This window comes from Kocuria sp. JC486, assembly GCF_011602805.1.
GTDB classification, from domain to species: domain Bacteria; phylum Actinomycetota; class Actinomycetes; order Actinomycetales; family Micrococcaceae; genus Kocuria; species Kocuria soli.
In genome coordinates, this window is sequence record NZ_JAAOZS010000011.1 from 1 (window position 1) to 57,341 (window position 57,341).

Below are 57,341 nucleotides of genomic sequence, written 5' to 3' on the forward strand. Positions count from 1 at the left end.
ATGCCGAGGACCGGCCGGTCAGCACCCTCCCATCCTGATGGACGGACGAGCTGGGAAGAAGGTAACGGGGGTGTCCCTATGTTCTGAGTCAAGCCACGAGAGCGGTCGACTCAGGTGAGGGATTGGTGGTTGGCGGCTGGTAGTAGGTGCCGTTTCGCAGCATCGCGAAGATGACGTTGCAGCGTCGGCGCGCCAGGCAGATCACCGCGGCGTTATGGCGTTTGCCTTCAGCGCGCTTGCGATCGTAGTAGGTCTTCGAGATCGGATCGGAGTGCGAGGCGATCCAGGCTGAGTAGAACAGCGCGTTCTTCAACCGCTTGTTGCCTGCTCTGGCGGGGAACTCACCACGGATCGAGGTCCCAGACCTGCGCGTGACTGGTGCGATTCCGGCATAGGCCGCCAGATGTCCGGCTGTCTCGAACGCGGTGCCGTCACCGATCGCCAGGAGGATCTGCGCGGCGGTCTTGATGCCGATCCCCGGCATACTCATCAAGACCGAGGCGAGAGGGAAGTCCTCCAGCATGGCCTCGACTTCCTGGGCCACGGTCGCTCGCTGAGCCTTGAGCTCCTTGACCTGGCCAGCGACTCTCGGGATCACCAGCTCCACCGCCGCAGTCGCGGGAACGACCACGGTCTGCTCGCTCAGCGCGGTGAAGACCCGATCTATCAGGGCCTCGGGATCGCGGCGTGAGTGCGTGTGGGCGAACCGCAGCACACGGGCCCGCCCAGCCGCCTTGAGCCCGGTGGGCCCGCCGAACTTCTCCAGCAAGTCCAGCACCAACCCGGTGGCCAGCGTGCCGCCAGTGAAGACGCGCTCGAGAGCCGGATGGATCTGCGTGAGCAAGGACCGGATCCGATTCAGCGCCCGCGTGGTCTCATGCGCCAGATCCTCATCGAATCCGGCAAGGACCTTCAGCGCAGCCAGGACGTCGCTGTCACGGTCCACGGCCCGCAGCGTATAGGGCATGGTCCGGGCGGTGTCGGCGATGATGAACGCGTCCCTGGCATCGGTCTTCGACCTGCCGGGATAGAGATCGGCGGCTTTGCGCATCGCCAGACCAGGCAGATACGCAACCTCGCAGCCGACATCACGAGCGACAGCGATCGGCAGGGCACCGATGGTGTTGGGCTGATCCACGACCATCAACACAGCCCCATAGGCCTGCAGAGCGCTGAACAGCTCGCGCAGCTGGGCCTCGTCCTGTGGTAGGGCCTTGTCGAAGAGTCTGGTCCCGGCCGGGTCGAGAGCACAGGCGTGATGCCCGGTCTTCCCGACATCGAGACCGATCACGACGGCGAATCCAGAGGTCATGATGTCGTCCTCCTTGAACGCATCACTACTGGTCGCAGTCTTGACACCCGATGCCGGCACCCACGTTACGAAGAGACCTCAGGGCGTCCTGGGCCGTGTCCCTATCAGCGGTCAACGCGTGTCTCTCGACCGGGCGGCAACACCCCCCAGACCATCTATGGCAGGGCAACACAGCCATACCCGGTCGAGCGACCAGACCCCGTCCATCGGGGTGCTCACAAGGTAACGGGGCTGTTCCTGTCGGCGCGACATGTCCTGGACATGTCAAAGACACGGAGGGGCCGAAAGGTTGTCGTCGTTCCTGCGGCCCACGTGGTCGCGACGACAGGTGCCGTTGCCACGAGACAGCATTCGAGGATGCGGCACCCGACAGAAGTACACCACTGATGTACACCGAAGAACTGGAGAAGACATGACCACCATGACCACGCCCATGACCCGCCGTCGCGCCCTGCTCCGCCGGGGAGCGGTCGGCCTGGGTGGCGCAGCCCTGGTGCTCGGCGCGGGCTTCGCTGCCGCACCCGCGCAGGCTGCAGACACGGGTGTCTCCACCCTGGAACAGATCAAGAGCTGCGAATCCGGCGGGAACTACTCGGCAGTGAACGCATCCTCGGGTGCTTCGGGGGCCTACCAGTTCCTGGATTCCACGTGGCAGTCCCTGTCCGCTTCCGCCGGGTACTCCACCGCGGCAAGTGCCCCGGAATCCGTGCAGGATGCGGCCGCCCTGGAGCTCTACAACGCTCAGGGCACCAGCCCGTGGGCGGCTTCCGAGTCCTGCTGGGCCGGCGCTTCGGGAGAATCGACCTCGAGCACGACTTCGGGCGCCGATTCCACCACTGCCTCCACCGCCGAGTCCTCCACTGCGTCGACTGACTCCTCGCAGACCTCTGTCACGGTCCAGGACGTCGCGACCACCGAGACGGCCGGGGCCTCCTCGGAGCAGGCTTCGACCACGCCTTCCGCGCCGGCTGAGGCTCCCGCGACCGGTGCCGTTCAGCAGCCGATCCAGGGTGCGCCTGCCGAGCAGGCCGTCGTTGCCGGTGAATTCGGGCAGGCTGCTCCAGCGCAGCCCGCCGCCGGTGCACCGGCGGGTGACGCTCAGGTCCCCGCAGGCGCTGCCTGCTGACCTTTCGCCGCGGTCGGTCCTGATTCATCCGATCAGGCCAGGCCGCCCGGAAGAATCCGATCCCCGTGGGAGCTGTCGAGGTTGCTCCCACGGGGATCGTCCATGTCCGCGGTCGGCGGTCAGTCCTGCCCGTGGTCCAGAATGGCCCGCGCCCGGGCGACCACCGGGGCCTCGACCATGGAACCGTCCACCGACGTCGCGCCGTCCTCCGCGTGGATGACGGAACGGGCCCACTCGATCTCGTCGGCCGTGGGTTCGAAGGCTTGGGTCACGGCCGGGACCTGGTCCGGGTGGATGCAGGCCTTGCCCGTGAATCCGTCCTCCTTGGCCAGACGGGCTGCGACCTGCACCGGACGGAGGTCCCGGAACTGCGGGGTGGGGGAGTCAAGGGGGCCTGCCAGCCCCAGCGCTCGTGACACGGTCACCAGTCGCGCGCGGGCCGCGTCCATGGTTCGTGAGTCCAGTGTGCAGCCGAGATCCTGTGCCAGGTCCAAGGTGCCGGTCGCGAACCGGATCAGGCCGTCCTCGGCCGCCAGGTCCTCCAGGCGCAGGAGTCCGGCCGCGGATTCGATGGTCCCGACGATGCCCTGGATCTGCGGCAAGGTGCTTCGTACGGCCCGGATCTGAGACGGCTCTTCGAGCTTGGGCACGACGACGGCGTCCAGCAGCCCGAGGTCGCCGATCCCCGCGAGCATCCGAAGATCCTCGCTCCCTGCCTGCGTGCGGGGGGAATTGACGCGAACTCCCACGGGGGCGGACAGAGCGCCCACCTCGCTGTTGCCCGTGAGCAACTCCGCGAGGTTCTCACGCGCCTGGCTTTTGTCCTGGAGGGCAACCGCGTCCTCGAGGTCGACGATCACCACCTGCGCTCCCGAGCTCTGGGCCTTGAGCACCCTGTCCGGGCGGCTGGCCGGGGCGAACAGTGCGGTTCGAGCGGTGCTCAACAGGGGCGTCGTCGTCATGGCCCAAGCCTAGAAGCTTCGAAGCCTGCTGGGCAGAGGCGGCGAGATGACGGGAGAAACGCCCGTCATGTTCGCGAGTGCAAACCCTCCGCAAGGATCCGTAAAACTGCTCTGACTTGATGATTTGCTATCGCATTACAGAATATGACGCCACGTGCGTTTGCAATTGGAAACACATGGTGCTTCACTATGAGTGTGCCGGTGATCAAGGGCACACATACCGACCAAGAAGTCCCATCTGTTCCTTCTCCTCAAGGAGGTCGTCATGACCACGAAATACTCCCTTCGAACCCCGTTGTCCGTCGGCATTCTGGCCGTGACGGCAGCCTTCGGCCTCGCGGGATGCGTCCCCACCGGCGGCGGTGGCGGTGGCGAAGAGTCGCCGGCTGCACAGACCGAGCAGGCGCAGGAAGAGACCTCGGAGCCCACGCAGGCCGAAACCGAGGAGTCCACCCCCTCGGAAGAGGCCTCCGAGGAGTCGAGCCCCTCGGAGGAGCCCAGCGAGGATTCCTCCGACGACTCCTCGCCAAGCGGTGACAAGACCGTGTCGTCCGGGTCGGAGGACGGAGACTCCTCCGCCAGCGGCTCGGAGATCGACACCACCGAACTCGAGGGTGAGCCCATCGAGACCGTCGAGGGCAAGGGCGGTGACACCGTCGAGGTGCCGGAGCACGACGGCCCGATCGTGGTCGTCCTGGAGAACACCTCCGACAGCGAGTACTCGTACCTATACGGGACCGCCGATCACGGCGCGGTGTTGAGTGGTGTGGATTCAGGGCGGACCTCGGTCAACTTCGTGGACCCGTACGACCCCTACGACCAGACCAACACCAAGTCCTTCGAGATGGAAGGTGAGTCGGACGAGACGTTCACGATGAGCTTCTACGAGGTCGACGCCATTCCGACCGCTGGGCCGGGCGACACGATCACGGGTGACGGTTTCGGCGTCGTGCATTGGGACGGTGACGAGGACGTCACCGTGAAGGCCAGCCATGAGGGTGAGGGCAACTTCATCGTCCACGGTGAGGACACCGAAGAGGGTGGCGGCGGCACGCAGTACACCTTCAACGAGATCGGTGCCGGTTATGGATACCTCGACATCGATACCGGCGAGTACTACATCGTTGTCGAAGCCGATGGCGAGTGGACCTTCGAGCCTTCCTCGCCTGAAGAGGCTGACGCCGACTCGGCAAGCCCCTCCGCCTGATCCCGGCTCCGTGGTGAGATCGTCGCACCGCTGATCGAGAAGACCCCGTCACCGATGCCGGTGGCGGGGTCTTCCCGTGGGCGTGGGTGCGCCGTCAGTACGGGGCCTTCCAGTCGGCGTCCACGAGTGAACGGGCGTAGGCGGCCTGGCCCATGTGCTGGGCGGCGTCGTCGATCGTGCTCACCAGGCGCGTACCGCGGGTGACCGGAGGCTCCCAGGTGTGATCGATGACCTCGTCCAGGTCCTCGTCGGACAACGTGCGAACGTAATCGACGGTGGCCTGGACGGTCGCGTCGAGGTAGTCGGCCAGTGCGGCGATGTCGCCTGCGCGGAAGGCTGCAACCCCCTCGGCTGATTCACCGAACCCCATCCAGCGCGAGTCCCGGTCCACGCCCGTTCGTTCGGCCCACTTCCCGGTGTCCCACACCTGCGCGGTGCCGGCCAATTCCGCGACCTGAACGTCTTGTTGCCGGGCGGCGTGCCAGATCAGCCATGCAATGGAGTTCTGGCGATCCGCCGGGCGTTCGTGCGCTGCCTCGGGCGGGAGACCCTCGGTCACCATTCGGGCGACCTCGGGTGCCCTCTGCGCGGCATCGATCAGGATTGTGAGTGCGGCAGTCATGTGCAACCAGCCTTTGCCAATGAGAATTTACTATGGTGAAATCAGAGTGGCAGGGGTCAAAGTGGCCCCCGACCTTCCTCACAAGGATGCAGCCATGAGAATCCTCGCTTCCAACCTAGGCATTCGCTCCCGCAGCACACAACGGCTCGACGCTGCCGCGCATTGGCACCGCATTCCTGTCCTGGAATCCTCTCCTCGAGGGTTGCTGGGTGTGGCGGCTGCACTGCTGCTCCTGTCCGGGCTGTGGGCAACCGCCGGACCCGCCCAAGCCGCGGCCGGGGTCGTGCCCGGACGGCAGCTCCCGGCCTTGAGCGTGGCTCCCGAAGCAGGGTTGAAACTGCGCGGGTGGATCGCCGATCCATGGCCGTGGCAAGCGCTCGCCGAAGGGGCAGGGCCACTGGGCGTGAGCACCACCTGGTGCACGCAAGTGGACTCCACGTGTCGGGTCCGGCAACACCGCGAGATTCTCTAGCCGCGGCGCTGCTGTTCGTCGGGGTTGCGGTGGGTGCGTGCCGTCAGTTCGTCAGGAAGCCCGACCACTGGTGGGCCAGGGCGTCCAGGAATGCTTCCTCTTCCGGGACGGCATCGTGCAGGACGATCGAGGAAATGCAGCGCTCGGTGCTGAGAATCAGCACGACCAGATGAGCGCGCCGAGTGGCCCGTACATCCGGCGGGAGTGGGGACCCCTCACGGGTCCGATGAACGGTGCGGAATCCGTCGGCTGTTCGTCGGCACAGTTCCACACGATGTCGGTGGACGTCGCTGTCCTCGCTGGTGGCCTGTTCCACGGCGTCCAGTTCGGTCGGGTGAACGCGCCACAGGGCCACCAGTCGGTCGAGCCAAGCGCGGCACGACGAGGGGGAGTGGTCCCCGAGGGTGTCCAGCTCGAGATAGATCTGGTCCAGCTCCGGTCGCAGGGTGGGCATCCACTCCAGAACGATTTCCGGCTTGGAATGGAAATACAGGTACAAATTCGCCCGACTGGCTCCTGCTGCTGCCGCGACCTGGGACATGGAGGTGGCCCCGTAGCCGTGTTCTCTGAACAAGGTGACGCCAGCGTCGACAAAACGCTGGCGGGTCTCCTCGGCCCGGGAGACAGGTCCGGGCACGGCCGTGGTTTGGGCAGTCATGAGACCAACATACCGAGTGTGAAACAACTCACATACACTCATCGGTCTAACGCTGGTTGAACACCGGACTCAGATCAGGAGGCCGAGCAGGATCAGAACGGCAACCAGGACCAGCGCAGTGATGCCCCAGTTGCGCAGGACGTTCTTCTCGTCCGCCCGTTGGGCTTCGGACATCGGACCGTCCAGCAGCGCGCGCGGGTCGTAGGCGCGGTGAGGGCCGGGGCCCGGAGGTTCCTGGTCGTTGTCGGAGGATTCTCCCCACCGGGGATCCTCGAATTGGGCCGGTGCCTGTGCGGGCCGAGGCTCCGTGTTGCCTTCCAGCAGGTTGGCGAGAGCGTCCTCGTCCCGGCTGGACCATTCCTGGGGTTCTGCCTCGGGGGAGTGATCAGGGTGCCGTCGTTCCTGGGCCGCTCGATCCGCCCTGTGCAGGGCATCGGTCAGGTCCGTCAACTGGCGACGCCGGTCGGCGTCCAGGTCCTGGCGGCCGGAGAGCTGTGTCGCCCGTTGGGACACCTTCCGGTATATGGCGGCGTCGTCGTCCACGGCCAGACGTGCCGCGGCCTCGGCCGCGGCGACCGGTGGCTGCAGGGGCGACGGTGACGAAGCCCAGGTCAAGAGCGACACGATGAGGTGCTCGCCCAGAGCCCCTCTGGCGGTGTCCTCCAGCTCCGGTGCCCACTCGAGTCCCAGAACCTCTCCGTCCGTGGCCTCGTCCTGGGTCACCGATTCCACGCCCGAACGGTCGTCGAATCGCGCGGCGAGGATCACGGCGGCGGCCACCTTGTCCGCAACAGTGTTGCCCTTGCCCGTGGCAATCTTTTCCAGCGTTGCCTTGGCGTGGTCACCGCCTGCTTGAAGAGCAGCGGTCAACCGGTCCGGGTCAGCGGTCAAGCTCGAGGGTCGGCGAAGGGCATCGCCGTCGGCCGTGGGAATTGCATCGGCCACGTGAATCACCTTTTCGGTCTGTGGTCGTCTGCGCTCCGGAGTACGTCATCTTTGAACTCCGGTTCACGCGATGAACCGAGCCTACGCTTCCCGCGTGGTCTGCTCCCAGCATGCTCGGACGTACCTCCGGGCGGGCGGAGTCAGAGACATCGGTGCAACGTCATAGAACGTCCCGGGGTTGGAAATCTGTTGCAACTACAGTGAAGTGTTACTGATACAGTTCGCCACCGCTCCGGCCACGGCGAGCACGTGTCCGGTCACGGCGCACCCTCCCTGGTACCTCCTCAGGGCGCCGGCTTCATTAGGCCGACCCAGATGTTCGATCCACACGTCATGAGGAGCGCCCATGGCTCGCACCTTCAATCCGCCCCCCAACTGGCCGAAGCCTCCCGAAGGCTGGGAGCCTCCTGCCGGTTGGCAGCCCGACCCCGCATGGGGCCCTGCGCCCGAGGGCTGGGAACTCTGGACCGACGACGACCAGGAGTCGTCCACCGGATCCGACACCCCCTCTGAAAGTGCAGAACCGGGCGCCGATGCCTCCAAGGACGGCGCCACCGGCGCAGGAGCCGCCACTGCCACCGGAGTGGGCGCAGCGGGGGGAGCCGCTGCGGGGCACGCCGCCCCCAGCTTCGGCGGACAGGACGCCGGAACCGGAACCAGCCGCATGCCGCAGTACCAGGGTGGCCACGAAGGCCCCACCGCCCAGAGTTCCACGCGCGGACCGGAGGCAACACTCCATGACACCCACGGGGGCCAGTACCCGGGTGGTCAGACGACGCAGTACGAGGCGCAGGGTGGCGCACCCCAGTACCAGCCGGCTGGTGGCTTCGGCAACTATCCGCCCAACGGCGGAGGTTCAGGCTCCACGGGCGGCTCCGGCCGGTCCAAACTGCCCTGGATCCTGGGCGGCGTGATCGCGCTGCTTCTGGTGGTGCTGTTGATCCTGGTGCTCGCACTGAGCGGCATCTTCCGTGGTGACGACACGGACACGACGGGCGACGACCAGTCCCAGGCACAGTCCTCCGAAGAGGTCTCGCCGGGCGCCATGAGCACGGCCGATGCCTCCGGCACGTCCGCGGAGGACGATCCTTCGGTGTCCGACGAGGCGACCGAGCTGAACGTCGAGCCCGAGAACGCCACGGAGGTCAAGAACCCGGGTGAGCCCGTGGCCACTTTCACCGAGAAGGACAAGAACATCGAGATCCCTCGCCCCGACGGGGATGACGCTCCGCAACTCATCTCCGTGGAGTCCACGGGAGACGAGTACTCCTACGTGACCTTCGACGCCGAATACAAGGACGGTTCGGAGGCCTTCGTGACCGGTGCAAGCGGCTCCGAGGTCACCTACCAGTTGCTCAACACCTACTCCTTCGAGCGCGGGAACCCGGTCACCAAGATTGAGCCCACCGAGGACGACGCCAAGTTCGAGATCAAGGTCTACAGCCTGGACGACTTGCAGACCGTGGATGGTGGCAACATCAAGGGCGATGGCAACGCGGTCTTCATGGTCGACGTCGCCGACGGCAGCACCTGGTACAAGATGAGCCACAACGGGTCCTCGAACTTCATCGTCTATGCCTCGATCGACTACGAAGACGGCACCTACGGTGACCAGGAACTGGCCGCCAATGAAATCGGCCGTCAGGTGGTCTACACGGAATACGGTGAAGGTAAGTGGTTGGTGTCCGTCGATGCCGATGGCAAATGGGGCTTCGAGGAGTCCACGGAGGACATGGCCAGAGAGGCCGCGGTCGCCGACATCATGGACGACTGACGCAGGTAGCTTTCTGACCTGATGCTCCAAGGCGGAGGCCGCGAATCAACGGATTCGCGGCCTCAGCCTTGTCTCGACACACCGTCAGGGAGCGCCTGTGTCGGCCCCTGGGTCAGCCGTTGGGCGCATGGTCTGCGAGGTGCAGGGTGCCCATGACGGGCGCGACGTCCAGAACGTGCACGCCTTCGATGCCCCTTGCTCCCGCCCGGGTCACGAACCTGTCCCGAACCGTCCCCGAGTGCTGGATCAGACCGCCTCCGGCCACCACGGGCCCTGTCAGGTCGAGGGACTGGCAGACCCGTTGGGTCATGGTCAGCAGCTGATCTGCCGCCGCAGTCAGGAGTTCGACAGCGGCTTGGCTGCCCTGACCGGCGGAGCGATCCACGACGGTGGCCAATTCCGACCACCCCGTCCTGTCGGGGTGGGTGTGGAAGTCGGCGATCAGGTCGGCCCGTGTTTCGAGTCCCCGCGCTTGGAGCACGGCCAGGTCCAGTTCGTCCGCTTCCTCCTGGCGGTCCGCCCGCTCCAAGGCACGACGAACGGCCTCACGAGCCACCCACCAACTGCTGCCTTCATCCCCCAGGAGGTGGCCCCAGCCACCGGCCCGTGCTTCCCGCCCGGTCGCAGCACTGCCCCATGCCACGGAACCCGTGCCTGCGATGACGGAGACACCGACGTCGAGCCCGTGCGCTGCGAGGATCAGGCGGCTGTCATGGACCACGTGAATCAGGTCCGTGCTCACTTCCGGTGCCGCGGAGTGGATCATCTCGCGCAGACGGTCCTGGTCGGCCAAGGTGTCCACTCCACCGGAGCCCGCAATCACGGACACCGAATCCTGGGGACCGGTGGTGCCCATCCCCAACTCGGCGAGCACGGCGCGGATCTCGCCGCGGGCCTGCTCCGTGGATACGTTCTGTAGATTGGCGCTGCCGACCTTGGCCTCCCGCAGGACGCGCCAGCCGTCCTGAGCCCGCTGGGCCCGGATCCCGTGCGTCGAGGTTCCTCCGATGTCCAGCCCGAAGACTGTGGTGGGCATGAGCGGTCGTCCTTGTCCTTGAGGTTCGGTGTTGTCGAGGGGTGTCCGGCGATCACACAAAAACCCCGCAGTGTCGCGAACACTGCGGGGTTTTCAATTCTGTCGATCCTACTGCGAGTTCGGCATCTGCCACCGTGCTTTTCATTCAATGGTTAGTGCCTGCTTCACGCTCTGCGCCACCGGCTTGTTGATGTCCCGTTCGGTTCTGACGGGTCCGAATCGTCATCCTTGTGGCGGTCGTGGAATGCTCCGGCCTGTTAGCTCACGGCTCCTGCAACCTTGCCCGCATCGGTCTCGCTTGGTGTCCGCATCTCCATCCGAACTCCTTTCGCTCGACAACTTGTACCCGTAATGTACGTCCGACCCCCGGGGTGGGCAAGGCCACTGTGGGGGTGGAGGGCAATTGTTGCCATGCGCCCTTCCCGCGTCTGGATTCCTCGACGAATTCAGCCTCGAATGCGGCGCTGACCAGTGTGTTCGTGGCGTCATGTGCTCCGGTGAGAGCATGACGACCATGGGAAGCCCACCTACCTCGAATGCCGCCGGTGCCCAATCCGGTGCTCCGCAGAGCGTGCGGCTGGATTCCTGGCTCTGGTCCGTGCGTGTGTTCAAGACCAGGGCGGCGGCCACAACGGCCTGCCGCGCCGGGCACGTGCGTCTCAACGGCGCCCCTGTCAAGGCCTCACAGGCCGTGCGGGTGGGTGACACCGTCGTCGTGCGTCGCCCCGGATGGCAGCAGGAGCTCGTGGTCCGGCGCCTCATTCTCAAGCGGGTCGGTGCCCCCGTGGCCAGGGAGTGCTACGAGGACCGTTCGGAACCTCCGCCCCCGCAGATTCGGGCTGCCGTCGGGCGACGAGAACCCGGCTCGGGGCGCCCCACCAAGAAGGAGAGGCGCAAGCTCGACGAATTGCGTGGGTACTGACGGGCGGTACTCGGTGCCGTCAATCGTTCTTGCGCCGTTTCAGGACGTACCCGAAGATCGACGACGCCTCGTCGCTGCGCTCGTAGATCTGCCGCTCCGCCTCGGTCTTGGACGGTGCACCCGTCCGTCGCGCGTTCCGGCCCCCGTCCGGATCGGGCTCGCGGATCGTGGGGTCGGCGGTGACCCGTTCTCCGAAGTAGTCCTTCAACCCACGGCCGCGGCCCCGACCCGGGCGTCCGCTGTCAACGGGGGCGCCGTTTCCGCGCGACGTGCGTTCCGGGCGTGAATCGTCGGCCGTTTCCTGGCCGTACTTGCGCATGCGGGCCTGCTTGGCCCGCTCGGCCGAACGGTCCACCAGGACCACCTGTGAAGGTTCGTCCCCGTTGTCACGGGCGGCCTTGCGGCGTCTCAGCAGTGGAGGACGAACCGCGGAGGTTTCGGCCTCCCGTGACGCCCCTTCCTCGCCGGAACTCGCAAGGCTGGGGACGCGCCCCTCGGGCTGCACGGTGGTGCCGGAATCACCGCGGGACGGTGCCGGATCGCGGTAGAGGGGGATTGGCGCCGTCGGGTCCTCCGCACCGTCGGAGAAGTACTCGTCGAGCGGTTGGGTGGCTTCGACGGTGACGTCGTTGCCAGCAGGACGCGTTCGGGCGGGTCCGTCATCGGCCATGGCGCGGCGAAGTTCTTGCTCACGTTGGTACGGGTCGGTCCTGCGCGGGTGGACGTACCCGTCGTCGTCATCCCAGGCCTCGTCGGCCGTGACGACGACGCCCGTGCTCGCGCGCATCGGCCTCTGGTCGCGGGGCGCCGTGGGTTGCGTGCCGCGGAGACCGCGATCGGCGCGGAAGTCCCGGAGGGCGCCCCACGCGCGGGTTGCCCGCCAGCCGATCCAGGCCAAGGTCAGGAGCAGGATCAGGGCGGCCGCTCCGTACCCCGTGGCCAACCAGATCATCAATCCAACGGTGGTGAGCGCCCCGAGGGCAAGTGGTGCCAGCGTCACGGGGGTCTGTACGGGGATCCACCCGAGCGTCTTGGCGGAGACCGCTCCCAGTCGCCCACCGGGCCGGGGCCGCCAGTTCCGGATTCGTACGCCGCGCAGTATGTCGTCGAATTCCCCCGGGTCCCAGGACGCCGCTCCGTGGGAGAGCAGCAGGCGGTCGGACGCGGTGACGGCGGCCAGGACCAGGTGGAGGCCGATGGAAAGGGCTCCCACGGGGAGGCCGACGGCCAGCCAGACGGCCAGGACCCGCGGGACCATGGCGGTTCGTCTGGCGTCGTACACGGTGAAGTCCAGCAGCCCCCAGGCCAGGTAGAGCAGGCCCGCCCCGAAAAGGATCAGAGACAGTCCGTTGACCACGGCGCGAATGCGCAAAGGGGGCCAGGACGGCAGGGTGCCGTGCTGGACACGGCCCCGGACTGAGCGGGCCATCGGCTCCTCCTGGGGCCTGTAACGGGGAAGTTCATCAGTCAGGCTAGCAACCGGGTGCCGGGGCGTTAGCGTGGGCCACGGGCCGCGCCGGTGGTTCCCCGCCTGAAGAGGGCCGACAGTACGAGGAAGTGACCGTTTGAAGCGTTCTGGATCGCCTGAGAGTTCGGAGACCCCGGAAACTCGCCCCCTCCGTCGGGCGGCCGTGGACCCCGAGGGCCTGAACCGGCAGATCCTGGGCCTGGCCGTCCCGGCCTTCGGGGCGTTGATCGCCGAACCGCTCTTCCTGCTGGCCGACTCCGTGATCGTGGGGCGGTTGGGAACCGACCCGCTGGCCGGGGTGGCCTTGGCCGGCGCCGTCGTGCAGACGGCGGTGGGGCTCATGGTGTTCCTGGCGTACTCGACCACACCCGCCGTGGCCAAGCACCTGGGTGCGGGACGGATGCGGGAGGCGCTGGCCGTCGGGCGGGACGGGCTGTGGCTCGGTGCGGTACTGGGGCTGGCCCTGGTCGCGTTGGGGGCGGCCTTCGGCGGATCCCTGCTGGAGGCCTTGGGCGGGCACGGACCCGTCCTGGACCAGGCCGGGCAATATCTGTACTGGTCGCTGCCCGGAATTCCCGCCATGCTGATGGTCACCGCCGGCATGGGCGTGCTCCGTGGACTGCAGGACACCCGAACGCCGCTGGTCATCGCCGCGGGCGGCGCATTGTTCAACGTGGTGGCCAACCTGCTGTTGGTCTACGTCGCCCACCTGGGGGTGGCCGGAGCCGCACTGGGCACCAGCGTGACCCAGTGCCTCATGGCTTTGACGTTCGTCCTCATCCTGGGGCGGAAGTCACGCCGTCACGGGGTGGGGGTGGCAACCAGCCTTCCGCGACTCGGTCGGCTCATGGGGGTTGGCTCCTGGCTCATGCTCAGGACCGTGTCCCTGCGCGTGGCCCTGCTGCTCACGGTGGTGGTGGCCACTGCGCAAGGACCGGAGAACCTGGCCGCCTACCAACTGGTGATGACCGTCTTCAACGTCATGGCGTATGCGCTGGATGCCTTGGCCATTGCCGCCCAGGCACTGGTGGGCAAGGAGTCCGGGGCTCGCGACCTCGACGCCGACGGGGCTCACGGAGATGCCGAACGCGCGGCCGTACGTCGTCTGGTGGTGCGCATCCTGCGGTTCGGAATGTGGTTCGGCCTGGTGACGGGCCTGGTGGTGGGAGTCCTGCTTCCCTGGAGCGCCCCTCTGCTGACCCCGTCCCCGGAGGTCCAGCGACTGTTCGCGGCGGCGTTGATCGTGGTGGCCCTGGGACAACCCCTGGCCTCCTGGGTGTTCGTGTTGGACGGGGTGCTGATCGGGGCCGGGGACGCTCGCTACCTGGCGGTTGCCGGGGTGGTCAACCTGGTGATCTACCTGCCGCTATTGGCTCTGGTGCACATGGCGCACCTGCACTCGCTCGCGGGGTCGGTGTGGCTGTGGGTGGCATACGCCTTCGGTTACATCGGAGCGCGCGCGGTCACTCTGGGCGTCCGGGTGCGTAGCGACCGATGGCAATCTTCACGGCGTTGAAACCACAGAAAGCCATAGAATGAATGCAGAGAGGCGAAGACGCCGATCTGGGTGACCGGCCCAAACGTCTCGTCCTCCGACCCCAGAAGAGAGGGCTGTGTGATGACCGAGAAGATTCTCGTCGGGTATGACGGCTCTGCATTTGCGGAGCATGCATTGGATTGGGCCATCAAAGAGGCCAAGGCTGCCGATGCGAAACTGACCGTCGTGGTGTCGACCGGCCGCCCCGTTGTTGCAGATGCAGCAATTACCGGCCCCTTCCTCGAGAAGATCGAGGAAGAGGCGGAGGAAACCGCCAGGGTGGGTGTCCAGAAGGCATTGGACGCCGGTGTGAAGGCCGAAGGTGTGTTGGAGCGCGGCGACGTCGCCGGCGTTCTGGTGCACGAGTCCGGTGACAACGGGTTGATCGTCCTGGGCAAGCGCGGTCTGCACGGCATCCGCGGGCGACTCGGCTCCGTGTCGGCGGCCACCGCGGCCCACGCCAAGTGCCCCGTCATCGTCCTTCCCGACGGCTGGGAGGTGCAGGACGGCGACTACTCCGGACGAGTGGTTCTGGCTGTGGACAAGCTCGGCCCCAAGTCCCCGGCTGTCAAGCACGCCGCGAGCTACGCGAAGCGTCACGGCAAGGGACTGTCGATCGTGACCGTCATTCCCACGGTCACCTCCTTGCCGTCGGGCTCCGCCGAGCTGGACAAGGCCATCGCGGACCAGTTGACCGAACCCGCACGCACTCTGTGCGAGTCGGTGGAGGACGTGGCCGTGCAGCATGCACCGGGTCTGGACACCTCGGTCCACGTGCTGTCGGGACGTCCCGCAGACGCACTCGTCGAAGCCTCCGCCTCGGCCGACCTGGTGGTCCTGGGTACCCGTGGTCACGGTGGCTTCCGGGGCCTGCTGGTCGGCTCGGTCTCCCAGGCCGTGCTGGTTGACTCCGTGTGCCCCGTGATGGTGGTCCCGAACAAGTCCGTGGCCGACGCCGAGTAACCCCGGCTTTCGAAAGGCCACACCGTCGGCCGGTGACCGTCGTTCTTCGCACGGTCACCGGCCGTTTCCATGCGGTTGTTTGCAGTCGTAACGTTCTGTCACGAAGGTGCGTTCCCTCGGCCAGCACTTTACGTTTGCAATCGTCAATCACTTGTCTCCCAAGGAAGCAGCCATGAGCTACGGAATCAACCCTCAGGACTCCGCCCCCCAGAACTCCTCCGACTCCGAGCCGAAGACCGGCTACGATCAGCCGTCCTTCGGCCAGGCTGCCCAGGATCAGCCGGCCTACGGCCAGGCACCCACCGCCCAAACAGCTCAGACCCAGTTGGCCTACGGCTATCCGACCGGTTCCCAGCCCGGCGAGCAGGTCAATTTCGTGGGGGCCATCAAGAACTTCTTCCGCAAGTACGCCCAGTTCTCCGGGCGTGCCTCCCGCTCGGAGTTCTGGTGGGCCTACTTGGCCCTGGGCCTTGTCGGGCTGCTGTTCCTGGTGCTGTACGTGGCGGGCGTGATTACCGTTGTTGCGAGCGCCGACCCGGTGACGGGCGCTCCGTCCGGTGGGGGCACGACGTTCGTCATACTGGTCTTGGTGCTGGGGAGTCTTGTGGGTCTTGCGACGGTCGTACCGCAGATCAGCCTCACGGTGCGTCGGTTGCACGACACCAACAAGCCGGGTTGGTACTACTTCGTCGCCTGTGTTCCCTTTGTCGGCTCCGTGATTCTGCTGGTGCTGTGCGCGGCTGAGCCGGATCCGGCCGGCGCGGCATTCGACGCCTGAGCTTCCCTCCGCGCGCCCCGCACCCACCGTGACGGTGGGTGCGGGGCGCTTCGTCTTGGGGAGGGCGGGTCCAGGTTGCCTCGCGTCTGTCCTGAGTGTGCCCCGAGTCGGACCGGGCGGGGGACGGGGCCGGTCTAGAGTGGCCGGGATGCATTCTCAAGCCACATCGGATCACCCGCCCGCGGCCACACGGGCTCTGGCGGCGCCCACCCTGCTGCGGGCAGCCGTGAACCTGGTGTTCGCGGCCGCCACGATTTTCATCACCTCCCCGTCGCAGACACTGGGAACGTGGCTGATCGCTGCCTGGTTCGCCGGGACTGGAATCAGCATCCTGTGGACCGAACGCCGCAACGGCGATCACCCTGCGTTGAGCCTGGACGGGTTGGAGGCTTCGCAGCGCTCCGTCGGCTACCTGGCGCTGCTCGGTGCTGCCGCCGTCGTCCTGCTGGGTGGGGAACTGGCGGGACTGGCCCTGGTGGTCTCCGTGGTCCTCGCCCTGGTCGGGTTGCCCGAACTGTGGATCGGCTCCACGCGGCGTCGGACGCACCCGCTCGGGCGGGACTGGTTGCTGACCGGGTTGGTCGCGGTGGCGGCCGCGGTCGGGGTGTTGCTGGTGTCCTACGTGGACATCCATGCGCTCTTGGGGGTGGTTGGCGGAGCGGCCATCATCTCGGGGGTGTTCCTGGCGATCGCGGGCCTGACGCTCAGACAGGACGGCTGACCCCAGCCCTCGACGGCGCCCCAGCGGGGCGTCGTCGCGCCACCAGCCGTGATCGCGGTGAGGATCTCCCGCGTAGACTGAACCGGTGCCCAACTCGCGGGGATTCCCGCTGAGATCGCAGCCTGCCCCTCTGGAGGTTCTTCACGTGTCACGTCAGCCCCGTAAGTCGCCGCGGCGCGCGCCCGACGTCAAGGGCCCCCTTGTCGTCTCCGCCGTTCTGGCACTCGTGGCCGGTGGCGTGACCAGCTTTGTGGCTGCGGGTGGCACGGACGACGGCTTGCGCCTGGACCTCGGGCTGATCGTCGGAGGGGTGGCATTCATCGCTTCTGTGGTCGTCAGCGCCACCCTCATGATGCTCGACAAGCCGAACGACCCGCACCTGGGTGAAGGGTCCGGCGTGAATCGCTCATCGGCCAAGCTGTACGCGGAGCGCCGGGCCAAGCGGCGGGCGGCCGAGACCTCGGATGCGTCTCAGGGTTCCGCCACCGCCAAGCCGCAGACGGGCGGCCCGGCCGAGGACGCCAATGGTGACCCCCAGTACGGCCGACGGGTGCACCCGGAACAGTGACCCATCGGCCGACGGTGGATCAGACCACCACGTAGCCGGCTTCGTCCACGGCGGACTCGATCTCCAGGGGTGCCAGTTCACGGGACGAGGTGATGATCACCGGCGACGGCAGTCCCTCACGCAGTTCCACCTCGACGTTCTGGACGTCCTCGACCTTCATGAGTTCCTCCTTGACCGCGTTCACGCAGTGTTCGCAGGTCATGCCGGTGACGCCGACGGTGATTTCCATGTCCTTGACCGTTCCTTTCACGGGCTCCCGGACGGAGTCCAACTGCAGTGGAGACGGCGGTTCTTCCTGCCCGCCGTGACCGTTCCAGCCTATGCCCGGGGCGGGCCGTGGGGCTGCGCTGTGACCGGTGCCCTGCCTCACGTCCAGGTGCGGGATCCGCCGGAAATTCACACTTGCACTTGCCATGTGCATCTGTAAAGATTGCATTAGTGAACGATAGGTGAGGTGGTCGAGATGAACGGCTTCGACGTGGTGACCGCGATCCAGATGATCCTGGCGGTTGCGGCATTCGTGGGTGGAATGCTGCTGTTGCGCCAGGCGGGTCACTTCCGCGCCGCGCTGGGTGACACGGAGCCCCGAGAACGCGGAGCTGAGCACAAGGCCATGAGCTGATCGTCACGTGATCTCCGCCGCTCGGACGTTCCTCCGTCGAGTGTGCGGACATCGCCTCCCTTCCTCGGCACGGGAGAGCCGCGGGGAGGGCGGATGGGGAGGACCCACGTGGTCGGCTGTCGGCCGGGTGGAAGGGGCGGGTCCCCGTTGAATTGTCGGGAGAGCAATTCAACGGGGGCCCGTTCGCTTGTCCCGGGGTCCCGGGTCCCGGGCTCCCTCGCCGGGCATGTGCACAATTGGAACCATGGCTTCCCTGATCGAGGACTACGCCCTGCTCTCCGACATGCAAACGGGGCCGCTGGTGTCACGGCGCGGGTCCGTGGACTGGCTGTGTGCACCGCGGTTCGACTCGCCGTCGATCTTCGGGGCGCTGCTCGGAACTCCTGCGGACGGGCGCTGGTTGCTCGCTCCCGCGGCCACGGTCAACGACGACGGGCAGGACCTGCCCGAGGACCAGTGGCGGCTGAACTGCCGGGTGGGGGACCGGTCTTACGCGGAGAACACGTTCGTGCTGCAAACCGTGTGGATCACGGACACCGGCTCGGTCCGGGTCACCGACTTCATGCCGTTGTCCCCCGAGGTCGACCTGATCCGGCGGGTCGAGGGGCTCACCGGTGAGGTCGAGATGCGGCAGGAGATCACCCTGCGGTTCGGCTACGGGCAGGTCATTCCGTGGATCTCCCAGTTCGAGACCGTGGCACACCCTGAGTCGGAGGAGCCCGGCGAGTCGGAGGTCATCGCCCTGGCCGGACCGGATTCGATCGTGCTGCGAGCGGACCCGATGCCCGTCCTGGTCCGTGACGAGCACGGCCCGCGGCACGTCGGTCAGTTCACCGTGGCAGCGGGGCAGACCAGGGACTTCGTGCTCTCTCACTTCGAGTCCCATCGGACACCGCCCGCGGTGCGGGACGTGGGTAGCCAGCTGCGTGAGACCAAGGAGCTGTGGCGTGACTGGGACGCTCAGTGGGCGTCGTCGTCCGGCGCTCCCGAGCCGGAACACGAAGCGGTCGTCCGGCGATCCCTGTTGGTGATCCGGGCGCTCATGCACCAGCGCACGGGCGGCCTGGTGGCCTCTCCGAGCACGTCGCTGCCGGAGAGCATCGGCGGTGACCGGAACTGGGACGCCCGGTACTCCTGGCTGCGCGACGCGTCCCTGGCCCTGGACGTCATGCTCGAACACGGTCATGACCGGGAGGCGCTGCAACTGCGCAACTGGCTGCTGCGCGCCGTGGCGGGGGACCCGTCGGACATGCAGAACGTTTACGGGCTGGGCGGGGAGCGCGAGAACCACGAGTACTCCCTGGACCTGCCCGGCTACGAGCGTTCCAGGCCTGTTCGGGTGGGTAATTCCGCCGCCAGGTCGCACCAGTCGGACACGATCGGTTACGTGCTGGTGGCCTTCGAGCGGCTACGACGGCGCGGTCTGGAGGAGGACCAACTCTCCTGGCCACTCCAGAAGGCCCTGCTGGGCCACCTGCTCCGCCAGTTCGAACTCCCGGACCAGGGGATCTGGGAGATGCGGGGGGAGCCGCAGTTCTACACGCACACGCGAGTCATGATGTGGGCCGCGTTGCAGGCAGGCGTGGATGCCGTCAAGGTCCACGGTCTGGACGGTGACCTGCAACTGTGGGAGACGCACAGGGACCAGCTGGCCCTGGAGATCTGGACCTCGGGCTACGACCCGGGCGTGGGCAGTTTCGTTCAGCACTACGGGTCCACCCACGTGGACGCCTCCTTGCTGCTGTTGCCCACGGTCGGGTTCGTGGCATGGGACGACGAGCGAATGATCCGCACGGTCGACCGCATCGTGACGGAATTGGGTGACGGCCATGGGCTGCTGCGCCGTTACCGCAACGTCCACCTGCCACCGGACAGCGACCCCGCCGATTTCGAGAGCCAGCTCGGGCAGGACGGGTTCGCGGGCGAGGACGTGGGGCACGTGAGTGTCACGCTGTGGCTGGCCCTCAACTGGGCCAGGAGCGGACAGGTGGAGCGGGCGCGGGAGATCGTCGGTGCGGTTCTGCGCAGGGGCAGCGACCTGGGTCTGTTGTCCACGGCCTACGACGGCGAACCGGGAGCTGGCGGGCGCATGCTCGGAAACCTCCCGCAGGCCTTGCCGCACCTGAGCCTGGTGCAGGCGATCGCGGCCATCGCACAGGCCGAGGGCCGTTCGCTCGCGCCCCAGGTTCTGGACGACCCCGACGACGACCCGTTGCCGCACCAGGCCGATCAGACGCACGCCTCCGGTGAGATCCCCGTACCCACCTTCGAGGACACGTTGCGGGTCGCGGGCAACGCCGCGGTCCATGACCGTGCACGCAAGTCATGATCGCGCCGTGCCTTGTGGGAGGATTCCGCTCATGCGTGTAGCCATCCTCAACGACGTCGGTCAGAGCAATTACCACGTCGGTGACGAGGCGATGTGCCACGCGGCGGTCGATGCCCTTCGCGCACGCGGGGTGCATGACGTGGTGGTGTTGACCCGCGACGTCGAGGCGACGCTCCGGTACTTCCAGGGCGTTGAAGCCGTTCCCACGCTGCGCTTCCCGTGGCCTCCGGAGCAACGCGAAAAGCGCCTGGCAGACATCGACCGAGTGCTGGCCGGCAGCACGGACGCCCTGCCTGGATCCGATCCCCTGTTCGACCTGATCGAAACGATCCGTGGTGTGGACGCCGTGCTGATCGCCGGCGGCGGCAACATGAACTCCGACTACGGGTGGTTGCTCTACGAACGGGCCGCCGTGGCCCGAATCGCTCGGCACGTGAACAAGCCTGTGGTGCTGAGTGGACAGACGCTGGGTCCGTCGCTGTCCGCGGCCGACCGTGAGGTGCTGCGCCAGGCCCTGGAAGCGGCCACCCTGGTCGGGCTCCGGGACGCGCACTCCCTGCGATTGGCCCGCAGCCTGTGCCCGGAGCACCGCGGTATCCGTCCCAGCCCGGATGACGCAGTGGGCTGGTCCTTGGCAGCGCTCGCGGCGCCTTGGGCCAAGCACGGATCGGATTCTCCGGTGGGCCGCACCTCGGTGGTCCCGACGATTGACCAGGCGCTCGAACGGTCTGGTGGGGCCGATGCGTCCGTGACCGGCGCGTCCGTGACAGATGGCTCCGTGGCCGGTGCGACCTCCACGCAGTCCGCGGACCCCACCCGTCCCCGGATCGTCGCCACGTTCGCACCGGGAGTGGGGCCATTCGATCAGGGCGAGGCCGCGGAAGCCTTCGCCGTCGTCCTGGACGCGCTGGTCCATCGGACCGGCGGAACGGTGGAGTTCGTTCCCCACCTGGCGCAGTTCGGCGAGCACGACGGCGACGAGGAGTTCCACCGCAAGGTCGCCGTCCGGATGCACAGCCCGTCCGTCCAACGGGAGATCGAGACCGCACCGACGAGCCTGCGCCGCACACTCACCGCGGACTACGTGGTGACCACCCGCTACCACCCGCTGGTCTTCGGGCTGGCCGGTGGGGCCACGGTCCTGCCGATCGCGGTCGACAACTTCGCCGAGGTGCGCATGGCCGGTGCCTGCGCCACCTGGGGAATCACCGGTCAAGTGGTGCCGTTGGCCGCTCTGATCACTCCGCGCGCCGTTGCCTGGGATCTGCGTGAGGCCGCCCAGAAATGGACGCAGGAAGCCGTTGAGGCGCAGGACGCGATCGCTGACGACCTGCTGGCACGTCGCCCGGACGTCCGGGAGCTGACGGACGCGTGGTGGGACACGGTTGTCGTGGGACTCACGGGGTCCACGCCTGCGCCGTCGTCGCTCCCGCCCGTCGCACCCTCCGGAGCCGGTACAGAAATCTCCCGCGCGCTGCGCCGGGACTGGACCCGCCCCGAGACCCCGCTGCCGCAACAGGCGCGGACCACGGTGGCGATCGTCATGCGAACCAAGGACCGGGGACTTCTGCTCGGGCGGGCCCTGGACGACGTCCTGGGGCAGACCTTCGCCGATTGGCGCCTGGTGCTGGTCAACGACGGCGGCGACCCCACCCCCGTGGACGCTCTGGTCGCGGAGCGGGAGCACGAGTTCGCGGGCCGGACCACGGTGCTCCACAACGGCCGCAGCGTGGGGATGGAGGCTGCCTCCAACATCGGGGTGCGGGCCGCGGACAGCGAGTTCGTGTGCGTTCACGACGACGACGACCGGTGGCACCCCCTGTTCCTGCAGCGAACCGTTGCCCACCTGGAACGCCCCTCCTGCACCGACGGCGGCGTCATGGTCAGAACGGAGATCGTCTACGAGCGCGTGGACACGGACGTCGAGCCACCGGTCATCACGGAGACCGGGCGGGAGGTCTTCTGGCCACAACTGCAGGCCATCACCCTGGCCGATCTGGTGTCCATCAACCGTGGGGTCCCGATCTCCTTCCTGTACCGGCGCAGCATGCACCGCGTGATCGGCGACTTCGACGAGACCCTGCCCGCCGTGGGGGACTGGGAGTTCCACCTGCGCTTCGCCCAGGCCGCGACGATCGGCTTCCTGGACGGCCAGCCCCTGGCCTATTGGCAGCAGCGGCCCGATGAGACCGGGGAGCTGGCCAACTCCATGCACGCGGGAGCCCAGGTGCACCGCCGATACGACCTCGCGGTGCGTGAACGGCACTTCCAGGAATGGACCCGTGACAACGGGTTGGGGCTGCCTCTGTTCATGGCCCGTGAATTCCAGTCCGTGCAGCACCGGTTGGACGCCTTGGAGCGGCAGAACGCCGAGCTCACAGTGTTGCTGCGGGAACAGCAGCGGGAGTTGCACAACGTGGCCAACGTGCTGGCGGACAACTCGTTCTTCGGCTTCATCAAGCGGAAGTTGCGTCGCTTCTTCGGTATCGCCTGAGTCCGTCCGTGTCCGCCGGGCGACCACGCGAGCGCCCGTGGTCGTGACCTCCTTCACGGTCGCCTAAAGTGTTGTCACCGGCCCACCAATGCCCTGCGGAATCGATGGCCGGAGGCCGTGGGAGTGCCACGGTTCCGTCCCAGGGTGACCCGAGAGGGAGGGCGCACGCGTGTCCACAATCAAACCTGACTCCTCGGCCGCAGGTCTGCCCCAGGAAGACCTGTCCGGACTGATCGAACTCGTCGATCCCGCCGTCGCCCAGGTGACCACCTGGCTGGCCAGAGCCGGGGAGGTGGCCAAAGAACGCAAAGTGGCCGCCCCGGGAGCCGATCGCCTGTCCGCGATTCTCAAGGACCCCGACGGTTTGGAGTTCACCACCGGCTTCGTGGACCGCGTGGTGCGCACGGAGGACACCAAGGCGGCGGCCAAGGCGCTGCAGCGCGTGGCCAAGCTGGCACCCAAGACCCTGTCGAGGATCGACCGTTCGCAGATTCTGGCCGGGGGGCTGTTCTCACATCTGGCCCCGGCCGCGGTGATCCCCGTAGCGCGCGGGCGGCTCCGCCAGATGGTGGGGCACCTGGTGGTGGATGCACGTCCCGAACCGTTCGGCAAGGCGGTGGCCAAGTTCACCGAGCGGGGCAACCCGCTGAACATCAACCTCCTGGGTGAGGAGGTCCTGGGCGAGGCCGAGGCCGACAAGCACTTGGCCGACGTCGACGCTCTGCTGGAGCGCGACGACGTCGACTACGCCTCCATCAAGGTCTCCTCCGTGGTGGCTCAACTCTCCCACTGGGGTTTCGAGGGGACCGTGACTCGCGTGGTGGACCGGCTCCTGCCGCTCTACCGGAAAGCGGCGTCGGCGCCCGCCCGGACCAAGTTCATCAACCTGGACATGGAGTTCTACTCAGACCTCCACCTGACCACGGAGGTCTTCATCCGGCTCTTGAGTATGCCCGAGCTCAAGAACCTGGAAGCGGGGATCGTGGTCCAGGCCTACCTACCGGATGCGTTGGCAGCGGTCCAGCGGCTGTCCGATTGGTCCGTGGCGCGGGTCGACGACGGCGGCGCGCAGATCAAGATCCGCCTGGTCAAAGGCGCCAACCTGGCCCTGGAACGGGTGGATGCCGAGGTCCATGACTGGCCGTTGACCACCATGCCGGACAAGCAGTCCACGGACGCGAACTACAAGCGGGTCCTGGCCTGGGCTTTCACCCCGCAGCGCCTGGCCGGAATGCGGATCGGCGTGGCCGGACACAACCTGTTCGACATCGCCTTCGCCCATCTGTTGGCCCAGCAGCGCGGGGTCGAGCAGCGGATTGAGTTCGAGATGCTCCAGGGCATGGCGGTGGAGCAGTCGGTGGCGGTCTCCGAGGACGTCGGCAGGATCCTCCTGTACGTCCCGGCCGTCCGCCCCGCCGAGTTCGACGTGGCAGTTTCCTACCTGGTGCGCCGCCTGGAGGAGAACGCGGCTCAGGAGAATTTCATGTCCGGGATCTTCGACCTCGCCCCGGGCAACGAGATCTTCGATCGGGAGGCCACGCGGTTCCGGGCCTCCGTCGATCAGCTCCTGGATGAAGGCATTGCCCTGGACGGTGAAGGGGCGCCCCGGGCCCGGCGCTCGCAGGACCGTTTCGCCGAGGAGAACGGCTCCTACCAGGGCCACCAACCCTTGGACGAACCCTTCCGCAACGAGCCGGACACGGACGTCTCCGTCCCGGCGAACCAGGAGTGGGCCGCCCGCATCTCCGAACGGATCACCGATCCTCGGTGGTACGAGTCGTTGGCCCTTCCGGGGCCGTTGGACCAGGACGGCGTCGCCGTCGTGGTCGAGAACGGGCGCAATGCGGCCAAGGAATGGCGTGCCCGCGGCGCCCGTGAACGCGCGGAGATCATCAACCGCGCGGCGGACGTCCTGGGGCAGCGCCGCGGACACCTGATGGCGGTGGCCGCTGCCGAGACCGGCAAGGCGCTCCCGCAGGGCGATCCAGAAGTCTCCGAAGCCATGGACTTCTGCCGGTGGTACGCGCGCCGCGCGTTGGAACTGGAGCAGGTGGACGGCGCGATCTTCGACCCGGACACCCTGGTCCTGGTCACCCCGCCGTGGAACTTCCCGTTGGCCATCCCATGTGGGTCCACGGTGGCGGCCCTCGCCGCGGGCGCGGCCGTGGTGCACAAGCCGTCGCCACAGACTCGACGCTGCTCGACCGCCTTGATCGAGGCGCTGTGGGACGCGGGGGTCCCGCGTGACGTGCTCCAACTCGTGGACTCCGTGGAGGGCGAGACCGGCAAGGCGCTGGTCTCCCATCCCGGCGTGGACCGGGTGGTGCTGACCGGTGGGTACGAGACGGCGGAGCTGTTCGGTGGCTGGCGCACCGGGCGACCCGTGACGGGTGAGACCTCGGGCAAGAATGCCCTGGTGGTGACTCCCGCGGCCGACCGGGACCGCGCAGTCTGGGACCTGGTCACCAGCGCCTTCGGGCACGCCGGCCAGAAGTGTTCGGCCGCCTCCCTTGGCATCCTGGTGGGGTCCGTGGGCACGTCCGAACGCTTCGAACGTCAGTTGCTGGACGCCGCTGAGTCCATGGTGGTCGACTGGCCGCAGAACCTTCAGGCGGTCGTTGGACCGGTCATCGAGGAACCGCAGGACAAGCTGCGCCGTGCCCTGACAGAGCTCGACGACGGCGAACGGTGGTTGCTCGAACCCAAACAGCTCGATGACACCGGGCGGCTGTGGCGACCCGGGATCAAGACCGGGGTCCGGCCCGGTTCCTTCTTCCACCTGACCGAGGTGTTCGGCCCCGTGCTCGGACTGATGCACGCAACGGACCTGGACGAGGCACTCGAATGGCAGAACGCGGTGGACTACGGGTTGACCGCGGGCATCCATTCCCTGGACACCTCCGAGGTCGACCACTGGTTGGACCGGGTGGAGGCGGGCAACCTCTACGTCAACCGCGGGATCACCGGGGCGATCGTGCAACGGCAGCCCTTCGGTGGATGGAAGAAGTCCTCCGTGGGACTGGGTGCCAAGGCCGGCGGACCGAACTACCTCACCCAGATGGGCACCTGGTACAAGGCAGCCTTCCACCGGGACACCCAGGGGGACGTGGTGCACGAAGCCGTCGCGGAGGTCCTGGACTCGCCCGAACTCGAGGCCACACTGCCCGCACCGGACCTCGAGTGGCTGCGTTCCTGCGCCATGGTGGACCAGCGGGCCTGGGAGTCCGAGTTCGGTGTGGCCAAGGACCCCACGGGTCTGCGCTCGGAAGCCAACCTCTTCCGCTACCGCCCGCGCCGCGTCGTCGTCCGCGCAGCCGAGAACGCTCCCGTCACAGACGTGGTGCGAGTGGGGCTGGCCGCGGCCCGTTCAGGCTCCACCGTGGTTCTGAGCCCCAGCCCCAGGATCGCCGGGGAGTTGCCGTTGGTGGCCAGGCAGCTGTTCGCCGCCATCCTGCCCGAGGCCTCCGATGCGGAATTCCGCGAGCAGGCCGTGGCTCGAGTCCTCAAGGGCGATGACGCACCCCTGCCGGAAGCGGATGCGGCGGGTGCCGCGGAGGCGACGGCCACGGCGGCCGGTCCGGAGGAGCTCGGGACCGGGGCCCGGATCAAGTTGATCGGTGACGACGTGGACCTGGTGGCGGCACTCGGCGCCACTCCGGACGTGGCCGTTCTGACGCACCCCGTGGTGGGGGCCGCCCGCGTGGAACTCATGGAGATGCTGCATGAGCAGGCTGTTTCCGTGACCATGCACCGGTTCGGCAATCCGTTCCCTGACATGGAATTGGTTAAAGCAGAACTGCTGACAACTATTTCATAACGAATCTGCGGGGGTTGCCTTTGTCGGCCGGGGTTCCGGTGCGCGGTTACGGTGCCGGGACCTGGGCCACCATGTAATTCCAGTTCGCGCAGGTATAGGGTGAAACGGTGCGATCATCGCCCGTGACGGCCGATGAATGCGTGCGATGTGGCGGTGGACATGTGTGCCAGGGAGAGGCTGACGCGGCCACAGGTGGAGAAATCGGGCTAGACACGACGTGCAGCCTCCGAGGGTTTATGGAACGACGGGTTTCCTCCTTTCCCGTCCCATCGGGGCTGACTGGGGGAGATCATGATTTCGGCGCGAGAATGGATTGCGCACTTACCGGCCGAGCAACGGGAAAGGTTTGCCGCATTGGTGCGGGCCGTCCCAGCCTCAATGCGTTACGGGCCGGTCTTTCGACGCACCATGCGTGAGATCCGGAAATGCGAGGCGGTGCCGTCCTGGGGTCGGGACGAACGAGCAGCCCGGTTAAGGGCGCTTTTCACGACGGCTGTCGGCACCACCTACTACGGCACTACCGCTGCCTATGCGCCCTTACGTGAGTTCGCGGCGGATCCTGACCGGGACCCGTTCGCCGTCCTGTACCGTCTCCCGGTGTTGACGCGTGAGGAACTTTCGGCCAACACCAAGGACATGATCGCCGTCGATCCCTCTCAGGTGGAGTTGGTGGCCAGCTCGGGAACCTCCGGTGACCCCATCCTGTTCCACTTGGAAAAGGAGCGTGGTGCGGGGGAGTGGGCTTACGTGCAGAATGCGTGGCACCGGAGCACGGGATACGAACTCGACGACTGGCGTCTGTTCCTGCGTGGTGTGGTGGAGTTCGACGAGTCCAAGGACCATCTGGTGCAGGCCGCCACGGGGGAGGTCGTCCTGCGGATTCAGGCGCTGGGACCGGAGCGGATTGCCGAGCACTGGAAACTGGTCACGGACAGAAAGATCCGATACCTCCACGGCTACCCGGCGTCCCTCGAATATATGGCACGGTTACTGGAAACGCACCTGCCCGAGGACCAGTGGCGGCATCAGATCAAAGGCGTCTTAGCGGTGTCCGAGGAGTACACGCCGTCTCAGGCGGCCACCTTCCGCCGCGTCTTCCCACAGGCGAACGTGTGCAACTTCTACGGGCTCAGCGAACGCACGGCGTTCGCCACGATGGACCGGGACTGGGTGTTCCACCCCGAGCCCCTGTACGGAATCACGGAGATCCTCAAAGACGACGGAACACCGGCCCAGGTGGGTGAGCGCGGCAGGATCGTGACCACCGGGTTGCGCCTCATGGGTCATCCGTTCCTGAGATACGACACCGGGGACTCCGCCGAAGTGGTCGGACACAACAAGTGGGGCGAACCCACTTTCCGTGACATCAAGGCCCGCCGCGGGCGCGAAGGCCTGATCCGAGCCGACGGATCACTGTTTCCCACGACCTCCCTGAACGTCCACGGTCACCAGTTCCTGTGCGTCAACCGGTTCCGGTTCCGGCAGGACGAACCCGGGAAGGTGGTGCTCATGCTGGAGCCTTCCGCCACGGCGACCCAGGAGGAACTTGAGGACTTCTACGCCGCCATGATCCGCAGGACCAAGGGGCAGGTGGAACTGGGGCTGGAGATCGTGGACCGTCTGGAGGTTCCGCCGAACGGTAAAAGCAGGCTGGTGGACCAAAACATCCAGGGAGTTGTGTCCACCTGGGCGTGAGGTAGCGGCTGTGACCGCTTCAGTAACAAGGGCGACCCGGAAGAGGGGTCATGACCTTCCATGACCAGCGCCGTTACACTGTGGCGGACAGTTGGGGCTGTTCGTTCGAGAAGCTGTCATGCTCGAAATCACTTTGACACGTTTTTCTGCGTGAGTTGGGGGACCGTTTTGGTTTCAGTACGTGAGTACATCGCTCATCTGCCCATTGATAAGAGGGAGAGGCTCGCCGGATTCGTCCGTGCGGTTCCGGCACCAATCCGTTACGGACCGGTGTTTCGCAACACCCGAAGGGAGATCATCAAGGCTCACTCCGTTCCATCGTGGGGCCGCATGGAGCAGGAGCGACGCCTGGGTGACCTTTTGCGCCTGGCCGCGGGAACCAAGTACTACTCCACGGCGGCAGGGTACAGCACACTGCAAGCACTGGACCAGAATCCGCGGGAGATTCTTGGCAAGCTCCCCATCCTGACTAGGGAGGAGCTTTCTGCTCACACCAAAGATATGCTCACCGTGGCCACCGAGCAGGTTGAAGTCGTGTCTAGTTCAGGTACTTCCGGGGAGCCCATCGTGTTCCATCTCGACAAAGCGCGCGGTGCGGGAGAATGGGCCTATGTTCAGCACATTTGGAATACGCGGGCCGGTTACGAACTTGATGATTGGAGGGTGTTCCTGCGCGGCGCGGCGGATGTCCCTAACGACGTTGATTACTATGTGCAGTCTCTTACGGGTGAGATCATCCTGCGCACAAGAGCGTTAAGTCCTGATAAGGTACAAGAGCACTGGGACCTGATCAAGCAATATGGCATCCACTTCATCCATGGGTACCCATCGGCCATGGAATATCTGGCGAAGCTCATCGAAAAACATTTGCCAGGCGACAAATGGCGGCTGCAGATTAAAGGTCTGCTGACCGTTTCGGAGGAGTTCACCCGGGTCCAGGCAGAGGTTCTGGCCAGAGTCTTCCCCAATGCCCGCGTGGCCAATTTCTATGGTTTGAGCGAGCGAACCGTGTTTGCGGGAATGGATTCCGACTGGGTCTTCCATCCGGAGCCGCTTTACGGAGTGACGGAGATCCTCAACCAAGACGGGTCACCCACAGGGCCGGGCGAGCGTGGACGAATCGTAACCACGGGTCTGCGACTGACCGGTCAGCCATTCCTGCGGTACGACACGGGTGACTCGGCGGAAGTAGTTGGAACTGATCCCTGGGGTTGCCCAACGTTCAAGGACATCAAGGCCCGCAGAGGACGTGAAGGTCTGGTACGTGACGACGGGAGTCTGCTGCCCACCACGTCGTTGACGCTACACAGTTCCCAGTTTGCCGCGGTCGCTCGTTTCCGGTTTCGGCAAGACGAACCGGGCCGGGCAGCCCTGGTAGTCGAGCCCTCGTCGGGGGTCGATGTCACGGAATTGAACGAATTCCTGGAAGCCATGCAACGGCGAAGCGGTAACGGCGTCGTGTTGAACCTTGAAATAGTGGAGCGTCTAGAAGTTCCGCAGAACGGGAAGAACAGGTTGATCGACCAAAACATACCCGGTGTCACCGGCACCTGGGCCTAGCTCTACTCGGCCTGGACATTGGTAGCGGTGAGCCTGGTTGAACGAACGAGAACCTCCGAGTGGGATGTGGCTTGTCGAAGACCCACTGCCACCCGGAGGTTCTCGTGTCCCAACGTAGTGCGCGTCTGATCGTTCACGGCCGCCTGTTGATCGTCCAGCGTCACCGCGCCGGCTGGAAGCAGGCCCATATCGTGGCCGCGATGGGTGTCTCGCGCAAGTGTGTCAGTACGTGGAACCAGCGGTATGACGCCGAAGGAGAGCAGGGCCTGCAGAACAGGTCATCTCGGCCTCACTCGAGGCCCACCTGTAACCAGCGAACAGATCGAGCGGAAGGTCCTGGCAGCCCGCACCAAACACCCCGATGGCCCAGATGTGCTCGGCCCCAAGATCGGGGTCCCGGCACGGACCGTCTCACCCAGCCTGCGTCGTCACGGCGAGCCCTATTTGCGTGAGTGCGACCCGATCACCGGACAGGTTGATCCGCTCCTCGAAACAGAAAGCTCTCCGCTACGAACGCGAGCGGCCCGGCGAGCTGGTCCACATGGACGTCAAGAAGATCGGTCGTATCCCCGAGAGAGGTGGCTGGCGTGGCCGCAGCCAAATCCCGAGCAACCATCAGGCACGCGTGGACAAGAAACCCATCGGATACGACTACGTCCACACGATGGTCGATGACCACTCGCGTTTCACGTACAGCGAGGTCCTGCCCGACGAGAAAGGACCAACCTGCGCGGCGTTCCTGCAGCGGGCCATCGACTACTTCGCCGCGCACGGCATCAGCCGGATCGAACGCCTGATGGCCGACAATGCCTGGGCCTACCGCTGGTCACTGCGAGGGGTACGCGCCGAGCACGGCATCAAACAGACGTTCATCAAGCCCCACCGCCCATGGCAAAACGGCAAGGTCGAACGACTCAACCGGGCCCTGGCAACCGAATGGGCCTACCGTCAAGTCTTCACCAGTAACGCTGATCGAACAGCCGCACTTGCGCCATGGCTGGAGCACTACAACACTGAACGCCGCCACAGCTCACTCGGAGGCCAGCCCCCAATCAGCCGCCTGTGACCAACGTCCTGGCCGGGTACAACTAGCGCGTCTGAGGACGTGAATTCTTCGGATGCCCCACACTGACTGCCGCGATGATGCCAAGCAAGAGCCCTACGGCGCCGCCCACGGCGTAGATCAACGGGGTGGACAGCCCTGAGGGGGCGCCGGGAACGGTGGGCTCGCCGGCAGGGAGCACCTCGATGTCGTCGCCCGGTTGCGGGTCACCTGCGGCGTCGGCAACCGCGTCACGCCAGGCAGAGGCGAGGTCTGCTGCCTCTTGCGGGGAGCCTGCTGTGGCTGTGATCTCGAGATCTGTCGTGTCGGGTTGAGCCACGACGCGCACGTCTTCGAGTAACTCAGACGTCGACTGATCGAGGTCGAGATCTTGCTTGACTGCGTCGGCCACCACCACCGAGTTACCCAAAGACTGGTAGGTACTGGCGCGTGACTTGGCCAGTTCCTCGGCCGCAAGTCGATCTGCTGCCGTGTTCTCGGACGTCCGAGCATGTACCAACGCAGTGGTGACCGATTGATAGGTCGGCTCCTGAGCCGTGGCGACACCCAGGCTCAAGCCGAGCCCCAGCAGCAATCCGAGGACGGGTAGCCACCAGCGACGCCGAACGGAGGCGCCGAGGTCTCGGGCCGAGATTTCGTTTTTCTGGTAGGGCGACGAAACGCTCACTTGATGCTCCCCCCAGCCCACGGACCCGAAACCCGTGGGCCGACATTCCTGTGCATGACGGTCTCACTCGATTCATAGGCAGCCCGTGAACGACGGGTGACACCCAAGGGTGCCCACAGCCTTTTGCGATCCCCACGCGACTGTGGCCTATTTGAGCATGTCACGGCCACCGGGCTAGTGCACATCCCGCACGTCCGGGGCCGTTTTCAATGCCATGGTAGGGGGCGGGATCGAATGTTTCGGACGAACTCCTCGTGTTAACGGCATCCTGGATGCAGTTTGGTGGACAAGCCGCCAAGCGAGTGGGAGCTCAGGTGCCTCCCGTGTCACGATGAGGTGGCATTGTCGGCTGGCTTGTGCCCGCCCTGGGGATGGGCAGGCATGTATCGGCGCCTCGTAGTCGGGGCTTGGCCGAACTGATTCGACTTGCGATCACAAGTGTCGATGTCATGCGGTGGGGTACCGGTGGCATAGGAGCGGGGGTCGGGGGACCCGAAGGTTGGGAAGGGGGAAGTATGGCCGAAGTGGCTGCGACGGCCACGGCTGTGGTTGCTGTGGCGATCTGTGCAGGGTCGCTATTGGTGCTGATCACGGCGGCGTTCCTGCACCCCAAAGTGACTGCTGGGGTCCTGGTCATCCTGACCATGCTGTCCCAGACCATTCAGACTGTTACCGGTGCGCCTGCCATGGGGTACTTCGACGAAGTGGGCGTGCTCCTGGCTCTGGCATTGTTCGTCGGACACCGGCTGTACGTACACGGAACGGTGCGCTGGTACCCCGCCATGTGGTTCTTTGTCGCATTCGCAGGCCTCGGTCTTGTGAGCAGCGTTTTCGAAGCTGTTCCCTTGGCAGTCACGGCGACCGGGGCTTTCTTGTTCCTGAAGGGTCCCCTGTTCGGGTTTGCACTGGCCCAACTGGACTGGCGTGTGGACGACATTCCTCGAGTTGCTCGCTTCGGGGCGGGGGTTGTCATCTTCATCCTCATCACGGCACTCATCAATGCTGCGGCCCCTTCAGCCTGGAATTCCTTCATCGGGCGTGTCTCAACGGTCAGCGAGCGCGGTGGGATGTCGAGTCTCACCGGTCCGTTCGACCACCCCGTGGGACTCGGGACGACGATGTCCATGGCCTTCCTGGCAGTCCTGTTGTACCGGCACCTGGTGCGCAAGACCTGGTTCAATCTGGGGCTCATGGTTGCAACGGGATTGGCTTGCATTGCTGCCTTCCGCCGCAAGTCCATCGCAGCCGCCACGGTGACGGCAATCGGGATGAGAGCCGTTCTTCCTGGCCACAAGGCCATGTATTACACAGCACTGGTCATTTTGGTGCCGGTTGCACTCATCCTCGCCTGGGAGCCCTTGACCGCGGTGGTGCAAGGAACGCTTCAGGAATACACGGCCAATGTGTCGGAAACTGCGCGAGTGCGAATGACCATTGACGGCTTCGCCTTGGCGCTGACAGCGTTCCCGTTCGGTGTGGGGTTCGGGCGGTTCGCCTCATTCACGGCGTCGGACAACTACAGCCCGTTGTACGAAGACCTGGGCTACCAGCGGATCTACGGCATGGGGCCGGGGGAACTCGGGGGCTTTCTGTCCGACACCTTCTGGCCTGCCCCGATCGCTGAGACGGGCCTGTTGGGTGCCCTGTGTTACGCCGGTGCGCTCTACCTGTTGTGTGTCCCGGCTTGGCGAATGATGCGGCGGGCAAATCACTCACTCCTGCGCTGGGTGGGCGCTGTCACCGTGGCATGGTTCGTGACACTGACCGTCGAGTCCGTCGTCGCCCCGGTCTTCGTTTCCCCGCCCATGTTTGCTCTTCCGTTCGTGGCTGCGGGGATGTGCGCGGCGCTCGTTGCCACGAGTGGTACCGAACAGGACGGTGAGGACGAGAGCGCGTCTGCGGGCGGATCTGACACGCCGTTGCCGTGGGCAGGTGCATCTCAGGACGGCACGATCGATGTGTCTGGGCAAGGGGCCTCGGGCTCGGTGGGAGGTCGAGTCTCTTGAAGGTCCTGATGATCGGACCAATGCCGGGCTCGGCCGGTGGCATTGGCGTCATGGCTGGGTACCTAGCCGGGACCACGTCGACGAGGACTCAGGTGGGCTTCGTCGATTCCGGTGGCTCTGGCGCGTCGCGCACTGACCGAATCGGAGCGCTTCTCCGCGCGGTGCAGGTCTGCCTCTCCCGGGACGAGGTTCCCACCGTGTACGTGTTCTCTCTCGCATCGGGAGGAAGCACCTGGCGGAAGCTGCTTCTCAGCTCTTTGCTTCGTCTGCGTGACAAACCGTTCGCGTTGCAGCTGCACGGTGGTGGGTACCGGAAGTTCTTCCCGTCCCAACCTGCCCCGTTGCGGGCGCTCATTCGGCACATGTTTCAGTCAGCTGGATGCGTCGGCGTTCTGGGGGAGATCTGGAGTGAGTACGTCCGCGACAAACTCGGCGTGCCAGCAGACCGCATCGTGCTCCTGCCCAATGCCGTACCCGGCCCCGACGTGGTGCCGGGACGCGGTGACGAGGTCCGGGTCCTGTTCGCGGGCCGAGTCGGTAACCGCAAGGGCGCGGACACGCTGCTGGCGGCCTGGCGGACCCTGAACACCAACGGGCGCGCAACCCTGATCCTGGCCGGTGACCTGGACGACCCTGACGGGTCGATCACCCAGGCGGTCGAGGCCGCGGACGACGTCGAAATCCTGGGTTGGCTGGACGGGGAGGCGCTCACGCAGGAAATGGCGGGGGCCAAGGTCCTCGTCCTGCCGAGCCTGGCCGAGAACCTCCCCCTGTCCCTGCTGGAAGGCATGGCGTGGGGGCTGGCCCCGGTGGTCACGCCCGTGGGTGCCGTGCCGGAGGTGGTCAGGGACGGGGAGAACGGGCTGCTGGTTCCCGTCGGGGACGTTGCCGGCCTGGCATCCGCTTTGCAGAAGGTCATCGACGACGACGCCGCGCGGGACCGGCTGGCGGCCGCGGCCCGTGAGACGTGGGAACAGGGCTACTCCCTGGAGGGGTACCGGCCGAAATTCGACGACATGGTGGAACGCGTGGCCCGCGACCACAGGGCGCATGCGCCGTGGGCTCCGCGCCGTGGTCACTCGAGCAAGGAGAGTCAGCAGTGAAGCCGTACGAACTCTTGGACCCGCCCCTCCGCGCGGAGGTGTCCGAGGCCTTGCGGCAGGCGATGCGTTTCGCTCAAGTGCGCGAATACGCCGGCACCGATCCCTACGACGGCCTGCTGTCGCCCTACGCACGCTTCCTCAAGGGACGACGTCCCCGTCAGGTCTGGGTACAGGTCCACAAACGGGCCGGTCAGTGGTTGCGAGACCTCACGGACGTGCCCCCGGTGCGCATGACCAAGGGCATGGCGTTGTTCGCCCACGCCGCTGTCCAGGACGGGCAGCCGGAGCTGGCAAACGCGCTCGTGGACCGCATCATCCGGGAACGCGGCACCGGCCCGTGGGGCTACGAATTCGACGTGCAGACCCGCTGGGCGTTCTACCCGGCAGGAAGCCCGAACGTGGTGGCCACGACCTTCGCCCTGAGGGCCTTCCAGGCCACGAACCGCCTGGAGGACGCCGGCCCCGAGGTGGCCCAGTGGCTCGAGGACCAGTTCCACGACGGCTACTTCCGGTACACCACGACCTCCGACCGGTTGGTGCACAACGGCTCCCTGCTGGGGGCGGAGAGCCTGGCCATGCTCGACGGTGACCGGGCCAAGATTCAGAGCGCGGTGGACCGCACCGTCTCCGCGCAGGCCGCGGACGGCTCCTGGCCCTACGGGGAGGGCGCCGGTCTGGAATGGATCGACAGCTTCCACACGATCTACAACCTCGATTCCTTGTGGGCACTGCACCAGGGGGGCTTCCAGGTCGGGGACGCGATCGACCGGGGCCTGGCCTACTGGGCCGAGCACTGCCTGGACGGCCACGGGCTGCCGCTCTACTACGCGGATGCCGAGCAGCCTTCGGAAGACGTACACAACGTGGCAACCACCGTGGGCTTCCTTGCCCGCGCCGCGGACCGGGGTTGGGGAATCCCGGATCCGCAACCGGCGGTGCGTCACCTCCTTGCCCTGCAGGGGGACGACGGCGGGTTCCGCAGCTCGGGATCAGGCTTGCCACACATGAGATGGAATCAGGGCCACGCAACGTTGGCCCTGGCTGGATGGGGGAACAGCAATGAGTCAGCCGGCTCGTAAGAACCACGACGACAGCCAGGGGCCGGGACAGCGCCACCTCCGGGCGGCGGAACCGGCCCGGGACGCGGAACCGGGGAGCTCGGTCGGCAAGGACCAGGAGGCTTCACGGCACGATGTGATGGGTGTAGGAATCGACCCCCTGACCATGGACCAGACGGTCGAGCGCCTCAAGAGCCTGATGACGGACGGCGGTAACCACAACCACCTGTCGATCAATGCCGCCAAGATCGTCTCCGCCCGGGAGAACCCGGGGAAGCAGGAGGAGTTCAACGCTGCGGATGTGGTCAGCGCCGACGGTCAGGCCGTCGTGTGGGCCTCCAAGCTGCTGGGCCGCCCGGTCCCCGAACGCGTGGCCGGAATCGACCTGATGAACCGACTGGTCGAGCTCTCGGCCCAGGAGGGTCAACGGATCTACCTGCTGGGCGCGCGGCCCGAGGTCCTGGATGCGGTGGCAGAGGACTTCACCGACCGCGGCGCCAACGTCGTGGGTCACCACGACGGCTACTGGCACACCCAGGGCATGACGGACGAGGACATGGCCCGGGAAATCGGTGCCCTGGACATCGACATCCTTTTCGTCGCCGTGCCCTCGCCGATGAAGGAGGACTTCATCTACGGGCAGCGCGACGTCATGGGCGTAGGTGTCTGCGTGGGCGTGGGGGGTTCCTTCGACGTCGTCGCCGGGCAGACCAAGCGCGCGCCGGAACTGGTGCAGAAGGTGGGCATGGAGTGGGCGTTCCGCCTGGCCATGGAACCGCGCCGCATGTTCAAGCGTTACGCCGTGGGCAACGCCAAGTTCCTCTGGTACCTGGCCAAGGACCGTACCCGGCGTGGCCGCTGAGCGTACGGGAAGTGCGCACCTCCAATCGCTGACGGTCTTGGGCATCCGGATCGGTGGTGCCGCACTGCAGATGGCCCTGGTGGCCGTGGTGGCCCTCCGATTCCCCGTCGAAGACGTAGGCCTCAACGGCCTGTTGTGGTCGATCGCCCTGGTGGCGCGCATGGCCGGTTCCTTCGGCGTGGATCTCTCCGGGATGCGCGAACAGGCACCGCTGTGGGCGGCCAACGACGGGCGTCGCGCACGCCTCCTGGCTCGTCGCGATGCCCGGACCATCGCGGTCCTCTGGGGATTCGTGGGGATCGCAGTGGCCCTGGTCGCGGGCCTCGGCGAGTTCCTGGGCTACCCGGGACGCTGGCTGATCGCCTTTTGGATGGTTGCCGCCGCGTCCGCCTTCGGGCGCCTTTTCATGGTGCAACGGATCGCCAAACAACAGCCCGTGGCCGGTCAGTTCATGGAGTCCGTTGCCCTGCCCTTCTTCGGCCTGGTGGCGGCTCTTGCCGCGTCCTACACGGACCCGGGCCTGTTGATCCCGGGGCAGGTTGTGTCGTTCGTGCTCATGGCGCTCATCATGTGGTGGCTCTCGCCGGCACCCGGACGGAGTCTGGCGCAGTACCGGTCGCAGGGCATCGAGATTCCAAGGACCCCGTGGAAGGTCGCTCTGCCGCTGGGACTGGGGGCCACGCTCACGGCGTTGTGTGTCCGCGGTCCCATGTTCGTGCTCTCCTCCCGCTCCCTGGCCGTGGCAGGTACCTACGACGTGGCCCAGCGCATCCAGTCGGCCGGAGCCATGGGCACCTCGGCCGTCTCCACGGTCTTCGGGCCCAGGATCGCGGTGGCGGTGCGTGAGCGCCCCAAACTTCGGCGGCTGGTGATCGAGGCCGCGGTCGCCTCCGCCGTGATGCCGGCGCTGCTGTTGGTGTTCCTGCTCGTGGTCGGCGAACACTCCTTGGTGTCGCTCCTGGGGGCGGAGTACAGCGGTACGTGGGGGGCCGCCGTCGTCCTGGTGATCTCCACGCTCATCAACGCAACCACCTCCGCGACCAGCAACGTGCTGATGCTGGGTGGCTACGAGCGGTGGTTCATGCGCATCAGCGGCGTGCAGCTGCTCCTGGTGGTTGGCGGGGCATGGCTGACGGGTGCGGACACGGCTCCGGCCATGGCCTTCTGGGTCCTGGGCGGTGAACTGTTCCGGTCGTTGGCGATGAGCATCGGCTTCCTGCTGCACGACCGCAGCCTGAAGAAGTCCGCCGAGGTGGAAGCCACCGACGCCGCCCGAGCGTGACGCATCGTGGGATGTAGGTGACACGTCATCTAATCTGTGGCACAATGGGCGTCGAACAACTTCACACCTCCACGGGAGCAGAACGTGCGACTCGGCCTCAACACCTTCGGCGACGTCCACCCCGGCAGCGACGGTGCGCCCCTCTCACAGGCCCAGGTGATCCGCGACGTCGTGGACGAAGGCCAACTGGCGGACCAGGTCGGCCTGGACTTCTTCGGCGTGGGTGAGCACCACCGCGCGGACTACGCGATCTCCGTGCCGGACACCGTGCTCGCGGGCCTTGCCACAACGACGCAGTCCATCCGTCTCGGCAGCGCCGTCACGGTCCTCTCCTCGGAGGACCCCGTGCGGGTCTATCAGCGCTTCGCCACGGTGGATGCGCTGTCCGAAGGGCGCGCGGAGGCCATCCTGGGGCGGGGATCCTTCACCGAGTCCTTCCCCCTGTTCGGCTACGCGCTGGAGGACTACGAGGACCTGTTCGCCCAGAAACTGGAGCTGTTCACACGATTGCAGGCCGAGGGACCCGTGGTCTGGAAAGGTGGCCTGCGGCCCGCGATCCAGGGGATCGAGGTCTTCCCGAAGACCGAATCGGGGCGACTCCCGGCCTGGGTGGCCGTGGGCGGATCACCCAATTCGGTGGTGCGCGCCGCGCACTACGAGCTCCCGGTCATCTTCGCCATCATCGGTGGCAGTCCGCTGGCCTTCGAACCGTTCGCGGACCACTACCGCCGCGCACTGGAACACTTCGGAAAGCCTGAGTTGCCCATCGCCTGGCACTCCCCGGGCTACGTGGCGGCCACCGACGAGCAGGCACGGGAGGAGTTCTTCCCGGCGTTTGCCGCCAACCACGACGTGATCGGCCGTGAACGTGGCTGGCCGCCGCTGCGCCGCTCGGACTTCGATGCCATGTGCGGACCGGATGGTGCGTACTACGTGGGCTCCGCCGAGACCGTGGCCCGGAAGATTGCCGCCCACCAGCGGGTGCTCAAGGCCGAGCGGTTTGATCTCAAGTACTCCGTGGGGCCGCTGACCCACGACCGGATGCAGGCCTCCATCGAGCTGTTCGGGACACAGGTTGCCCCGTTGGTTCGCGACATGCTCGCCGACTAGGGTTGCCGCATGGCTTACCACGCGGACTCCACGGAGCTGGAGAACAAGGAAATTCTCACCTGGCAGGGCTTCGGCGACGCCGTCCGGGAGCAGGCCCAGGAGATCGCGGACAGCGGGTTCCAGCCCGACATCATCATCGGTGTGGCCCGCGGCGGGCTGGTTCCGGCCGGTGCCCTCTCCTACGCCATGGGCGTCAAGCTGATCGACGCCATCAACGTCGAGTTCTACACCGACGTCCACGAGACCTTGCCGGACCCGGTTCTGCTGGCCCCCATGCTCGACGTCGATTCGATCAAGGGCAAGAAGGTCCTGGTGGTCGACGACGTCGCCGACTCCGGCCGCACCCTGGCCCTGGTTCTCGAGTTGCTCCAGGGATTCGAGGCCGACTGCCGCAGTGCTGTGATCTACTCCAAGCCGCGTTCGATCGTGGAGCCGGACTACATCTGGAAGGCCACGGACGAGTGGGTGGTCTTCCCCTGGTCGGACCAGCCACCCGTCGTCGCCAACGCCTGAGGTCGGCCACCCGGCAATCAGCTACGGGTGACCGGCCTCCGGGCACGGGCCCGGAACGTGCGGTCAGCGTGCCTTGCGGGAGACCAGGGAGGCCGTGGCCTCGGCGATCGCCCGCTCCTCGTCCGTCGGGACCACCAGGACCTCGAGGCCCGAGTCCGGGGTGGAGATCCGCCGGACGTCATCCGAGCGGATCGCGTTGGCCTCATGGTCGAGCGTGGCGCCCAACGCACCCAGCTTGGAGACCACGCGCTCGCGGAAGTTCGAGGAGTTCTCCCCGATGCCGGCCGTGAACATGAGCGCCTGGGCCCCGCCCACGGCCACGTGGTACGCCCCGATGAACTTGGCCAGGCGGTAGGAGGCCATCTCCAGGGCAAGGTCGGCCCGGGCATCACCGGCTTCCGCGGCCGCTTCCACCTCCCGCATGTCCGAGTGCCCCGCGATGGCCTTGAGACCTGACTGCTTGTTCATGAGGTCGTCGAGCTGCTGGGCGTCGATGCTCGGATCCCGGCGGAGCAGCGCCGTGATGATCGACGGGTCGAAGTCACCGGCGCGCGTGCCCATGACCAGACCCGCCAACGGGGTGAACCCCATGGAGGTGTCGAAGGACTGACCCTCCTTGATGGCCGTCACGGATGCCCCGTTGCCCAGGTGGGCCACCACGCCGTTGAACTGTTGACGCTCAACGCCCAGGAAATCCGCGGCCCGGCCGGTCACGAAGTCGTGTGACGTGCCGTGGAAGCCGTAACGGCGCACCCCGTACTCCGAGTACATCTCCTCCGGCAGTGCGTAGCGCCACACGTGTTCGGGCATGGAGCGGTGGAAGGCGGTGTCGAACACGCAGACCTGGGGCATGTCCGGCCACTTCTTCTGGATGGCCCGTAGTCCCAGGGCGTGCGCGGGGTTGTGCAGGGGGGCCAAGGGTGCCAGCCGTTCCACGGCACGGATGATCTCGTTGTTGACCAGAACGGGTGCGGAGAAGCGCTCGCCGCCGTGGACCACACGGTGACCGGCGGCGTCGATCGTACGGTCACCCAGCTCAGCCTCGAGTCGCTCCGCCAGGATGTCCAGGGCCTGCGTGTGGTCCTTGATCTCCGAGGTGCCGATGTTCTCGATCAGGCCCTTGGTGACCACCGTGCCACCGGTCGCGCCCTGGGTGGCCTGCTCGACGCCCACGAATTCGTCGACCCTGGGCATGGATGACGTGTACGGCGCGGGTTCCTGACCCTCTGCCTGCTCCACCTCCCGAACCTGGTACTTGATGGAGGAGGAGCCGCAGTTGACGACGAGAACGAGCATGGGTGACTTCTTCCTGCGTGCCGGTGCGGCCGCGACTTGGACGGAGTTGGTTCCATTGTGTCAGGCACAGGTTCGAGCCACCCAGGCGTCCGCAAGGGTTGAACTCTGTTGCCCCTGGCATCCGGTCGGGGAACAGAGAGTGTCAGCGGGTGGGGACTGACGGTTGTCCACAGGGGGTGTGGACAACCAGGGCGCGATGGCAGGGTCGGAGCATGGATCTCGGCGTTTACTCCTGGGGTGACCTGCGCGAACACGGTGTGACCCGCAAACAGCTGGACGCGCTTCTGGACAGCGGCGGGCTGCAGCGGCTGCGTCGAGGGTGGTTCGCAACGCCGCGTGCCCCCGTGTCCGTGACCCGAGCGGTCGCGCTGGGTGGAACCCTTGGCTGTCTGAGCGGTTGCGAACAGCATGGCATCTGGACTCCCAACCGTCGCCTGCATGTCATGCTCAACCCCGGAGTACCGATTCCAACAGTGAGCGGTGTTCACCTTCACCGACTACCGGAACCGACACACCGGCCGCTGGCCTCCGTGCTGGACTGCCTCCGGGCGAGCGTCCTCCGGCACGACACGGAGACGGCGCTGACGGTGATTGAGTCCGCTGTGAACGTGGGGCTGATCCGGGAATCAGATGCCCGCGATCTCATCTGCGCCGCCCCGGCGTCCAAGCGCAACGCGTTGTCTCATTTCACCCTGGGTGCCGGCTCCGGAAGCGAAACACGAGTCCGCTACTTCTTGCAGCAGCGGCGCTTCGCAGTGCGAACGCAGGTGTCGATTACCGGTGTGGGGCGGGTGGACCTGCTGGTCGGAGAGTCCTTGATCGTGGAATGCGACAGCGAACAGCATCACGCACCGGCGGAGCGTTACCGCATGGACCGGATCAGGGATATGGCCTCCCGCGATCTGGGATACACCACTGTCCGGCTGAGCTATGACCAGATCTGGTACTCGTGGGCGCTGACCCAACGCAGTTTGTTGGCCGAACTGGCCACGGGGAGGCACCGGCGGCCGCCTGTTCCGCGGATGTGAGCCACCAACCTTATGGATGGGTGGAGACAGCTCACTCACGGGCCTGTCTCCACCCATCCATAAGGTTGGTTTCACCGTCACATGGTCTGGGCCTGGATGGCGGTGATCGCCACGGTGTTGACGATGTCCTCGACCGTGCAGCCGCGGGACAGGTCGTTGACCGGCTTCCGCAGGCCCTGCAGGACCGGCCCGACGGCCACCGCACCGGCGGACTGCTGGACCGCCTTGTAGGTGTTGTTGCCCGTGTTCAGGTCCGGGAACACGAAGACCGTCGCCTGGCCGGCCACCGAGGAACCCGGCAGCTTGGACTTGGCGATCGAGGCATCCACCGCGGCGTCGTACTGAATGGGGCCTTCGACCGCGAAGTCGGGGTTGGAAGCCTGGACGAGCTCCGTGGCCTCCCGCACGCGTTCGACGTCCTCGCCCGAACCGGAGCCGCCGGTCGAGTAGGACAGCATGGCCACCCGCGGGTCGACGCCGAAGGCGCGGGCCGTGGCGGCCGATGCCGTGGCGATGTCCGCCAGTTGTTCGGCGTTCGGGTTCGGGTTGACCGCGCAGTCGCCGTAGACCAGGACACGGTCCTCCAGGCACATGAAGAACACGGAGGAGACGATCTTGACGCCCTCGGCCGTCTTCACGAACTCCAGGGCCGGGCGGATGGTGTTCGCCGTGGTGTGTGCGGCGCCGGAGACCATGCCGTCCACGTCGCCGAGCTGGACCATCATGGTGCCGAAGTAGGAGCCGTCCCGCATGCGGTCCACGGCCACGTCCTTGGTCACGCCCTTGTGCTTGCGGTACTCGACGTAGGCATCCGCGTAACGGTCGATCAGGGCCGTGTCGTTGCGGTAATCGACCAGGTCCAGGCCGTCGTCGTCGAAATTGAGGTTGATGCCTTCGGAGTCGCAGAGCCGCCGGACGTCCTCCGGGTCCCCCAGGATGGTGAGGTCGCAGAAGTTGCGGCGGTGGATGATTTCCGCGGCACGCAAGATGCGGGGATCCTCGCCTTCGGGCAGAACGATGTTCTTGCGGTCGGACCGCGCGGATTCCACCAGGTCGTGCAGGAAGCGCAACGGGGTGCGGCGGACCGGGCGCTCGAGCTCCAGGCGGGCGACCAATTCCTTCGAGTCGATCCGACGTGCCCATTCGCCCAGTGCTGCGGCTGCTTTGCGAGGGCTACGGCTGCTCAACCGTCCGCGCGCGCGGGACACACGCGTTGCCGCCTTGTAGGTGTCGTGCGGCGTAGTGAGGACGGGGAACGGGGCGGAGCGCAGGAAGGACTGAACCAGTTCGCCCGGCACCAGGTCGCCGGTCAGCAGCATTCCACCGGGAGTGGGGCGACCCGGGGAGAGCGCGGAGGCCAGGCAGGACATCACGACGTCGGAGCGGTCGCCGGGGACGATGACCAGCTCGCCCTCCGTGAGCTGGTCCAGGAAGTGTTCGACCGTCATGGCCGCGATCTTGACGCCCTTGATGTCGCGGTCGAGCGGGACGGAGGTCAGTTCCGCGCCGAAACCTGCGGAGTCGACCAGTTCCTCCACGGTGGGGTTGGCGACGGCCGGGAGCTCGGGGATCACGTAGACGGGCAGGTGGTGGGCGCCGCGCGGGGCGTCCTGCGCCACCTGGTCCACCCATTCCTCCGGGCACCGGTTGACCATGATGGCGAAGATGTCGCACTTGGACTCGCGGAGTTCCGTGCGGGAGACCTCGATGGCGTTGAGCAGCTGGTCCGGGCTCTCCACCTGGTTGCCACCGATCACGGCCAGAACGGAGCACCCCATGTTGTTGGCCAGTCGGGCGTTGAGGTCGAACTCCGCGATGGCCGCGTTGTGGGCGATCATGTCCGTGCCGTCCACCACGACGACGTCGCAGTGCGTGGCCATCTCCGTGTAGATCGCCACCGCCTGGGAGTCCAGGTCGTCGTAGTTGCCGGAAGCCAGGACCGCGCGGGTGTCACTCAGTGACATGGCGCCGCGGCAGCGCTCCGGGGACAACTCGTAGGTCTCGGCCATGAGCTGCAGCAGAGGGTCCTCTTCGGGGGTGTCGCCCATGAAGACGGGGCGGAAGAAGCCCACTCGGTCGGAGTTCTTGAACAGGGTGTCCATGAGTCCCAGTGCCACCAGCGACTTGCCCGAAAGGGGCGTCATGGCGCTGAGATAGATGCCGTTGGTCACGCGAGTGCTCCTCGTCCGCCAGGGTTCAGGGGTCCGCCCGCCAGCCTATCCGGGTGGCTCGGGAGGGCACGTCCTGTTGCCTTCATTCGCCGTGGTGGAAGGATGGTCCCATGATCGTCGCATTCTCCGTTTCGCCCATGGGCGGGGACAACCCCGATGCCTCCGTGCACGACGCCGTTGCCGCCGCCGTCCAGATCGTCCGTGAGTCAGGGCTCCCGCACCAGACGGATTCCATGTTCACCTCCATCGAAGGTGAATGGGATGAAGTCATGGACGTGGTCAAGCGCGCCACCGCGGAGGTCGGCCGGTTCGGACCTCGAGTGTCCCTGGTGCTCAAGGCCGACATCCGCCCCGGTCACACCGGTGAGATGACCGGCAAGCTCGAACGCCTGGAAGCGGCCATCGGGCGACAGGCGATCGAGGCCCGGGAGGCCCCCGGAGCGATCGAGAGTTGATCGGACACCGCCGCACGCCCGCTCCCTCGGCGCACCGCTGATGGGTCGTCAACGCAAGGGCCGCCCGTCAGCTCCCTCCGGTACCTCCGAAGGGCCGCGCCCCGGCACCTGGCAGATCAGCACGGGCACGGTCGAACTGGTCCCCGACGACCTCACTCCCGGGGCGTGGACCGTCATGATCAACGGGGTGCCCTCCTCACACGTGGATCCCGCCCGGCCGGACCGCCTGGATTTCGAGTACATGCGCTGGATGGCCGCCGTGCTGCGGATGCACGTCCCCGTCCACCTGGACTCCGAACGCCTGCGCGTCCTGCACCTGGGTGGTGGCGCGTGCTCCATGGCGCGGTGGACGGCGCAGGAGTGGCCCGCCGCCCGGCAGGTGGTCGTCGAACTGGACACGCGCCTGGTGGAACTGGTCCGGGAATGGTTCGACCTGCCGCGGGCGCCACTGCTGCGCATCCGGGCGGGAGAGGCCCGGGCGGTCACCGAGTCCCTGAACGAATCCACCCGGGACGTTGTCATCCGGGACGTTTTCGCCGGATCGGAGACGCCGGTCCCGCTGACCACTGTGGAGTCCACCCGGGCCGTGGACCGGGTCCTGGCCCCGGGTGGCATGTACCTGCTGAACGTCGGGGACCACCCCCAACTCAACGGCGTCCGCGCTGAGATCGCGGGCCTGCGCTCGGTCTTCGAGCACGTGGCGGCGGTGGCGGACCCCGCCATGTTCAAGGGACGACGACGCGGAAACGTGGTCCTGGCGGCCTCCCACAGCCCGCTGCCCGCAGCCGGCTCGCCCGAAGCCGCCGAGATGACGCGCTCGCTGCTGGTCGACCCCGTCCCCGCCCAGTACAAGGACTCCGACTGGACCGCAACGTTCGCGGCAACGGTGCCCGCCCGGCGGGACCCGTCGCCGTCGTGAAAAAACGTTGACCACGCAACGGCGCCTCCCACCCGCTGTGGGAGGCACCGTTGCGTGGTCAAAGGTGGCGGGGCGGTGGCCGCTCAGGCCATCCAGCCCTCGATGACTCCCACGCCGAAGAACACCACGAAGGCCAGGCCGACGATCCACATGAGCGGGTGGATCTCCTTGGCGCGGCCCTGGACCACGCGGATGAAGACGTAGGACACGAAGCCCGCGCCGATGCCGTCGGCGATGGAGTAGGTGAAGGGCATGACCACGAAGGTCAGGAAGGACGGGACCGAGACGCCCCAGTCCTCCCAGTCGATGTGCACCACGTTCTTGGCCATCAGGAAGCCGACCACAACCATGGCGGGGGCCACGGCCTCGAACGGGACCAGCTGCACCAGGGGCGTGATGAACATGGCCAGCAGGAACAGGCCGCCGGTCACGACGTTCGCCAGGCCCGTGCGGGCACCTTCGGCGATACCGGTGGAGGACTCCACGTAGATCTGGTTGGAGGACACCGAGCCCAGGCCACCGGCCACGGCACCCGCGGCGTCCACCAGCAGCACACGGTCCACGTTCTCGATCTGACCGTCCTTGACCATCCCGGCCTGGTGGGACAGACCGACCATGGTGCCCATCGCGTCGAAGAAGATCGAGAGCAGGATGGTGAAGATCAACAGGGTGGCCGTCATGCCGCCCAGCTGGGTCACGGCCTGGATCGGGTGCGCGTCACCGAACAGGGAGAGGTCCGGGAGGGACAGCAGGCCCGTGGGGGTCTCCGGAACCACGAGGGACCAGCCCGTGGGGGAGTCCACGGAGGAACCGGAGGGAACCACGGCTTCCAGGATGTGGGCCAGCACGGTCCCCGCGACGACGGCGATGAGGATGCCGCCCTTCACGTTGCGAACCATCAGGGCCACCATCAGCAGGAGCGTGAACACGAAGGTGAACGTGGGCCAGCCGATCAGGTGCCCGCCGATGCCCAGGCTCACCGGGACGGTGGTGTGGGCGTCATCGGGCATGCGGCGCACGAAGCCCGCGTTGACGAACCCGATCAGGGCGATGAACAGGCCGATGCCCACCACGATCGCGGTCTTGAGCGATGCCGGAACGGCATTGAACACGGCCGTACGGAAGCCCGTGAGCACCAGGACGAACATGACCAGACCGCCCCACACCACCAGGCCCATGACCTGCGGCCAGGTCAGCTCGGGTGTGGTGGCGACGGTGACCGCCAGGAAGGCGTTGACGCCCAGGCCGGTGGCGATGGCGAACGGTGCCTTGGCCACCAGGCCCATCAGGATGGTCATGACGCCGGCGATCAGGGCCGTCATGGCAGCCACCCGGTCCACGCCCAGAGTGTTGCCCGCGGCATCGGGGCCCAGGCCCAGGACCAGCGGGTTGAGCACCACGATGTAGCTCATGGCGATGAACGTGGCGATGCCACCGCGGACCTCGCGGTTCACGGACGAACCGCGTTCGGTGATCTTGAAATACCGGTCCAGGAAACCGCCGCTGGGTGCGGGCGTGGTGGTTTCGGCGCTGGACTCGGAAGCTGTGTGCGACATGGTGGAGGGCTCCGAGGGCTTGAGCTGAAGGAACGCGAACTCGCAGAATCCTACGCCGGGGCCGTTATCCAATTGTGTCCTGGGTGGCTGAGGTCACGACCGTGACGGGAACGCACCGTTGGCCCCGGGTGGAATTCGCCCTACCGTGAGAACAGGACGCGGCGGGCCGCCGCCGTCGTCAGCGGTGCAGAATCGCCTTCGAGAGGTGGAGACATGGAAGCCCCACGCACGCAACGACTCATGGGTACGAACACGTGGCTGACCGACATGGACGGCGTCCTGGTCCGGGAGGAATCCATGATCCCCGGCGCCGCGCGGTTGCTGGAACTGTGGCGCGAACGCGGGCAGCGGTTCCTGGTGCTGACCAACAACTCGATGTACACGCCGCGGGACCTGTCCGCCCGCCTCGCCCGATCCGGGCTGGAGGTCAAGGAGAGCGAACTGTGGACCTCGGCCCTTGCCACCGCCGAGTTCCTGCGTGACCAGGGTGCGGGCCACAGGGCGTACGTGATCGGTGAGGCGGGTTTGACGACGGCGATGCACGAAGCCGGGTTCGTGCTCACCGACACCGACTGTGACTACGTGGTGCTGGGGGAGACCCGGACGTATTCGTTCGAGGCGATCACCAAGGCCATCCGGCTGATCGGCGCCGGTGCCCGGTTCATCGCGACCAACCCGGACACCACGGGCCCTTCACCGGAGGGTCCGCTGCCCGCAACCGGGTCCGTGGCCGCGCTGATCTCAGCGGCGACCAATCGCCAGCCGTACGTGGTGGGGAAGCCGAACCCGATGATGTTCCGGTCCGCGCTGAACCAGATCGGGGCGCATTCGGAGACCACTGCGATGCTCGGCGACCGGATGGACACGGACATCATCGCGGGCATGGAGGCCGGCCTGGCCACGCTGTTGGTGCTGAGCGGGGTGACCAAGCGCGAACAGGTCGAGCAGTACCCGTTCCGTCCCAGTGCCGTGATGGAGTCCGTGCAGGACCTGGTCAACCTGTTGGAGCTGCCGGGCCCGGACGGCTCCGTGGACGGCTGACGGGCAACGATCATCCTCTGGGATGACGGTGCCTTGAGGAGGATGAGTCTCCCGGTGGATGTGGGGGCAAGGGGTTTCTTCCTACCGTCGGGAGTATGGTCCTCGTTTCCATCGTTCTAGCCGTCCTGGCCGCCGTGACCCTGGCGGTCGGAACGCATGTTCAGCACCACGCGGTGCGGAGCAAAGGTGCCGCCGCTGATCCTGGCGATCCGTCGTCGCCTCGGGGGAATTCCGGGGTGTTGGTCCTGCAGCCGCTGTGGCTGCTCGGGCTGGGGTTGCTGGTGCTGGAAACCGGGCTGAACGTCGCGGCGCTGGGGCTGGGTCCCGTGGCGCTGGTCCAACCGATCGGAACGGTCTCCCTGGTGATCGCGGTGCTGATCAGCGTCAAGGTGTTCGGCCAGCGGATCACGATGCCGCTGGTGGCCAGCATCGCCCTGACCCTGGTCAGCGTGGCCGGTTTCGTGGGGATCTCCGCGCGCTACGCAACCACCGGACCGCTGCTGCCCGGATCGGTGACTTGGCTCAACGGCATGCTCCTGCTGGCCAGCGTGGCCGGTGCGGTGTTGGCCGCCATGCGGGCCGGGCACCTGGTGCTCGTGGGGGTGGCCGGGTTGGCCTTCGGCACGGTTGCCGCCAGCGCACACGTGGTGACGACGGCGGTCATCGGAACCGTGCGCGCCGGAACCGGGGTGGCGGGCGTCGTCGATCTCCTGGCGCACGGTGTGCCGATCACGATGATCGGGATGGCCGTGGCCTCCGCGGTGGGGATGTGGGCGGTGCAGGTCGCCTATGCCTCCGGCCCGCCCGAGACCGTGTTGGCGGGGCTCACGGTGTCGGATCCCATGATGGCCGTGAGCATCGGTGCGTTGGTCCTGGGTGAGTACCGGAGTCTGACCGCCGTGGCCATGCTGGGCCTGGTCGTCACCGGCGCTGCGGCGGTGACGGGGGTGGTGCTGTTGGCGCGTTTTCACCCGTGCGGGCAGGCGCAGCCTGTTGGCCGGACCGAGACCTGGCCAACCACCACGTCACACGGAGATGAGGCTTCCGTCCAGGTAGAACCAGGTGCCGTCGACGCGGCGGAAACGGGAGTTCTCACGCTGGGTGCCGCGCGGGGCGTCTGAGCCCGGGGCGGGCTTGTAGTGGGCGGTGAAGTCCACGGTGCCCCAGTCCTCGAACGGACCGCCACCCGTGGTGCCGTTGATGTCCAGGCGGTACCAGCGCAGGTCGGGGTCCAAGCCGATCTCGGTGGGACGCGTCGACGGGTCCCAGGTGCGGAGCAGATAGGCCTCGTCGCCGATGGCGAAGGCCGCGAAGCGGGAACGCATGAGTGCCTCGGCGGTTGCCGCGGACTTGCCGTTGTGGAGCGGACCGCAGCAGGTCCCGTAGACGTCGCCGGAACCGCACGGGCAACGTGCTTCTCGGTCGTAAGGTGCGGCGTTCACGGCGGTGGTGCTCGAATCTTGGCTCGTGGTTGTGACAGTCATGGTGCTGGATACTGTGGCACAACTACGGGCACAGTGCCGTGAGGTCTGCCTCATGCCGCCTGATTCCGCCCTCATTCCCGCCGAGTTCGGGGTTGTGCCGCCTATTCGCCCGAATAGGCGGCACAACCCCGAACTCGGCGCATGGGGGGAGGGTTAGGCGGGAGGGGGCCAGGTGATCAGGCCCCGTTGGGTGAAGGCCTCCAGCCAGCCGCGCATGGGCCACCAGCCCCACCGTTGACGGAAGAGTTCGGCGTTGCGGAGCACCGCATCCACGTGTTCAACAGGTGGCGAGGACACCGCATGCCACTGGTGATAGGCGTGGGCTCCGCCCACCCACACCATCGGGATGCCTTCTTGCCGCAGCAGCATGGCGAAGTCCGTGTCCTCGCCGCCGTAACCCGTGTACCGCTCGCAGAAACCGCCCGTCTCCCGTCGTAATCGCTTCCAGAGGTTCGCGGAAACGGCGAAGGAGAGGGACCAGAACAGTTCGTACTCTGCTGCCGTGGCAGGTTGCAGGTGCCCGGTCGGCGGGTTGGGGCGGGCGGGGTGCGGGGACGTCATGCGGGACAGGTCGGAGAGTTCCACGGGGCCCGTGTGGGCCGCGGGTTCAGGGAGGTACGTCACGGGCCCGCAGACAACGGCGCTTGGGTGCTCTCTCACAGCCAGCTCGTACAGCCGCCCTAGATCAGGTCCCGGTACGCAATCCGCGTCCAGGAAGACCAGGTGGTCCGCACCCGCCTCCACGGCGGCGTCCCCGCCTGCATTGCGGGCGGCCGACAGGTTCACGTCTCCTGAACCAGTGTGGTCCACGACCGATGACCCACGGATGGGGAAGTCTGCGGCCCCGATCTGCACCGTGTGATGGACGGCCTCCGGCATCCACCGCCGCACGCCGTCGAGCTGGCGCAGCAGGTGGCCCCGTCGGTCGACCGAGCACACCGTGATCACGTGGGTCGCCGTCGTCATGTGCCCACCCCCAGGATCACGGCGGCCGCCCGCCGCGCCGCGCCCTCCGTCTGCCAAAGGTCCCACTCGGGGGCCTGCCTGCGGGCCTCAGCGATGATTCCGGGCCACCGCCCGGGCTCGGGCATGCGGGTCGGGACGCCGTCGGGCAGGACCGCCAGCCCTGCATCGGCCAGCACGGTGGCGGTGGCCCGTTGTTCGTCGAACGGCCGGTCCTGCGGGACCACCACGATCGATTTCCGCAGCGCCGCGAGGTCCGCGATCGAGTTCTGCCCTGCGGCGGTCACCACGACGTCGGCGGTCCGTAGCGCGGGCATGGGGTCGGCCACCCAATGGCTCCCGCCGATCAGAGTGCAGGTAGCCCCTGACTCATGGAGCGCGGCGGCGACGTCGTGCCAGTAGGCCTCCGGGGCGTCGGTCCCACCGGCACCCAGCAGGATCACAACCGCGCAATCACCTGCATCCGTCGGGCTGTTCCCGGCGTCGTCGTCCATGGGTGTCGAGGGCGCTGGCGGGGGTGCGGCGAGGGCGCCGTCCCATCGGGTGATGCCGCCGACGGCGTGCACCCGGTCGGCCACGGGGCCCAGGTGTCGCGGGAGCTCCACCCAGTCGGGCCAGGCGGCGATGATCGCGTCGGCCAGCCTGTACCCCAATGCGTGGGGCCCGTCCGGACGGTCACCGGGCATGGCCTGCACGGTGACCGGCACCCCCATCGACCGGATGAACACGGCCATCTCCACGGACACGTCGACGTGCACCACGGACGGCCGGGTGTCCCGGATCCAGTCGGCCACCCGGGCCATGCGATCGGCCAAGCCGACGTGATGCGGCGGTGCCCAGTGGAAGGCCCCGTGGGCGGTGAGGCGGTCAGGTTCACAGCCGGGGTCCGCGGGAGCGTCAAGGGGGAGAACGACGTCGGCCCGCGGGTTCGAGGACAACACCGCGGTCTCCACGGAGGAACCCATTGCGCGTTCGATCGCGCGGCAGCGCGTCAGGTGTCCCGCGCCGTGGTGGTGGGCGTAGAAGCCGATCACGACGTCAGCACCCCCTGGAAATGGTGCAGGTACCGGTCCAGCATGATGTCCAGGTCGAATCGCTCGGTGGCGATCACCCGGGCCTCGGTCCGCGGTTGCCGCAGCGCGGCCTCGGTGGCCCGCACCAGGTCCTCCGGGGAACCGGGAACCGCCAGGTGGTCGGGGACGTCGTCGAGAACCTCGGTGACCCCGCCCCGGCTGATGGCCGCCACCGGGGTCCCGCAGGCCATGGCCTCGATGCTGACCAGCCCGAACGGCTCGTCCCACGCCGGTGTCACCAGAGCGACGTCGGCCAGGCCCACCTGCCGGACGATCTCCGCCGGTGTCAAGGAACCCAACCACCGCACGTCGGGCCCCAGGAGGGGACGGATCTCCGAATGGAAGTAGGCGGGGTCGGCGTTACGGCCGATCAGGGTGAGCGGGAGCCCCAGTCGGCGGCAGGTTTCAATGGCCAGGTGCGGCGCCTTCTCCCGGGTGAGTCGACCGAACCACACGGCGCCCTGACCGCCCGGGCCGGGCCTCCACAGCCGGGTGTCCACGCCGTTGTGAACCACGGCGGGTGGGGTCGGAAGGGTCCACTGTACGGCCGTGAAGCGACTCACCGCCGTGAACCTCCCCGCCCCGGAGCCGGCGGCATCGATGGCTTTCTGCAACGGTTCCTGCGGGGGCACGTGCAGCGTGGTGATCATCGGCGGGCTGCCCAGAGGGTCCAGCTGCAGCATGGCCGGGTGTGAACTGTTGTTGTGGATGACGTCGTAGTCCGAGTTCTCCAGGTGACGGCGGACCCGCACGTAGGCCTGTGTCTCGGTCTCGTCGGCACCCGGAGGGTAGGCGTCATCCCTTGCCAGGTCCTCGAATCCCGTCCAGTCGATGCCCGGGAACTCGAGCGCGGGCTGATGTCCGATGGACCCGCGGGCCGCGAACAGGTCCACGGTCATCCCGCGGCGGCGGAGGCCCGCAACCAGGTGATTCACGAAGACCTCCAGCCCGCCCCCGAAAGGTGGGGCGATGGGCAGGCGGGAGGGCCCGACGACGGCGATCTTCACGCGACCACCTCCGCCGAACGGCCACGGAGAACGTTGGTCAGCAGGTCACGGTGAGCGGTGACCACAGCTCGTTGTTGAGCCAGGCGGTCGCCGCGATAGGGAAGGGCTGGACGGGAACCGTCATCCGCCGTCGTGTTCAGCACCCGGAGAGCAGAGCGAGCGGCGTCCGTGCCGTCGACGGTGCGGTAGACCTGGACCGCGTCGGGACGGTCCGCCTGATCCGCGTAATGGCCGCAATCCGGTGCGACGACGCCGACCCCCAGGTCCCGGCACAGCTCCAGCCACCCCGAGTGGGTCCCGTGTGTGTACGGGAGGACCACGGCGTCCAGCGCCATGATCCGGAGGGCGAGGTCGCGGTCGTCGAGGCGGTCGTGCAGCTGGAGGGTGCCACCGGTGACCGGTTCCCCGTGGGGGTGAAAACCGTTCCGGAGGGTCTGGACGAGCGGGTGGTCGGCCGCCGTGCGGTGCGCGAAGACCCGCAGGTCCACCGGGTTCGTCGCTGTGGTGAGGGCGCGCGCCAGGGCTCTGTAGAAACCGGGTGTCCGGACGGTGTTGACCCGGACGTCCTTGAGGAAGATCCCCACTGTCCTGCTGGTGACGGGACTCCGGCGGGCCACGGCGGCATGCAGTTCGTGAGCCGTCTGCGGTGCCAGTACGAAGGGGTGCGGGACCACGACGGCTTCCCGCCCGTACCCGGACCGGATCGCGTCGGCAGCCGAGCCGGTCAGCGTCAGAACGGCGTCCGCAGCTCGGAGCAGGATGCGCAAGCGCGCGTGGTGTTCCTCTTGCCGATCTTGTGGCAGGTGGGGATTCTCCAGGTCGTGAACCGTGACGAGCAGCCGGATCCCCAGGTCGGCGCAGGCGTCCACGAACTCCTGCACCTGAACCGTCGTGCGGTGTTCGAAGCCGAAATGGACGTGGATGACGTCCGGCCGGGAGTCGAGTCCCCGTAGTTCGTCCGCTTCGAGAAACGGGTGGGGCTGCCATTGGGTGGATGCCGAGGTTTGCGTGGGGTCCAGGATGCGCAGGTCTTCGCCGGGAGGCAGAACCGCGCGGACGTAGGGATGGTCGGCCGGGACGGGGGCCACCCTGACGGCGCGACGGGTATTGACCGTGGTGGGGCTCATCTGACATCCCTCCCGGAGGCTTCTCGGGCGAGGACCGACCCGTCCGCGCGTCGTTGACCTGGCTGATCTGGCGATGGGCGGCCCAATAATCACCAGCCTGACTAACAGTACACTTATGGATTTACGGGAGGGGTTCGATGAGTGGTTCACCGCAAGGGCCGACGGCGGCCGTGACCCGTCACCCTTCTGGCCGGGGCGAACGCGTGCTGACGCAGGGGGCCGTTGTTCGTCATGCGGTCCTCGGACCGACCCGTCACGGGGTGACTCGGTACGCGCGAAACCTCCTGGCGGCGGCGCGGGAAGGGGAGGCCGACCGCGGAAGATCGGGTCCGGGGTTGCGCCACGTCGAACTCGAATCCGGCCGTGGCGGGGGCACGGATCTGCTCCATGTCCCGTTCACCGATCGGATCTTCGGACCGACGCCGGACGAGGCGACGCGTGCCGTGCGAGACCTGCTGGCCCGCGAGGCACCGCGCGTCTGGGTCCTGAATCTCCATGACGTCCCCCAGCCGGACGAGGGCGCCGATCGGTATGCCCGCCGTGCGGCCGCTTACGCGCGGTTGGTCGCGCAGGCGGACGTCGTGGTGACGAACTCCGAACACGAGGCCCGGGGCGTGCAGGACCTGCCCGGGTGCCACGGCGCGCCCGTGCACGTGATCCCGCTGCCCCTGGAACCTGTCACCGCGCGTCGAACTCCGTCCGAGCCGACTCACCAGGGGCGGCAGTCTGTGGCGCAGCAGTCCTCGACCATCGGACTGCTCGGGTTCGTCCACCCGGGCAAGGGCTACGAGCGTGTGATCGATGCGGCGCCGGCCGGAACGTGTGTCCGTGCGATCGGTCAGGTCGCGGAGGGCCATCACGACTACGCGCGGGCACTGACGGAACGCGCTCGGCACTGCGGGGTGGATGTGCAGGTCACGGGCTATGTCCCGGAGGATGCGCTGGCGGCGGAGCTGGACGCCGTGGATGTTCCCGTCTGTCCCCACCTGCACGTGTCGGCATCGGGCTCCCTGAACACCTGGATCGCCCACGGGCGCATTCCCCTGGTGGTCGACGGCCCGTACATGCGCGAAGTCGCGCGGCGGTGGCCCGGAACCCTTGAAGTGGCCTCCCAACAGGATTTCCGTACGGCCCTGCTTGACACTCTCGGCCACCCGTCCCGGACACGAGCGGTGAGACCGCCGCCGTCCTGGGGGTGGAGCCAGGTGGCCGCCGCCTACTCGGCGTTGTGGACGGAGGCCTTGTCATGATGCCGACCGTGTCCGTGGTGGTGCCGTACTACTGCAACCAGGAGGGCCTGAATGCTGTCCTGACGGGCCTCACCCGACAGGATTACGCGGGGCCCATCCAGGTGGTCGTCGCCGACGACGGCTCACCCGCGGCCCCGTCGGTGGGCACCCACGACGGCATGGACATCACCGTTGTCCGCCAGGCGGATCACGGTTTCCGCGCCGCGGCAGCACGGAACCTGGGCGCCGCTGCGGCCACGGGTGAGGTTCTTGCGTTCCTGGACGGAGACACGGTTCCCCGGCCGGGCTACCTCACCGCCGTCGTCGCCGCGTTGCAGGCCGAACCCGGGGTGCTGGTGGTCGGGTCCAGGACCCACGTGGACGTCTCGGTCGAACTGCCCCGTGACTTGGGGGAACCCGAATGGCTGGCCGCCGCCTGGGTCGCCACGGAGGACCTGCGGCATGTGGACCACACGGGGTTCCGCTACGTCATCTCCGCCGTCCTGTCCTGCCGGAGAGAGGTGTTCGAGACCGTGGGTGGATTTGACGCTTCGATGGCCGGTTACGGCGGAGAGGACTGGGAGTTCGCCTGGCGAGCTCACCAAGCCGGTCACGACCTGCGGCACCAACCGGGCGCGGTGGCCGAACACCGCGGGGCCGACTGGGGCGCACGGAGCCTGACCGAACCGGATCTCGCGCGGCGGGAGAAGAACGCGGAGTCCCTGCGGTTGGCCACCCGGATCACACATCCCACCATGCGCAAGGCGGGGGTCGTGTACCCGGTCCCGGACATCTCCGTGCAGTGGAACCCCTCGGGCCCGCCCGACGTGATGGACGACGACGGCACCGTGGCGCTCGCCGTCGGAGACCTGCTGGCAGCCGGAGACGTGCACGTGACCTTTCCACGCACGCGCGGAGATGACGTCTCCGAGCAGTGGTCTGCCGCCGGCCCACCTGCGCTGTTCGACGCAGACCCCCGCGTGCACAGGGTGACCGCCCCGTGGGAATCGGCCGAAGGGAACAGAGTCCAGCCGCGGTTCGACGTCGAAGTCCGGCACCCTTGCCGGGTGCCGCCCGGTGAACTGCAGGCGGCCTGCGAAGCCATCGCCGCATCCGACGAGCTGGGCGAGATCGTCGACCGGACGGGACGGGTCCTGTTCACGGTGACTCCGCGCAGGGCCAAGGCGCGCGGGGTCACCGACGTCCACCGGCTGATCCGCTCCTGGACCGCGCTGGCGGCAGACGTGCGCCTGGAAGACGTTTTTCGGGAAGAAGGCACCGCGGGGGCGCAATGAACGAGCGGGCAGGGCCATGCGGCTGCTCTGGTTGCGTAGCTCACTTATTACCTAGAGTTGGATCTTGAACAGACCGAGGGGGAACATGCGGATTCCGCGGACATTGGTACTCGTCCTGGCCGGTGGCAAGGGCTCACGCATGGGAGCCCTCACGGAGAAGAAGGTCAAACCGGCACTGCCGCTGGCGGGCTCCTACCGCTTGATCGACGTGTCGATGTCCAACCTGATGCACTCGCACCTCTCGGACGTCTGGGTGGTCGAGCAGTACCTGCCACACAGTCTCAATGCGGCCCTGGACAACGGGCGGCCGTGGGATCTGGACCGAACGCACGGTGGGCTCCGGGTGCTGCCGCCCTTTGAAGGTGCCACCGGAGAGGGTTTCGCGCGGGGCAACTCCGACTCGCTCCACCGGCAGCACGACCTGATCCGGGACTTCGGCCCCGACCTGGTGCTGGTGCTCAGCGCGGACCATCTGTACACGATCAACTTCCTGGACGTGATCGACACCCACGAGCGTCACGAGGCGGACCTGACCGTGGTCACCACAGAGATCACCGACGACGCCTCCCGCTACTCCGTGGTCACGGCCGACGACGACGGCGTGGTCACCGGCTTCCAGTACAAACCCGAGGAGCCCGCCGGACAGGTCGTGGCGGGGGAGATGTTCCTCTTCGACGCTGACCACCTCCTGGAGGCGCTGAAGGTCCTCGAGAGTGAGTACGGGGAACTCGAGGACTACGGGCACGACCTGCTGCCGTGGTTCGTGCAGCACCGGCACGTGGTGGAGCACCGAATGTCCGGGTACTGGATCGACCTGGGCACCCTGCAGTCCTACTGGACCGCGCACATGCAGTTGCTGGACGGGGAGGGTGCCACCCTGGACGACCCCGACTGGCCGATCCTCTCCGCCCAGCCCCAGAGGGTCCCCGCACGGGTGGGCAGCACGGCCTCCGTGAGTGACTCGCTGTTGACCGCAGGCTCCCGGGTGCGGGGCCGCGTGGAGCACTCGGTGATCGGCCCCGGCGTCGTCGTGGAGGAGGGCGCAACCGTGGTCAATTCCGTCCTGCTGGACGACGTCCGGGTGGGGCCCGGGGTGGTGCTGGAGAACGTGATCGTAGATGTCGGTGCGCAGATCACCGGAGGCAACCGTAGGGGCAATGCGCAGAGCGTGACGTTGATCGACGACCAGGGGCTGGTGTCCACCAGCGAGCCGTTGGACCCCGCGGAAGCCCTGCCGCGGTGGGTGGACCGGGCACATAAGGGGACTTAGTGTGAAGGCTGGAGCACCCGCGAGGAAGGGAGTGTGTCATGTCGGAACCCCTGGACGGGACCAACGACCGCACCGCTGAAGACAGGCCTGAGGACATCGCCGTGGACACAGGTGAGCAGTCGCCGGAGTCGATCACGATGTCGCCGCAGGAAGAACGGGACGCATCCGAGCAGTC

Annotated in this window: 49 protein-coding genes and 1 pseudogene (1 of these 50 running past the window's edge); 33 read left to right on the forward strand and 17 right to left on the reverse strand. The window is 67.0% G+C overall.

Going from position 1 to position 57,341, the window contains the following annotated elements:
• Positions 1-88: 88 nt before the first annotated feature.
• Positions 89-1,312 carry an IS110 family transposase gene (locus tag GWK18_RS07210; protein ID WP_166834240.1) on the reverse strand — a complete coding sequence of 408 codons (1,224 nt, stop codon included), beginning with the start codon at positions 1,310-1,312 and terminating at the stop codon, positions 89-91.
• Between the two features lie 412 nt (positions 1,313-1,724).
• Here GWK18_RS07210 and GWK18_RS13315 point away from each other — a divergent pair, with 412 nt between their 5' ends.
• Positions 1,725-2,438: a transglycosylase family protein gene (locus tag GWK18_RS13315; protein WP_280720440.1), complete on the forward strand. Its 714-nt coding sequence runs from the start codon at positions 1,725-1,727 to the stop codon at positions 2,436-2,438.
• Between the two features lie 119 nt (positions 2,439-2,557).
• Here GWK18_RS13315 and GWK18_RS07220 read toward each other — a convergent pair whose 3' ends face one another.
• The gene (locus tag GWK18_RS07220; protein WP_166834242.1) at positions 2,558-3,400 is read right to left on the reverse strand and encodes a CoA ester lyase; all 843 of its coding nucleotides are present in this window, start codon (positions 3,398-3,400) and stop codon (positions 2,558-2,560) included.
• Between the two features lie 265 nt (positions 3,401-3,665).
• Between GWK18_RS07220 and GWK18_RS07225 the strand changes: the two genes are divergently transcribed.
• Positions 3,666-4,607 (forward strand): hypothetical protein, encoded by a 942-nt coding sequence (locus tag GWK18_RS07225; protein ID WP_123826112.1) that lies wholly within the window; start codon positions 3,666-3,668, stop codon positions 4,605-4,607.
• Between the two features lie 94 nt (positions 4,608-4,701).
• Here GWK18_RS07225 and GWK18_RS07230 read toward each other — a convergent pair whose 3' ends face one another.
• Complete coding sequence (locus GWK18_RS07230) at positions 4,702-5,229, reverse strand: DinB family protein (RefSeq protein WP_166834244.1); 528 nt, start codon at positions 5,227-5,229, stop codon at positions 4,702-4,704.
• A 94-nt stretch (positions 5,230-5,323) separates the two neighbouring features.
• On the opposite strand from GWK18_RS07230, the gene GWK18_RS07235 reads away from it, so the two are divergent.
• Positions 5,324-5,701, forward strand: coding sequence for a hypothetical protein (locus GWK18_RS07235; protein ID WP_166834246.1), 378 nt, complete (start codon positions 5,324-5,326; stop codon positions 5,699-5,701).
• Positions 5,702-5,744: 43 nt separating this feature from the next.
• Here GWK18_RS07235 and GWK18_RS07240 read toward each other — a convergent pair whose 3' ends face one another.
• Positions 5,745-6,359 carry a TetR/AcrR family transcriptional regulator gene (locus GWK18_RS07240; protein WP_166834248.1) on the reverse strand — a complete coding sequence of 205 codons (615 nt, stop codon included), beginning with the start codon at positions 6,357-6,359 and terminating at the stop codon, positions 5,745-5,747.
• A 69-nt stretch (positions 6,360-6,428) separates the two neighbouring features.
• Positions 6,429-7,304, reverse strand: coding sequence for a hypothetical protein (locus tag GWK18_RS07245; protein WP_166834250.1), 876 nt, complete (start codon positions 7,302-7,304; stop codon positions 6,429-6,431).
• A gap of 346 nt (positions 7,305-7,650) precedes the next feature.
• Here GWK18_RS07245 and GWK18_RS07250 point away from each other — a divergent pair, with 346 nt between their 5' ends.
• The gene (locus GWK18_RS07250) at positions 7,651-9,078 is read left to right on the forward strand and encodes a hypothetical protein (RefSeq protein WP_166834236.1); all 1,428 of its coding nucleotides are present in this window, start codon (positions 7,651-7,653) and stop codon (positions 9,076-9,078) included.
• Positions 9,079-9,190: 112 nt separating this feature from the next.
• On the opposite strand, the gene GWK18_RS07255 is transcribed toward GWK18_RS07250, so the two are convergent.
• Positions 9,191-10,114 (reverse strand): BadF/BadG/BcrA/BcrD ATPase family protein, encoded by a 924-nt coding sequence (locus GWK18_RS07255; protein ID WP_166834252.1) that lies wholly within the window; start codon positions 10,112-10,114, stop codon positions 9,191-9,193.
• A 514-nt stretch (positions 10,115-10,628) separates the two neighbouring features.
• On the opposite strand from GWK18_RS07255, the gene GWK18_RS07260 reads away from it, so the two are divergent.
• On the forward strand, positions 10,629-11,036 hold the full coding sequence (locus tag GWK18_RS07260) for a S4 domain-containing protein (protein ID WP_166834254.1): 408 nt from the start codon (positions 10,629-10,631) through the stop codon (positions 11,034-11,036).
• 19 nt (positions 11,037-11,055) lie between these two features.
• Here the strand turns inward: GWK18_RS07260 and GWK18_RS07265 are convergent, their stop codons facing one another.
• The gene (locus tag GWK18_RS07265; RefSeq protein WP_166834256.1) at positions 11,056-12,465 is read right to left on the reverse strand and encodes a hypothetical protein; all 1,410 of its coding nucleotides are present in this window, start codon (positions 12,463-12,465) and stop codon (positions 11,056-11,058) included.
• Between the two features lie 202 nt (positions 12,466-12,667).
• Between GWK18_RS07265 and GWK18_RS07270 the strand changes: the two genes are divergently transcribed.
• The 5 genes from GWK18_RS07270 to GWK18_RS07290 all read left to right on the forward strand — a co-directional run bounded on the left by GWK18_RS07270 (position 12,668) and on the right by GWK18_RS07290 (position 17,071).
• Complete coding sequence (locus GWK18_RS07270; RefSeq protein ID WP_166834343.1) at positions 12,668-14,020, forward strand: MATE family efflux transporter; 1,353 nt, start codon at positions 12,668-12,670, stop codon at positions 14,018-14,020.
• A 102-nt stretch (positions 14,021-14,122) separates the two neighbouring features.
• On the forward strand, positions 14,123-15,004 hold the full coding sequence (locus GWK18_RS07275) for a universal stress protein (protein WP_166834258.1): 882 nt from the start codon (positions 14,123-14,125) through the stop codon (positions 15,002-15,004).
• 172 nt (positions 15,005-15,176) lie between these two features.
• Complete coding sequence (locus GWK18_RS07280; protein WP_123826092.1) at positions 15,177-15,782, forward strand: DUF805 domain-containing protein; 606 nt, start codon at positions 15,177-15,179, stop codon at positions 15,780-15,782.
• Positions 15,783-15,930: 148 nt separating this feature from the next.
• Positions 15,931-16,503, forward strand: a complete 573-nt coding sequence (locus GWK18_RS07285; protein WP_123826090.1) for a hypothetical protein — start codon at positions 15,931-15,933, stop codon at positions 16,501-16,503.
• Positions 16,504-16,648: 145 nt separating this feature from the next.
• Entirely contained in the window at positions 16,649-17,071 is a 423-nt protein-coding gene (locus GWK18_RS07290; protein WP_123826088.1) for a hypothetical protein, read from the forward strand.
• 19 nt (positions 17,072-17,090) lie between these two features.
• On the opposite strand, the gene GWK18_RS07295 is transcribed toward GWK18_RS07290, so the two are convergent.
• The gene (locus tag GWK18_RS07295) at positions 17,091-17,300 is read right to left on the reverse strand and encodes a heavy-metal-associated domain-containing protein (RefSeq protein WP_123826086.1); all 210 of its coding nucleotides are present in this window, start codon (positions 17,298-17,300) and stop codon (positions 17,091-17,093) included.
• 234 nt (positions 17,301-17,534) lie between these two features.
• Here GWK18_RS07295 and GWK18_RS07300 point away from each other — a divergent pair, with 234 nt between their 5' ends.
• The 7 genes and pseudogenes from GWK18_RS07300 to GWK18_RS07330 all read left to right on the forward strand — a co-directional run bounded on the left by GWK18_RS07300 (position 17,535) and on the right by GWK18_RS07330 (position 30,654).
• Positions 17,535-17,693: a hypothetical protein gene (locus GWK18_RS07300; protein WP_158609597.1), complete on the forward strand. Its 159-nt coding sequence runs from the start codon at positions 17,535-17,537 to the stop codon at positions 17,691-17,693.
• 244 nt (positions 17,694-17,937) lie between these two features.
• Positions 17,938-20,022 (forward strand): glycoside hydrolase family 15 protein, encoded by a 2,085-nt coding sequence (locus GWK18_RS07305; RefSeq protein ID WP_166834261.1) that lies wholly within the window; start codon positions 17,938-17,940, stop codon positions 20,020-20,022.
• A 31-nt stretch (positions 20,023-20,053) separates the two neighbouring features.
• Positions 20,054-22,516 carry a polysaccharide pyruvyl transferase family protein gene (locus GWK18_RS07310; RefSeq protein ID WP_166834263.1) on the forward strand — a complete coding sequence of 821 codons (2,463 nt, stop codon included), beginning with the start codon at positions 20,054-20,056 and terminating at the stop codon, positions 22,514-22,516.
• A gap of 178 nt (positions 22,517-22,694) precedes the next feature.
• A complete protein-coding gene (locus GWK18_RS07315; RefSeq protein ID WP_348535883.1) occupies positions 22,695-26,333 on the forward strand; it encodes a bifunctional proline dehydrogenase/L-glutamate gamma-semialdehyde dehydrogenase in 3,639 nt (1,212 codons plus the stop codon).
• Positions 26,334-26,741: 408 nt separating this feature from the next.
• The gene (locus GWK18_RS07320) at positions 26,742-28,028 is read left to right on the forward strand and encodes an AMP-binding protein (RefSeq protein ID WP_245193023.1); all 1,287 of its coding nucleotides are present in this window, start codon (positions 26,742-26,744) and stop codon (positions 28,026-28,028) included.
• A gap of 150 nt (positions 28,029-28,178) precedes the next feature.
• Positions 28,179-29,588 (forward strand): AMP-binding protein, encoded by a 1,410-nt coding sequence (locus GWK18_RS07325; protein ID WP_348535879.1) that lies wholly within the window; start codon positions 28,179-28,181, stop codon positions 29,586-29,588.
• Between the two features lie 104 nt (positions 29,589-29,692).
• Positions 29,693-30,654: pseudogene (locus GWK18_RS07330) on the forward strand (IS481 family transposase).
• Between the two features lie 22 nt (positions 30,655-30,676).
• On the opposite strand, the gene GWK18_RS07335 reads toward GWK18_RS07330, so the two are convergent.
• Positions 30,677-31,318, reverse strand: a complete 642-nt coding sequence (locus tag GWK18_RS07335; protein ID WP_166834270.1) for a tyrosine protein kinase — start codon at positions 31,316-31,318, stop codon at positions 30,677-30,679.
• Positions 31,319-31,833: 515 nt separating this feature from the next.
• Between GWK18_RS07335 and GWK18_RS07340 the strand changes: the two genes are divergently transcribed.
• From GWK18_RS07340 to GWK18_RS07370, 7 genes are all read left to right on the forward strand, one after another.
• On the forward strand, positions 31,834-33,324 hold the full coding sequence (locus tag GWK18_RS07340) for a hypothetical protein (protein ID WP_166834272.1): 1,491 nt from the start codon (positions 31,834-31,836) through the stop codon (positions 33,322-33,324).
• Positions 33,325-33,686: 362 nt separating this feature from the next.
• Positions 33,687-34,427: a glycosyltransferase family 4 protein gene (locus GWK18_RS07345; RefSeq protein ID WP_166834274.1), complete on the forward strand. Its 741-nt coding sequence runs from the start codon at positions 33,687-33,689 to the stop codon at positions 34,425-34,427.
• Positions 34,424-35,506 carry a hypothetical protein gene (locus tag GWK18_RS07350; protein ID WP_166834276.1) on the forward strand — a complete coding sequence of 361 codons (1,083 nt, stop codon included), beginning with the start codon at positions 34,424-34,426 and terminating at the stop codon, positions 35,504-35,506. The genes GWK18_RS07345 and GWK18_RS07350 overlap by 4 nt, the downstream gene beginning before the upstream one ends.
• Entirely contained in the window at positions 35,487-36,347 is an 861-nt protein-coding gene (locus GWK18_RS07355) for a WecB/TagA/CpsF family glycosyltransferase (protein WP_166834278.1), read from the forward strand. The genes GWK18_RS07350 and GWK18_RS07355 overlap by 20 nt, the downstream gene beginning before the upstream one ends.
• Positions 36,337-37,629, forward strand: coding sequence for a hypothetical protein (locus GWK18_RS07360; protein ID WP_166834280.1), 1,293 nt, complete (start codon positions 36,337-36,339; stop codon positions 37,627-37,629). The genes GWK18_RS07355 and GWK18_RS07360 overlap by 11 nt, the downstream gene beginning before the upstream one ends.
• A gap of 84 nt (positions 37,630-37,713) precedes the next feature.
• On the forward strand, positions 37,714-38,739 hold the full coding sequence (locus tag GWK18_RS07365; RefSeq protein WP_166834282.1) for an LLM class flavin-dependent oxidoreductase: 1,026 nt from the start codon (positions 37,714-37,716) through the stop codon (positions 38,737-38,739).
• 9 nt (positions 38,740-38,748) lie between these two features.
• Complete coding sequence (locus GWK18_RS07370; RefSeq protein WP_166834284.1) at positions 38,749-39,252, forward strand: phosphoribosyltransferase; 504 nt, start codon at positions 38,749-38,751, stop codon at positions 39,250-39,252.
• Between the two features lie 63 nt (positions 39,253-39,315).
• Here the strand turns inward: GWK18_RS07370 and GWK18_RS07375 are convergent, their stop codons facing one another.
• Positions 39,316-40,548, reverse strand: a complete 1,233-nt coding sequence (locus tag GWK18_RS07375) for an acetate kinase (protein WP_166834287.1) — start codon at positions 40,546-40,548, stop codon at positions 39,316-39,318.
• A 212-nt stretch (positions 40,549-40,760) separates the two neighbouring features.
• Here GWK18_RS07375 and GWK18_RS07380 point away from each other — a divergent pair, with 212 nt between their 5' ends.
• Complete coding sequence (locus GWK18_RS07380; protein WP_166834289.1) at positions 40,761-41,576, forward strand: type IV toxin-antitoxin system AbiEi family antitoxin domain-containing protein; 816 nt, start codon at positions 40,761-40,763, stop codon at positions 41,574-41,576.
• Positions 41,577-41,653: 77 nt separating this feature from the next.
• On the opposite strand, the gene pta is transcribed toward GWK18_RS07380, so the two are convergent.
• Entirely contained in the window at positions 41,654-43,747 is a 2,094-nt protein-coding gene (pta, locus tag GWK18_RS07385; protein WP_166834291.1) for a phosphate acetyltransferase, read from the reverse strand.
• Positions 43,748-43,857: 110 nt separating this feature from the next.
• Here pta and GWK18_RS07390 point away from each other — a divergent pair, with 110 nt between their 5' ends.
• Positions 43,858-44,202 carry a thiamine-binding protein gene (locus GWK18_RS07390; protein WP_166834293.1) on the forward strand — a complete coding sequence of 115 codons (345 nt, stop codon included), beginning with the start codon at positions 43,858-43,860 and terminating at the stop codon, positions 44,200-44,202.
• 40 nt (positions 44,203-44,242) lie between these two features.
• Positions 44,243-45,121 carry a fused MFS/spermidine synthase gene (locus GWK18_RS07395; protein WP_166834295.1) on the forward strand — a complete coding sequence of 293 codons (879 nt, stop codon included), beginning with the start codon at positions 44,243-44,245 and terminating at the stop codon, positions 45,119-45,121.
• Between the two features lie 83 nt (positions 45,122-45,204).
• On the opposite strand, the gene GWK18_RS07400 is transcribed toward GWK18_RS07395, so the two are convergent.
• Positions 45,205-46,677 carry an NCS2 family permease gene (locus GWK18_RS07400; protein WP_166834297.1) on the reverse strand — a complete coding sequence of 491 codons (1,473 nt, stop codon included), beginning with the start codon at positions 46,675-46,677 and terminating at the stop codon, positions 45,205-45,207.
• 213 nt (positions 46,678-46,890) lie between these two features.
• On the opposite strand from GWK18_RS07400, the gene GWK18_RS07405 reads away from it, so the two are divergent.
• Both GWK18_RS07405 and GWK18_RS07410 read left to right on the forward strand, forming a co-directional pair.
• On the forward strand, positions 46,891-47,718 hold the full coding sequence (locus GWK18_RS07405) for an HAD-IIA family hydrolase (protein ID WP_209280910.1): 828 nt from the start codon (positions 46,891-46,893) through the stop codon (positions 47,716-47,718).
• A 95-nt stretch (positions 47,719-47,813) separates the two neighbouring features.
• Positions 47,814-48,839 carry a hypothetical protein gene (locus tag GWK18_RS07410; RefSeq protein ID WP_166834299.1) on the forward strand — a complete coding sequence of 342 codons (1,026 nt, stop codon included), beginning with the start codon at positions 47,814-47,816 and terminating at the stop codon, positions 48,837-48,839.
• On the opposite strand, the gene GWK18_RS07415 is transcribed toward GWK18_RS07410, so the two are convergent.
• From GWK18_RS07415 to GWK18_RS07435, 5 genes are all read right to left on the reverse strand, one after another.
• Positions 48,744-49,202: a YchJ family metal-binding protein gene (locus GWK18_RS07415; protein WP_166834301.1), complete on the reverse strand. Its 459-nt coding sequence runs from the start codon at positions 49,200-49,202 to the stop codon at positions 48,744-48,746. The two genes, GWK18_RS07410 and GWK18_RS07415, sit on opposite strands and share 96 nt — an antisense overlap.
• 153 nt (positions 49,203-49,355) lie before the next feature.
• Positions 49,356-50,168 (reverse strand): glycosyltransferase family 2 protein, encoded by an 813-nt coding sequence (locus GWK18_RS07420; protein WP_166834303.1) that lies wholly within the window; start codon positions 50,166-50,168, stop codon positions 49,356-49,358.
• Positions 50,165-51,199, reverse strand: a complete 1,035-nt coding sequence (locus tag GWK18_RS13450) for a glycosyltransferase (protein WP_166834306.1) — start codon at positions 51,197-51,199, stop codon at positions 50,165-50,167. Before GWK18_RS13450 ends, GWK18_RS07420 begins: the two co-directional genes overlap by 4 nt.
• Positions 51,196-52,245: a glycosyltransferase gene (locus GWK18_RS07430; protein WP_166834308.1), complete on the reverse strand. Its 1,050-nt coding sequence runs from the start codon at positions 52,243-52,245 to the stop codon at positions 51,196-51,198. Before GWK18_RS07430 ends, GWK18_RS13450 begins: the two co-directional genes overlap by 4 nt.
• Positions 52,242-53,372, reverse strand: coding sequence for a glycosyltransferase (locus GWK18_RS07435; protein WP_166834310.1), 1,131 nt, complete (start codon positions 53,370-53,372; stop codon positions 52,242-52,244). Before GWK18_RS07435 ends, GWK18_RS07430 begins: the two co-directional genes overlap by 4 nt.
• A 260-nt stretch (positions 53,373-53,632) precedes the next feature.
• Here GWK18_RS07435 and GWK18_RS07440 point away from each other — a divergent pair, with 260 nt between their 5' ends.
• From GWK18_RS07440 to GWK18_RS07455, 4 genes are all read left to right on the forward strand, one after another.
• Positions 53,633-54,622, forward strand: a complete 990-nt coding sequence (locus GWK18_RS07440; protein WP_166834312.1) for a glycosyltransferase family 4 protein — start codon at positions 53,633-53,635, stop codon at positions 54,620-54,622.
• A complete protein-coding gene (locus tag GWK18_RS07445) occupies positions 54,619-55,896 on the forward strand; it encodes a glycosyltransferase (RefSeq protein ID WP_166834314.1) in 1,278 nt (425 codons plus the stop codon). The genes GWK18_RS07440 and GWK18_RS07445 overlap by 4 nt, the downstream gene beginning before the upstream one ends.
• 85 nt (positions 55,897-55,981) lie before the next feature.
• Positions 55,982-57,166, forward strand: a complete 1,185-nt coding sequence (locus tag GWK18_RS07450) for a sugar phosphate nucleotidyltransferase (RefSeq protein ID WP_166834346.1) — start codon at positions 55,982-55,984, stop codon at positions 57,164-57,166.
• 38 nt (positions 57,167-57,204) lie between these two features.
• Positions 57,205-57,341: the 5' portion of a hypothetical protein gene (locus GWK18_RS07455; RefSeq protein WP_166834238.1), read on the forward strand. The gene runs 82 nt beyond the window's last position; only the first 137 of its 219 coding nucleotides appear in the window; its start codon is at positions 57,205-57,207; its stop codon lies off the right edge, out of view.

Bases quoted from the DNA above. Each gene is read 5' to 3' on its own strand.
- GWK18_RS07340 (WP_166834272.1), top strand. From the start codon at position 31,834: ATGGCCGAAGTGGCTGCGACGGCCACGGCTGTGGTTGCTGTGGCGATC.
- GWK18_RS07295 (WP_123826086.1), bottom strand. From the start codon at position 17,300: ATGGAAATCACCGTCGGCGTCACCGGCATGACCTGCGAACACTGCGTG.
- GWK18_RS07410 (WP_166834299.1), top strand. From the start codon at position 47,814: ATGGTCCTCGTTTCCATCGTTCTAGCCGTCCTGGCCGCCGTGACCCTG.
- GWK18_RS07305 (WP_166834261.1), top strand. From the start codon at position 17,938: ATGGCTTCCCTGATCGAGGACTACGCCCTGCTCTCCGACATGCAAACG.
- GWK18_RS07285 (WP_123826090.1), top strand. From the start codon at position 15,931: ATGCATTCTCAAGCCACATCGGATCACCCGCCCGCGGCCACACGGGCT.
- GWK18_RS07275 (WP_166834258.1), top strand. From the start codon at position 14,123: ATGACCGAGAAGATTCTCGTCGGGTATGACGGCTCTGCATTTGCGGAG.
- GWK18_RS07355 (WP_166834278.1), top strand. From the start codon at position 35,487: ATGAGTCAGCCGGCTCGTAAGAACCACGACGACAGCCAGGGGCCGGGA.
- GWK18_RS07220 (WP_166834242.1), bottom strand. From the start codon at position 3,400: ATGACGACGACGCCCCTGTTGAGCACCGCTCGAACCGCACTGTTCGCC.
- GWK18_RS07435 (WP_166834310.1), bottom strand. From the start codon at position 53,372: ATGAGCCCCACCACGGTCAATACCCGTCGCGCCGTCAGGGTGGCCCCC.
- GWK18_RS07265 (WP_166834256.1), bottom strand. From the start codon at position 12,465: ATGGCCCGCTCAGTCCGGGGCCGTGTCCAGCACGGCACCCTGCCGTCC.
- GWK18_RS07420 (WP_166834303.1), bottom strand. From the start codon at position 50,168: ATGACGACGGCGACCCACGTGATCACGGTGTGCTCGGTCGACCGACGG.
- GWK18_RS07300 (WP_158609597.1), top strand. From the start codon at position 17,535: ATGAACGGCTTCGACGTGGTGACCGCGATCCAGATGATCCTGGCGGTT.
- GWK18_RS13315 (WP_280720440.1), top strand. From the start codon at position 1,725: ATGACCACCATGACCACGCCCATGACCCGCCGTCGCGCCCTGCTCCGC.
- GWK18_RS07405 (WP_209280910.1), top strand. From the start codon at position 46,891: ATGGAAGCCCCACGCACGCAACGACTCATGGGTACGAACACGTGGCTG.
- GWK18_RS07230 (WP_166834244.1), bottom strand. From the start codon at position 5,229: ATGACTGCCGCACTCACAATCCTGATCGATGCCGCGCAGAGGGCACCC.
- GWK18_RS07395 (WP_166834295.1), top strand. From the start codon at position 44,243: ATGGGTCGTCAACGCAAGGGCCGCCCGTCAGCTCCCTCCGGTACCTCC.
- GWK18_RS07310 (WP_166834263.1), top strand. From the start codon at position 20,054: ATGCGTGTAGCCATCCTCAACGACGTCGGTCAGAGCAATTACCACGTC.
- GWK18_RS07370 (WP_166834284.1), top strand. From the start codon at position 38,749: ATGGCTTACCACGCGGACTCCACGGAGCTGGAGAACAAGGAAATTCTC.
- GWK18_RS07225 (WP_123826112.1), top strand. From the start codon at position 3,666: ATGACCACGAAATACTCCCTTCGAACCCCGTTGTCCGTCGGCATTCTG.
- GWK18_RS07445 (WP_166834314.1), top strand. From the start codon at position 54,619: ATGATGCCGACCGTGTCCGTGGTGGTGCCGTACTACTGCAACCAGGAG.
- GWK18_RS07250 (WP_166834236.1), top strand. From the start codon at position 7,651: ATGGCTCGCACCTTCAATCCGCCCCCCAACTGGCCGAAGCCTCCCGAA.
- GWK18_RS07255 (WP_166834252.1), bottom strand. From the start codon at position 10,114: ATGCCCACCACAGTCTTCGGGCTGGACATCGGAGGAACCTCGACGCAC.
- GWK18_RS07415 (WP_166834301.1), bottom strand. From the start codon at position 49,202: ATGACTGTCACAACCACGAGCCAAGATTCGAGCACCACCGCCGTGAAC.
- GWK18_RS07450 (WP_166834346.1), top strand. From the start codon at position 55,982: ATGCGGATTCCGCGGACATTGGTACTCGTCCTGGCCGGTGGCAAGGGC.
- GWK18_RS07210 (WP_166834240.1), bottom strand. From the start codon at position 1,312: ATGACCTCTGGATTCGCCGTCGTGATCGGTCTCGATGTCGGGAAGACC.
- GWK18_RS07280 (WP_123826092.1), top strand. From the start codon at position 15,177: ATGAGCTACGGAATCAACCCTCAGGACTCCGCCCCCCAGAACTCCTCC.
- GWK18_RS07235 (WP_166834246.1), top strand. From the start codon at position 5,324: ATGAGAATCCTCGCTTCCAACCTAGGCATTCGCTCCCGCAGCACACAA.
- GWK18_RS07380 (WP_166834289.1), top strand. From the start codon at position 40,761: ATGGATCTCGGCGTTTACTCCTGGGGTGACCTGCGCGAACACGGTGTG.
- GWK18_RS07345 (WP_166834274.1), top strand. From the start codon at position 33,687: ATGTTTCAGTCAGCTGGATGCGTCGGCGTTCTGGGGGAGATCTGGAGT.
- GWK18_RS07240 (WP_166834248.1), bottom strand. From the start codon at position 6,359: ATGACTGCCCAAACCACGGCCGTGCCCGGACCTGTCTCCCGGGCCGAG.
- GWK18_RS07260 (WP_166834254.1), top strand. From the start codon at position 10,629: ATGGGAAGCCCACCTACCTCGAATGCCGCCGGTGCCCAATCCGGTGCT.
- GWK18_RS07375 (WP_166834287.1), bottom strand. From the start codon at position 40,548: ATGCTCGTTCTCGTCGTCAACTGCGGCTCCTCCTCCATCAAGTACCAG.
- GWK18_RS07320 (WP_245193023.1), top strand. From the start codon at position 26,742: ATGCGTGAGATCCGGAAATGCGAGGCGGTGCCGTCCTGGGGTCGGGAC.
- GWK18_RS07400 (WP_166834297.1), bottom strand. From the start codon at position 46,677: ATGTCGCACACAGCTTCCGAGTCCAGCGCCGAAACCACCACGCCCGCA.
- GWK18_RS07390 (WP_166834293.1), top strand. From the start codon at position 43,858: ATGATCGTCGCATTCTCCGTTTCGCCCATGGGCGGGGACAACCCCGAT.